Below are 57,671 nucleotides of genomic sequence, written 5' to 3' on the forward strand. Positions count from 1 at the left end.
GGCGCTCGCACCGCCGACATCATGGCCGCACTCTGGCCCGAGCGTTGCACCGGGCTCGTGTCGGTCAGCGGCTATCTCATCGGCAGTCAGGAAATCAATAGAAAGCCACTTCCGCCCAAGGCGGAACTTTCGTGGTGGTATCAGTTCTATTTCGCGACGGAACGCGGCCGTGCGGGTTACGCAGCGAACACCCGCGACTTCGTGCGCCTGATCTGGCAGACGGCATCTCCGACCTGGAAATTCAGTGACGAGACCTTCAATCGTTCGGCCCCCGCATTCGACAATCCCGACCATGTGGCCATCACCATCCATAACTACCGCTGGCGGCTTGCACTGGCCGACGGGGAAGCCAAGTACGATAATTACGAGCGCCAGCTTGCGAAACTTCCCGTCATCACCGTGCCGACGATAACATTGGAAGGCGACGCCAACGGTGCTCCGCATCCAGACCCTTCCGCCTATGCATCGAAGTTTTCCGGCAAATACCAGCACCGCAACATCAGCGGCGGCATAGGCCATAACCTTCCGCAGGAAGCGCCAGAAGCTTTTGCCAGGGCTGTTCTGGACGTCGCAAAGCTTTAAACTTGCCGAAGCCCGCGAACCGTTGTCTTACTGCATGTGACAGCGGGGCGCGCGGTAGCGGGCCACTCGAACCGTCCGGACGACGAAGGCATCCAATGGACCATATCGACCATATTCTCGTCGTGGACGACGACAGGGAAATCCGGGAGCTGGTCTCCAGCTACCTGAAGAAGAACGGCCTGCGTACGAGCGTGGCGGCCGATGGACGGCAGATGAGAAGTTTTCTCGACGGCAATACCGTCGATCTCATCGTGCTCGACGTGATGATGCCTGGCGATGACGGGCTAGTTCTATGCCGCGAGTTGCGGGCGGGGAAACACAAAGCCACGCCGGTGCTGATGCTGACCGCCCGGGATGACGAGATGGATCGCATTATCGGGCTCGAAATGGGCGCCGACGACTATCTGTCGAAGCCCTTCGCTGCCCGCGAACTTCTTGCGCGTATCAAAGCCATACTGCGCCGCACGCGGATGCTGCCTCCCAATCTGCAGATCAGCGAGGCCGGGCAGCTCCTGACCTTTGGTGAGTGGCGCCTCGACACGGTGGGCCGTCACCTGCTCGACAGGGAGGGCACGACCGTGGCCTTGAGCGGCGCTGAATACCGGCTCCTTAGGGTCTTCATCGATCATCCCCAGCGCGTCCTCAACCGGGACCAGCTGTTAAATCTCACTCAGGGCCGTGATGCCGAACTTTTCGACCGATCGATCGATCTTCTCGTGAGCCGCGTGCGCCAAAGGCTGGGGGATGACGCGCGCGAACCCGTCTACATCAAGACGGTGCGGGCGGAAGGCTATGTCTTTGCGGTGCCCGTGGAGATTTCGGAGCCGAGGATATGAACGGCCCACGCCTGCTCGCCGGCTGGTGGCCGCGCTCGTTGCGGTCCAGACTTTTCATCATCCTGTTTGCGGGCCTCGCCATTGCCTACGGTCTGTCGTTCAGCATCCTCTTTGCCGAACGATATATGTCGGCAAAGGCGGTCATGCTCGGCACTCTTGAGCAGGATCTGGCTGTATCGATCGCCATAATCGACCGCCTGCCTGCGGAAGAGCGGGCGCAATGGGTCCATCGCCTGAGCCGCAGCAATTATCAGCTCGTCCTCGGCCCGGGTGTTCCAGGTGTTTCCGACATGTCTGGCCGCGGCGCTGAAATTGCGCAGAGGATCGAGGAGGCCGCAGGACACCGTTTCCCCGTCAAGGTCGAGTCCATTCCCGGCGACGGCAAGCGGCTTCAGGCGCATCTGACGCTATCGGACGGCTCGCCCCTCACAATTGACGTGACACCGCGCGGCGTGATGCCGCTGGCGGAGTGGCTGCCTTATGTCTTCGCCGCGCAGATGGCGCTTCTACTTCTGTGCACCTGGTTTGCAGTGCGACAGACGACCAGACCGCTCAGCGCGCTGGCTGCGGCAGCCGAAGCGTTGGATCCGGGGGAAAAGGGGTTGCCGATGAGTGAGAGCGGCCCAAGCGAAGTTGTCCACGCCGCCCGCGCCTTCAACGCAATGCGCGATCGCGTCGCCCAATATCTCGAGGAGCGGGTCCAGATTCTTGCGGCGATTTCGCACGACCTGCAGACGCCCATCACCCGGATGCGGTTGCGGGCCGACATGGCAGACGATACGCCGGAAAAGGAAAAGCTGGTCAGTGACCTGCGTGAAATCGAACGTCTAGTACAGGATGGTATCGCTTATGCACGCAGCGCTCATGGCAATGGCGAGAAATCCTCACGTATCGATCTGGCCTCTTTCATCGACAGCATAGCCTACGACTATCAGGATACCGGAAAAGCAGTCACGGTTGACGGTATGGTGCGCGGCACAGTATCGACAAAGCCACATGCCCTGCGAAGAATCCTGACGAACTTGATAGATAACGCGCTCAAATTCGGAGGCAGTGCGGAAATCAACGTCGACCGGCGCACTGAAGGCACCGTGGTCATCACGGTGCTCGATCGTGGGCCGGGCATCCCCGACGAGATGCTGCAAAATGCCATGCAGCCCTTTTTCCGGATTGAAACATCGAGAAACCGCGACACCGGCGGAACAGGACTCGGACTTGCGATCGCGCAGCAGCTCGCCGGAACAATCGGCGGCTCGGTGCGCCTCTATAACAGGCAAGGCGGCGGGCTTGCAGCCGAGGTGGCTTTTGCCTGACAGGGACGCAGATTAACGATAAGTATCCCTTATCATTTGATCACCACGGACTCCGGAATAACGACAGCTTGGGCCCTAGCTGAAGTAAGCACTTCGCCAGATGGTGTGTGCGCCTGACCGAGGCTGCCAACCGCGGAATTCCCCTGCCAGAAGCCATGGAGCAATCACGCCACCGATCCGTCCAGCAAGCATCCAGCTATTATAACAGTGCTACACGGAGAAGCAGGCGAGCGGCCCGATTTTTGTAGATCGGGTCTCACTGTTAGAATTGCCAGGGCGAGATCAATTCGAGCCCTGTCGTCTCGAAATCTTTGAGGTTTCGGGTCGCCAACCGGCCACCATTGATCCGCGCTATCGCCGCGATCATGCCGTCCGGAGCCGACATCCCCCTCCCCTGCCGCGCAGCCTCTCCCATGATATCGCCATAGGCCAATGCTGCTTCTTCCGTGAAGGCAAACATCTTGTCGGAGAACCGGCGACGCCAGCTCACAAGTCCCTCTTCCAGGCGATCGGCGCGCTGATCCGGCCTGATCTTTTGAATACCAAAAGCGATCTCGGCAACTGCAACCGTCGACAATGCCAATTCGGCGTCGTGACGAACCAGCCATGCTATGACTGCAGAATCGGGAGCTTTCTTCAAAGTCTCCGACATCACATTCGTGTCGAGAAAAATCAAAGCTCGACGCCTTTGTGAGCGCGTCTGTTTTCATCGATGATACTGTCGAAATCGATATCCGTACCCGACTGCGATGAAAGACGACTATAGAATTTCGCAGCGGGTTCACGTCCTGCCTCACGAGCCTCATATGTTTCGAGCGCGCGCTCGACGATATCGGCAATCGTGCGATTTTCTCGGCGGGCGAGCTTGTGTGCAAGGTCGCGCGCTTTGGAACTGCGGACAGATAGTTGCGGGGTTACCATTGAGTGCTCCTTCGTCTGGATCGAATATAGCTTAAATGAAGGTAGCCATCAAGATGGCATCTGCCATCTTGATGGCTACCTGTTGTTTTTTCGCACCCTTTGTTTCGGCCATCATGCATGTTCATTCCGCGTGGAGACAACACATCTCCCCCCCTGAACGCCGTGCTTTAAGCAACTTCTGCTGTAGACGGCCGCCAACGTGCATTTGATGCAGGTTATGTCATAGCTCCACCGAACGCCGCATTTCGAGCCTGATGACGTTGTACTTAGCTCATACACGCTTACAACCGGTCATTTTTTCGCGCATTTCTTATCTGTACAAAGCACCTGAAAAATGCGCGAAAATAACATGACAAAACGGCAAGCTGCCAATCCATCGCAGGTCCCCAAACGGGCCGCCGACCTGCCCACCGCAGAACTCCCACCAAAATATCGAAAAGGTGGCGTCTGAAGACCAGTAACAACGATACTTTTCGATACAGTTTTGCAGTTTCCGGAAACATGCCGGATACGCCGATCCGTCACAAAGCTCCTATCACGAAACGCCGCAGCAGCGGCACAATGAAAGGAGCCTCCCATGACCAAGATCGAGACTGTTCTTTATACCGGCAAGACCCACACGACCGGTGGGCGCGACGGATCGGCGCAAAGCGATGATGGCGCGCTTGGCATCAAGCTTTCCCCTCCGGGCAGCGGAAAGCCGGGCACGAATCCCGAGCAGCTTTTTGCGGCAGGCTGGTCGGCATGTTTCATCGGCGCCATGACAAAGGCGGCGGCAAAACACCAGCTCCGGCTTCCCGCCGACACCACTGTCGATGCGGAGGTTGACCTCGGCACGACGGGTGGCGAATTCTTTCTGCAGGCTCGCCTGTCGGTCAGCCTGCCCGGTATCGATCGTCCCATCGCGCAGACGATAATAGAAGATGCCCACCAGATCTGCCCCTATTCGAAGGCAACCAGGGGGAACATCGATGTTACGCTCATTCTCGCTTAAGCCGATGGTTTCCGCCCGCGCGCTTGTCATCGCCATCGTGTTTGCGGCGATATTTGCAGTGCCATGCGTATATGACGCAACATCCGACGAGCCCTCGCCGCTTGCGGGACTTCTGGGCGCGGTTTCATCGATCTGACCCAAGGAAACGGCTCGGCGCCCCGCCGCGGCCGTTTTCGCCAACACTTCTTCCTGCCATCCCTCTTAGTAACGCAGTCGCGTCGCGCAACGCCCTGCGGCAAGCGGATAATCTGTCCACCACCCTTTCACGATATCGGAGACCGGCCTGCCGGTGGGCAAGCGGGTACTGCCTATGGACGCCGGGCTGCCGAAACCGCCATCTGAACACGGGTCAAAAATCAGGGAAGGTCATGTCTTGCGTCACTCCATCGTTGCGCTACGGTTGCGATCAGGGATTTTCACTGGAGGGACTAAGGTATGTGCAACCATTGCGTGATCGAGAACGTGAAAAAGAACATGCTGTCGCGACGCTTGTTGTTCAAGGGCGCCGTGGCCGGTGTAACGGCGATGACGGCTGGCAGCCTCGCGGCCCCGGTGCTTGCGCAAACACCCAGACAGGTCATCGATCTCACACATACATATGATTCCACATTCCCTACATTCGATGGCAAACCGGGCATAGAATATGAATGGGCAGCTCAGATCGCCAAGGATGGTTATCAGCTCCATAAACTCACGATCTACGAACATACCGGAACGCATATTGACGCACCTTTCCACTTCAGCGCCGACGGGGCGAGTGTCGATCAGTTGGAACCGCAGAAACTTGTCGCGCCGCTGGTCGTCATAGACATCACAGACCGCGCAAAAGAGGATGCCAATTCCACGATCGAGGCCGAAGACATCGAGCGCTGGATATCCGCAAATGGCGACATCCCGGCAGGTTCGATCGTCGCTCTGCGCTCCGGCTGGGCAACCAGAGTAAAGAGCCCCTCCTTCCGCAATGACGACGCCGGAAAATTTGCCTTCCCCGGTTTCGGCAAGTCGGCAACCGACCTTCTGCTCAAGCACGATACGGTCGCAATCGGTGTCGACACGCTCTCGCTTGATCCTGGCAACTCTGCCGATTTCGCAGTTCACAATTCCTGGCTCCCGGCAGGGCGCTACGGCATCGAAGGCCTCAACAACCTTGAGGCTTTGCCGGTAAAGGGCGCGACAATCGTCGTCGGTGCGCCTGCACATCGAGGCGGAACGGGTGGTCCGGCCCGGATTCTGGCTCTGGTCTGAACGTAGTACGCCGGGGCGCCGCCGGATGCAGCAACCGCTTACCTGCCGCGTCAGATAAATCCGCTCAGAATCCGCCGCAGTCTTCAAGGAAAGGCTGGGCGACGCGTCGCCCCGCGCTTGAAAGGAAGAATTCCATGCGGTGACGTCGCGAAGAACATAGTTTCTTGCCGCATAACGTTAGGTCAAGAAACCACCGCAAGGGAAGGTTTCGATTGATAAGCGACGCCTGTATTGCCGTTCAGGGAGCGCTCAGCCGCACCACCGGCATTTTTCCCATTGCGCCCAGCGGTCGTCACGTCGCAGCTCCTCCCATCCCCCGCCAGTTTAAGGACAGGCAGACATGTTTTCCGGCTCTCTGTAACGCGACGCAGGCGTCCCGGATGTCCGGCGACCTGCTCCAATCGGTAGGCACGATTTGCAGTGACTGGCCTTTGAACGAGGTGCCGCGCTGCAAGGCGATCATGAGGAATGAGGGTTCCCATCAAGTATGATCCACTATATGGACCTTATAGACGCACAAATTAACTGCATAAATCCGTCTATTTACTGTTGATTTCATGAATTTTTCTGTGTATCCCGAATACATGATTTTGTAACGGTCCATATTGTGGAGGCAATATCCCGATACATTCAGACCTTTGGAGGGGTCTGGCCTGTCTGGCAACAACAGCTATCCTGATGTCGCGGTCGTGGCACGGACGTTCTGTTTTGCAGACATGTTCATTGCGAAGGTTGTTCTGTGGGAGAGGAGGCCCCGATGACCATGACCGCAAACGCGAATGACGACGTATTTGTACTCGATGGCGAACTGTTGCACACCGGACAGGTAACAGGCTCCTGGTTCATGCGCCCCATCGAGGCCGTGGCGGCGGTGCTGCTGGCGGTGATGATCGGCCTGCTTCTGCTGGGTGTGACGTCACGTTATGCCCTGCATCTGCCGATTGTCTGGATCGATGAAACGGCGTCCTTGTGCTTTCTGTGGTTTGCCATGCTGGGCGCGGCAATCGCGATCGATCGCAGTGAACACCTGCGCCTCACGCTGTTTCTCAACATGTTCCCCCAACGTGTTCTGGGCTATATCAATTCCCTGGCACTGGTGCTGGTGGCGACATTTCTTGCCGCAATCATCAAGCCCGCTATGGAATACGCCATCGAGGAGTGGGTGGTCACGTCAGCGGCGCTGAATATTCCGATGTCGTTTCGCGCTGCGGCGCTGCCGGTCGGCGCCTGTCTTATGCTGCTTTTGGTGCTCAACAATCTCTTCCGACGAGAAAATCTGCGCGATATCATTGCGGCCCTTGTAACGGTCGCGGTTGCCTCCGGCCTGCTCTATCTGGCATCGCCGATGCTGGAATCCCTCGGCAATTTTAATCTGGCGATCTTCCTCGGCCTGTTCGTTGCGGTATTTCTGGTGCTGGGCGTTCCGATTGCCTTCTGCTTCGGCCTTGGAACCCTCGCCTATCTGACCTTCACCACCTGGGTTCCGACCATTGTGATGATCGGGCGCATGGATGAGGGCATGTCCGGCATCATTCTGTTGTCAGTGCCAGTCTTTGTGCTGCTGGGCTGCGTGCTCGATGCAACCGGCATGGGTAAGGCGATTGTCGAGCTTCTGTCCTCGATGTTTGGCCACATTCGCGCTGGCATGTCCTATGTTCTGCTCGGTTCTCTGTTTCTTGTCTCCGGCATTTCCGGCTCCAAGGTTTCTGATATGGCAACCGTCGCACCGGCGCTGTTTCCGGAAATGAAGCGCCGTGGCCACAAACCCAAGGAAATGATCGCGCTTCTGGCCACCGGCGCCGCCATGGCCGATACGGTTCCGCCCTCAATCGTGCTGATCGTTCTGGGTTCGGCGGCAGGTGTGTCTATTGCCGGCCTCTTCACCTCCGGTTTCATGATTGCAATGGTACTGCTTCTGGTGCTGGCCGTTCTGGCCCGCTGGAAGGCGCGGGATGAAAACATGGAAGGCGCAAAGCGCACGCCATGGCCGCAGGTCGGCAAGGCAGCCCTGATTGCCGCACCGGCGCTCGTTCTGCCCTTCCTCATCCGCAGCCTGGTGGGCGGCGGTGTCGCCACTGCAACCGAAGTATCCACTATTGCCGTGCTCTACGCCATGATCGTCGGCGCAGTGCTTTATGGCGGCATCAGCCTCAGGAAGCTTTATTCGATGCTGGTCGAGACGGCAGCCCTTTCAGGGGCGATCCTGCTGATCCTCGGCTGTGCATCGGCCATGGCCTGGGGGTTGACGCAGAGCGGCTTTGCTTTCCAGCTGACCGCGATGATTACCGATCTTCCGGGCGGCTGGATGACCTACATGGTCGTGTCGATCCTGATTTTCATGATCCTGGGCTGCGTCCTGGAAGGACTGCCGGCAATCGTTCTGCTCGCGCCGATCATGTTCCCGATCGCCCGCACGCTTGGCATCAATGACATTCATTATTCGATGGTCGTGGTGGTCGCCATGAATATCGGCCTGATGGCGCCGCCCATCGGTATCGGCTTTTACATCGCCTGCAAGATCGGCAACGTGTCGCCGGACGAAGCCATGGGTGCCATCTGGCCCTATCTCGCAGCCATGATCATCGGCCTGCTGCTGATTGCAGCAATCCCCGGATTTTCGACCATTCTGCTCTGAGACCGTGGCGGGTCCGCCCGCCACGCCGATGAATGATAACTGCTTTATTTTGGGAGGAGAAAGCAATGAATATCAACAGACGTACCATACTCGCCGGCGCCGGTTCCGCCGTACTGGCCACCGCCTTCGTGTCGCGCGCCCGCGCTGCTCAATACAATTATAAATATGCCAACAATCTGCCTGCGGCGCACCCGATGAACATTCGCGCCAAGGAGGCCGCCGAGCGCATCGCCAAGGAGACCGATGGACAGGTCAATATCAGCATCTTCCCCAGCAGCCAGTTGGGTGCCGACACAGACGTTTTGAGCCAGGTGCGCTCTGGAGGCGTTGAATTCTTCACGCTTTCGCCGCTGATCCTGTCGACGCTGGTACCGAACGCCTCCATCAGCGGCATCGGTTTCGCCTTCCCGAACTACGAGTCCGTATGGGCGGCCATGGATGGCGATCTCGGTAAATATGTCCGTGGCGAAATTGCCAAGCAGAATCTCGTTGCCATGGACACCATCTGGGATAACGGCTTCCGCCAGATCACCAGCGCTTCCAAGCCCATCGCCACGCCGGCCGATCTCGAAAGCTTTAAGATCCGCGTGCCAGTGAGCCCGCTCTGGACCTCTATGTTCAAGGCGTTCAAATCCGCCCCTGCCTCGATCAATTTCGCCGAGGTCTATACTGCACTGCAGACCGGTGTGGTCGATGGCCAGGAAAATCCGCTGGCGATCATTTCCACCGCAAAGCTGTTCGAAGTGCAGAAATTCTGCTCGGTCACCAATCATATGTGGGACGGGTTCTGGTTCCTGGCCAACAAGCGCGCCTGGGAGCGTTTGCCGGATGACCTGCGCGCCATCGTCGCCAAAAACCTCAACCAGTCGGGCAAGGATGAACGCGCCGATGTGGCGAAGCTCAATGCCTCGGTCAAGGAAGATCTGATTTCCAAGGGCATGACCTTCAACGACACGGATGCGACACTTTTCCGCGCCGCGCTGAAAGAGGCAGGCTTCTATTCCGAGTGGAAAGGCAAATACGGCGATGAAGCCTGGGCCATTCTTGAAAAGGCCGTTGGTGCAAGCCTGACCTGACCGGCCTGTTGAATAACTGGCCCCGCCCGTAGCGGGGCCAACCCGACTATGTCTGACGATTGGAATGGAGACTGCTTTGACAGGTCGCCTGACGGGAAAACGCGCGCTTGTGTTTGGCGCAGGATCATCGGGGCCGGGTTTTGGCAACGGCAAGGCTGCGGCCGTGCAATTTGCCCGCGAAGGCGCGCGCGTAGCCTGTGTCGATCTATCCGCTGACGCAGCCGAAGAGACGGCTGAGATCATTCGCGGAGAAGGCTTGGAGGCGATTGCGGTTGCCGCCGATGTCACTGAACTACAGTCCGTATCGGCCACCGTTGCCCGCACCTGCGAGGCCTTTGGTGGCATCGATATTCTGCACAATAATGTCGGCGTGACCCATATGGGCGGACCGGTTGAGCTGGATGAGGAAAGCTTTCGCGCCTCGGTCGATCTCAATATCGGCTCCGTTTATCGTACCTCCAAGGCTGTGTTGCCGGTGATGTTGGCGCAGGGCGGCGGGGCCATCGTCAATATCTCGTCGCTCGCCTCCATTCGCTGGACCGGCTATCCCTATTTTGCCTATTACGCCATGAAGGCAGCTGTAAATCAGGCGACTGTGGCGCTGGCCATGCAATATGCCCGGCAGGGCATTCGCGCCAATTGCATTCTTCCGGGAATGATCGACACCCCACTGATCTACAAGCAGATCAGCAATCAATATGCGTCTGTCGAGGAGATGGTGGCGGCGCGCAATGCGGCTGTCCCGGTGGGCCGCATGGGCGATGCCTTCGATATTGCCCGCGCCGCCGTTTTTCTCGCATCTGATGAGGCTAAGTTCATCACCGGCGTCTGTTTGCCGGTCGATGGCGGGCAAAGCTGTGCGGTGGGGGCGTTTTCCTGAGATGGCAACAACAACAACGATTCCGGTAGAAAAAGATCTGACTGGCGCGCGTGCGGTGGACCGGGCTCTGGCGCTGCTCTCCATGGTCGGGAGGCACGCGGAACGCGGCGTGGCGCTTTCGGTCATCGTGACAGAAAGCGGACTGAACAAGCCCACGGCCCGCCGCCTGCTGCTGGCTCTGATCCGCGCCGGCCTTGTGGAGCAGGATGAGGAAACGCGGCGTTACTACCTCGGCGAAGAAACCTATGTGCTGGGCAGCCTGTCATCGCGCCGGTTTGGCCTTCTTCAAATGGCGCAGGACGGCCTGACGCGCATTTCCCGCCGCTCGGAGGATTCGAGCTTCCTTTCCGTGCGTCGTGATACATTTGCCCTGTGCCTTTACCGCGAAGAAGGCACCTGGCCGGTGCGCACCCATGCACTTCAGGCCGGTTTCGAACACCCCTTGGGTATTGGTGCGGGTTCGCTCGCCATGCTGGCGGCGCTGCCAGACGCCGAGGTGGAAAGTACCATTACGGCCAATAGCGGGCTGATTGCCGCTAATTATCCCGGCATAACGCTTGAGGGCCTGCGCCGTGATGTCGAGTTGACGAGAGCCAATGGCTATTCGCTCAACCCCGGCCTGATCCTTTCTAATTCCTGGGGTATTGGCGTTGCCATCCGCGCGCCTGATGGCGCTGTGGCGGGAGCGTTGAGCATTGCCGCTGTGGACAGCCGCATGCGACCGGAGCGCCAGCCGGAACTCGCAGCGCTGCTGCGCGAGGAAGTAACCCGCATCGAGACACGCATCGCAGAAATGATGGCCAGCCGCGCCCGCACGCGCGGTGAAGGCGACACGAAACGGCAAACGAGGAGAACGAGCAAATGAGCAAAGCGCAGATCGTCGGCTGGGCGCATTCGCCTTTCGGCAAGTCGGCCCTTGAAAATACCGAGCAACTGATGGCTTCGGTCGTGGCGCCGGCCATAGACCATGCGGGCGTCGATGTCAGCGATATCGACGGCATTTTCGTGGGCGTGATGAACAATGGCTTCTCGAAACAGGATTTTCAAGGTGCTCTGGTAGCGATGGGCGATGAGCGCCTCGCCTATACGCCGGCAGTGCGTTTCGAAAATGCCTGCTCAACAGGATCGGCCGCCCTCTATAGCGCCATGGACTTCATCGAAGCCGGGCGCGGCCGCATCGCACTCGTTGTCGGCGCCGAAAAAATGACGGCGCTGCCGACCGCAGAGGTGGGCGAAATCCTGCTCTCCGCCTGTTACCGTGCGGAGGAGGCCAATATTCCAGGCGGGTTTGCTGGCCAGTTCGGCCGCATCGCACAGGCATATTTTCAACGTTATGGCGACCGCTCGGAAGAGCTGGCGATGATTGCCGCAAAGAACCACGCCAATGGCGCGGTCAATCCCTATGCCCATATGCGCAAGGATTTCGGCTTCGATTTCTGCAATACGGTTTCGGACAAGAACCCCTACGTCGCAGGCCCGTTGCGCCGCACCGACTGCTCGCTGATTTCGGATGGCGCTGCCGCGATCATTTTGGCCGACGAGGAAACGGCAGCCACACTCAACCGCGCCATCGGCTTCCGGGGCCGGAAGCATGTCAACGACATCATGGCATTGAGCCGTCGCGATCCGTTGGCCTTCGAAGGCGCGCGCCGCGCCTGGGCCGGCTCGCTGGAACTTGCCGGCGCAACGCTCGACGACCTCTCTTTCGTTGAAACGCACGACTGCTTCACCATTGCCGAACTTATCGAATACGAGGCCATGGGGCTTGCGAATCCCGGTGAAGGATATCGCGTTGTCCAGGATGGAACGGCGCTCAAGACCGGACGCCTGCCAATCAACCCATCGGGTGGATTGAAATCGAAAGGTCATCCCGTCGGGGCGACCGGCGTTTCCATGCATGTCATGGCGGCGATGCAATTGATGGGCGAGGCAGGCGACATGCAAATTCCCAATGCCTCCCTGGCTGGCGTGTTCAACATGGGTGGCACGGCGGTTGCCAATTACGTCTCGATCATGGAGCGTGTGAAATGACGACGCAAAGTGCCGTACAGCATCCCGCGGGCGGGGTTGCGCCCTCCACCACGCGGGTGATGAACCTCTCGCATTTTCTGACGCAGGCGGCACGCCGCAACCCGGACCATATCGGTTTCGTCTGGGGTGAAAAGACTTGGAGCTGGGCTCAAATGGAAGCCCGCGTCGACGCAATGGCCCATGCGCTGGAGACTGAATTCGGCGTCAGAAAGGGGGACCGCATTCTGGTGCAGTCCTCCAACAACAACCAGATGTTCGAATCCATGTTCGCATGCTTCCGCGTGGGTGCGGTGTGGGTGCCGACCAATTACCGTCAATCGCCCGATGAAGTTGCCTATCTGGCAAAGGCCAGCGGCGCACGCGGCATGATTTGCGCCAGTGCTTTTCCCGATCATGCAAAAGCCAGCCATGAGGCGGGCACGATCGATTTCAGCATCGCCATCGGCACGGCTGAGTTCGGTGAGGATTACGATGCCATCGTGGCCCGTCATATGGGGCACAAAGTCAAAAGCCAGGCAGTGGATCGGGATGACCCGTGTTGGTTCTTCTTCACCTCAGGCACAACCGGCCGGCCCAAGGCTGCAGTGCTTACCCATGGCCAGATGGCGTTCGTCATCACCAACCATCTCTGCGATCTGATGCCCGGCACCGGACCGGACGACGCCTCCATCGTCGTTGCCCCGCTTTCACACGGTGCGGGCATTCACCAGCTGGTGCAGGTGGCGCATGGCGCGAAAACCGTGCTTCCGGCAGCCGAAAGACTCGATGTGCCCGCCGTCTGGGCGCTGATCGAAAAATGGCATATCACCAACGCCTTCACTGTACCGACCATCCTTAAAATGCTCGTCGAAGACCCCTCTGTGGATCGTTTCGATCACTCCTCACTGCGCTATGTCATCTATGCCGGCGCGCCGATGTATCGCGCGGACCAGAAACGGGCGCTTGCAAAGCTCGGCCCGGTGCTGGTGCAATATTTCGGTCTGGGTGAAGTCACCGGGAACATCACCGTGCTGCCGCCTTCTTTTCATAACGCCGAGGACGGTACGGAAACGCGTATCGGCACCTGCGGCTTCGACCGCACCGGCATGGAAGTGCAGATCCAGAACGATGCGGGCGAGGAAGTTGACGCCGGTGTAACCGGCGAAATCTGCGTGATTGGTCCCGCCGTTTTCGCCGGCTACTACGATAATCCCGAGGCAAATGCCAAAGCCTTCCGCAATGGCTGGTTCCGCACGGGCGACCTTGGTCATCGCGATGAGAACGGCTTCCTCTACATCACCGGGCGCGCCTCCGACATGTATATTTCCGGCGGCTCGAACATCTATCCGCGAGAAATCGAGGAAAAAATCCTCATGCATCCTGACATCAGCGAGACTGCGGTTCTGGGTGTGCCGGACGCGGTGTGGGGCGAGGTAGGTGTGGCCGTGTGCGTGGCCCGCGAGGGCGCGGATATCGCCGCCATCGATCTGAAGGCCTATCTGGAAGGCAAGATGGCCCGCTACAAGCTGCCGAAATCAGTTGTGTTCTGGGATGCCATGCCGAAATCCGCCTACGGCAAGATCACCAAGAAAATGATCCGCGAGGAACTGGAGAAACGCGGTCAGATGCCGGCTTTCGAAGAAAAGCGGACAGGCTGACAGGCGTGACATTCAATCGGGAGGAGACGGTATGACACAAGAGAAAACAGGGACAAAAGGGGCCGTCGCGATCACCGGCGGTGCATCCGGCATCGGCTTTTCCACCGCGCAGCTCCTGATGGCGCGCGGCTGGCAGCCATGGTTGCTGGATCTCAAGCGCGAGGCGCTGGATATAGCCTGCGAAAAGCTCGGTATCGATCTCTCACGCGGCATCGTCTGCAATGTTGCGGACGAGGCATCGATAGAGATGGCTTTCGCCGCCCTGACGGCTAACGGTGCCGATCATGCGATTGATCTGGTCGCCGTCGTCAACAGCGCCGGCATCGGTATCGACAAGCTGTCCGTCGACACAAGCGTCGAAGAATTTCGCCGCATCGTTGATGTCAATCTCGTCGGCAGCTTCGCGGTAGCGCGCACTGCCGCTCGTTACTGGCTGGAGCGCGATATTGCCGGCTCGATCGTGAATATCAGTTCTGTTTCCGGCATGTGTGGAAATCGTGGCCGCAGCGCCTATGGCGCTTCGAAAGGCGGCGTGAATCTTCTGACGATGGTAATGGCAAACGAGCTGGGGCAATCGGGCATTCGGGTCAATGCAATTGCTCCCGGTCCGGTCGATACACCCCTCACCCAGGCGGTTCATACTGAAAATGTTCGCGACCAATGGCATAGCCGCGTTCCGATGCATCGCTATGGCAGGACGGACGAGATCGCCTCTGCCGTGGCTTTCCTCGTGTCGGATGACGCAAGCTACATCAACGGACAGGTGCTCGCCGTGGATGGGGGATTCATAACCGCGGGGCTTGCGGTATGACGGAGACAGGCACGCAAGAGCTTCCCCGCCACATCGTCCATCCCGGACCGATAACGCCTGAACGCTTTCGCGCCGTCGGCTGCCATGCCTATCCTGTTACTCTGACGGTCCGGCCCGGCGTAAGCGCCAATGAAGCGATTGCCGATGCCTTTGCGGAGTTGGGGTTCGAAGGTGGTTACGTCAGACTGAAGAACGTACCGATGAAACGGCTGCATTATGTCATGCCGGCAGCCGCACCGGATGACGCACATGCCGCATGGTATAGCGAAACCTTTTCCATGCCGGGTGGCACAATCATCGATGCCGGCCTGCATATGGGCCGGCGTGATAGCGCGCCGTTTCTGCATTGCCATGGTTCATGGAAGAGTGCCGACGGCGTTGTCTCCATGGGGCATCTGCTGCCTTTCGAGACCGAATTTGCTGTAGAAACAACGCTTGAAGCTCTGGCGCTAGATGGAGCGATCCTCGATGTGCAAAAGGATGAGGAAACCAACTTCCCCCTTTTTACACCCATCGCGCAACAGCGCGACCAAAAGGGTTCGGGTCTTCGGGCACTTTTATGCACAGTGCGCCCCAATACCGATATATGCACGGCACTCGAAGAGGTCTCTACCCAGTTTGGCCTGCGAGAAGCCGAAGTCAATGGAATTGGCAGCCTGGTCGGTGCGGATTATGAAGACGGAACAAGCCTCACTGCCTACGCGAGCGAAATCCTCATAAGAAACGGCCGTATCGCCACGGCCGCGTCGGGAGACCGACAAGCAATGCTGGATATTGCGATGGTGGACCTCACCACACATATCAGCGGCGGGCGGCTGGTGCGCGGCAAGAACCCGGTCTGCGTTACTTTCGAGCTACTTCTGACCGAAAGACAGGGGCGCGCCGCATGAGTTGCGCTGAGCAACTCACCGGCCCGCCTTACTACAACTCACGCCGCCTGCGGCTTTTCCGCAGGCAACCACTCTTCCAGCGTCACTTCAAAAGTCATGCAAACCGGGTTAGCTCCGGCGATGAAGGGACCGCCATAAACCGAACCTTCGGTATCGGCGACGACACCGGTCAGCGAGGCGCGCAGCGAGCCGTCCGGCTGGGCACGCACTTCGCCGGCGATGGAGACGATTTCCACGGCGGGACCGCGTATTTGCAAGAACGCGCCGTTGCGGGTGCCGAGACAGGCATCAACGAGACTACCAAGTGCACCGCGCACAAAGGCATTTCTGAAACCTTCGGCAAGGCACAGTTTTTCGACACCGAGAACAAGGTCTTCATTGGGTGCGATGCGGGCATAGGCCACACGCCCCATGGATCCGATTTCGACAGTGTTATGCGTGTTCATCGGCGCGCTCCGTACGGTTCCTGGGTTGAAGAAGGGGAATGTTGGTTTCGGGGTCGAAGGACTGCTGCAGCACGAAACTGTCGAGTGACGTCACCAGGGCGGAAACGCCGCTCTCGCCAACAATACAGGATTCAGTCAGCAGATGGCCGCCCTTGACCACACCTGCCGCGGTGCGCATGGCGGCATGGCAATGAACAATCGGCTCGCCCTTCATGCTGCGCCCGAGCGTAGCATTGCCGAACACAAGCCAGGCCGCACCGGCGTCGATGGGTTTCGTATAGGCAATGACCGCCTTGCCGGAAGGGTCGGGCGGGGCGACGCAATAGGACAATATGTCGAAATAGCCGCCAAGAATGGTGAGCGAGGCATTCTCAATGCCGTTTTCGAAAAGCGGCTGCACGATTCCATCGTAAAGACTGCGGCCCGCCGCAACGAACAGCCGCACGTGGCGCGCGGATGGCGAGTGCAGGCTGTTGATGCGCACGGGCGAGGAAATGCCGGGATGGATCAACGTTCTCGGCCTTGGAAAATGATGTTGTTCTACGGGTGCCACGCCTGCTCCTCCCTGCTGCCTGTACCTTGCAGTACGGTACTTAAAAATCAGCGGAAGGTGCTTTCGAATGCCAGCGCCAAACCGCCCGTCGGAAAACATTTCTTTCGCAGTCTGCCGCAGTGACGGCAGATTTTTGCAACGTATTGTGTGGAGACCGAGGATGACGAAACCGCTGGACAGAATTGACCGCAAGATATTGCGCACCCTGCTGGAGAACGGCAGGTTGAGCAATGCGGAGCTTTCGGAAAAGGTGGGGCTGTCGCCCAGTCCCTGCTGGCAGCGTGTCAAGCGGCTGGAAGACGAAGGGGTCATTCGCGGCTATACCGCCATTCTCGATCAGGCCAAGCTTGGACTGAGCGAAACTGTTATCATCGAGGTGATGCTGGAGCGCCACGACGACGAGGTTCTGGAACGCTTCGGAGAGGCGATGGCCGCTCTTCCGGAGGTGCTGGAAGCCTATCTGACGACAGGCGAATATGATTATCTCATCAAGGTGGCGGTGGCAGGAACCGCAGGCTACGAGCAGTTTCTGCGCCGGAAGCTCTACAAGATCGAGGGTGTACGCCACTCCCGATCCTGTTTCGCACTTAAATGCCTCAAACACACATTATCTGTCGTACCCGATCCGGAACCTCCATCAATGGAAGCGACTGGCACCGGCCGCGTGCCGGCAAGATAGCGGCAGCGGATTGCGAATGGCGTGCCTGATCGTAGCGCCTCGACGCACGCCTTCCGCATAAAGATTGGCGTCATCTTCGGGAACATCCGAGTGGGTCATGGCTACCATCAGCCCACCACCAGTGCAGGCGGGACTGCGTCGCCCGCCTCCCCGACTGCCATAGCGGCAAGCCAGCCTGCTGTAACCACCGGTCAGTCTCCCGGGATCGCCATCGATCCATGCCCCGTCAGCAGATCGCAGGCACCACCAACAAGCCCTCCGCTGCCAGCCGCCCTCCTCTGCGTTGTAAAGAACGCAGAGCCCCCGCATAACGGACAACTCGCCGCTGCACATTTATAACCGTGTCTATCTCAATTCACATGCGGATCTCTGTCGCGCGAAAGGCGAGACGCGGCGATGGCACTATCTTCCGGTGCAAGTAGATCGTGTCTTTCGGCAAAGGCTACGAACAAGCCGCGGGCGGTCTCCGCTTCAATCTCGCCGCGCAACGCGGCAGCACATGCCTTAAGCGCAATGGAATGTGCGCTATCTCGGTTTGTTGCGGGCCACTCGGAAAGATGTCGGTATGCCTCCAGCACGTTTCGAACCTCCGCTGGAAAGCCGAGACCGACAAGAATGAAAACAGGCTGTCTGAACATATCGGGTTTCATTGCTTTCTCCTTCCCATCCCGGATATTGGTGGGCGCCATCGCGACGGCGCCCCCGTTCATCCAACAATGTAAATCAAGCCGCCTTTTGTGCTTCGATCTGGCCCGGGGCAACTGTCGGCACCAGAACCGCATCGGTCTGGATGTCGATTTTCCGGGGCTTCAGGGCCTCCGGGATTTCGCGGACGAGATCAATCGAAAGGAGACCGTTTTTCAGTTCGGCGCCGCTCACTCTGACATGATCGGCGAGTTCGAACCGATGCTCGAACGGACGGGCCGCAATGCCGCGGTGCAGGTAGCCCTCCGCGGGTGTCTCCTGCCTCTTGCCTGTCACGGTCAGGAGATTGGACTGGAAAGTGATGTCGATCTCGTCCCGTGTAAAACCAGCCACCGCAATAGAAATCTGATACCTGTCTTCGGCCGTCCTGATAATGTCATAGGGCGGCCAGTCACTGATCGAGCGGGTGCGCTGGGCGTTTTCGAGAAGATTGAAGACCCGGTCGAATCCGATGCTCGATCGGTACAACGGTGCATAGTCGTAAGATGTTGCCATAACCATATCCTCCTTGAAGCAACATGGGTACCAAAGCGCCAAAAGCGGCGCTTCCAGCACGGCCAGTCCTGTCATCAGCGACTGGCGGCTGACGATTTGGTTTTTCGTGTTTTCAAAATCAAGAGGCGAAGCGAACGAAATTTGCTTTCGCACCCGTATTAAATATGGCTCGGGTACCGCGCGATCAAACGCCTCCAGCCACGCCGATATTCGGCCCGGGAAGCAGGATTTCTGCCCGAGCCTGGGCACAACCTGGAGCCGCCATTGAGGCACCACTCTCCTGGACATCGGCGGGTAACTCGGTCGGACTCGGTGTTACATCCATATCTAAGACAGGACTTCGGTTCGAGGCCACACAGCGTCGCGTGCGGCTGCGCCTCGGAACGGCGCGCAGTCAGCTCGCGATCCACATCGGCCGTCCCTGCCATTGATTGGCCGGGGCATCATGGATTTCATAACCCATAAGGGCGTCATCTGCGTTTCAGCTACCAAAAGGATAGTACGGCGCCAACTTCGGAGTAATAGCCACTCCGTATCATGAGCCCACTAGTCCTTACGACCAGCTTGCCGCCTGTTTTCACCTCGCCAAGAATGCTCCTTCAGACCGGACATTTCGTGGGAGAAAAAAGCGTGAGGACGATCTTCCTGAACAGGTACGGTTTCCCCGACCAGTCGGCAACAAGCCGTATGATATCATCGCTCGCCTTTTCAATGGCGCAGCGCGGAATGAATGTGACTGTCGTTGCAAGTCGCGAAATTCACAATCATCCCGGCAGCGTCTTGCCCGCAACCGAGACGGTTCGGGGTGTACAGATCCAACGGCTCGCAAGCGGCCGCTTCGGCCGGCACAGCCTCATGCGCCGGAGCATTGATTATCTTCTTTTTCAGGTGCTGGCATTCGCCTGGCTTCTGCGCAACGTTCGGGCAACGGATACGGTCGTTGTCTGCACCGATCCTCCGCTCCTCTCCGTCATGAGCAGCATCGCGATCCGCCTAAAGGGCGCACTCATGGTGAACTGGATCATGGATCTTTTTCCCGAGACCGCAATCGAGCTTGGATTTTTCAGGAAACGTGCACGGTGGCTTGCGCCATGGCTGACGCAGGCGCGCAACTGGTCTCTGCGATCCCCCGGCATGGTTGTCTGCCCTACCGACAAGATGGCAGAATTCCTCTTCACGCAAGGGCTTGCAAAGGATCGCATCAGCGTCCTGCATCACTGGTCGGATGGCGAGGAAATCTATCCCGTCTCTGCCAGGGACAACAGCCTGCGCAAGGCGTGGGGACTGCAGGATAAGTTCGTCGTCGGTTATTCGGGAAACTTCGGGCGGGCGCATGAGTTCGGCACCATGCTGGCAGCGGCGAAACGTCTCGAGCACCGGCCGGATATCCGCTTCCTGCTCATTGGTGGTGGACACCAGCATGCGGCCGTCAAGGCCGCCGTTCAGGATCTCGGTCTTCAGAACGTTATCTTCAAACCGCTGCAACCGGTTGAGAACCTTGCCGAAAGCCTGAGCGTTGCTGACGTGCATCTGGTCTCGCTGCTGCCGGAACTGGAGCATTGCATCATTCCCAGCAAATTTTATGGCATTCTGGCAGCCGGCCGGCCGACGATCTTCGTCGGCGATCCCGATGGGGAGGTGCCGCGCGTTCTAAAAGCCAGGGGATGCGGCAGCAGCGTCGAAATCGGCGAGACCGATAAGCTCGCCGCCATCATCGAGAACCTCTGTGACGACCCGGAGACCCTGAAAGCGATGGGCGATGCGGCAAGGCGGCTGCTTTGTGCCGACTATTCCCGAGAGAAGGCGACGGATGCATGGGCGGCGCTGATTGCCGGGTTGCAGACTGTCGAGCCTTCCAGCCCCCCTATCGCTCAAGGTATCGCGCCATGAAAGACAAAGTCGTCGTCAGCCAACTCGGCGCTCGCATGCATTATGCCGTGCCAAGAATATTCGCATCCGCTGGCCGCCTTGCGCATTTTTACACGGATATATGCGCGACGAAAGGCTGGCCCCGCATCGTCAATTCGCTGCCGGCCACCCTTTATCCCGCCCCTGTCAAACGGCTGGCCGGCCGGCTGCCCAAAGGCGTGCCGTCAGCGCTGACGACGGTGTTTTCCAGCTTTGGCCTCCGTTCCGTGCTGCGCCACATGCGCACGAAGGATGTTGTCGAGGAAACCTCGCATGCGATCTGGGCCGGGTCGATTTTTTCCGAAATGGTCGCCCGGCGCGGCTTTCATGGGGCCGCCGGGCTTTACGCCTTCAGCGGCGACGCACTCGAACAGATGCAGGCCGCAAAGCAGCAGGGGCTGTGGACCGCAGTCGAGCAGATGATCGCGCCGCGCGATGTCGTCGAAATGCTTCTCAATCAGGAAATGAAGCGGTTTCCCGCATGGGCAGGTCCCGTGCAGGACAACCCGCATGCGCGTCTCTTCGCCGACCGGGAAAAAGCCGAGTGGCGCCTTGCCGATGTCATCGTCTGCCCGTCGGAATTCGTCCGCAAGAACGTCGTCGCCTGCGGTGGGCCGGAAGACCGGTGTGTCGTCGTTCCCTATGGGGTCAATGCGGCGGCTGCCATCGACAGACCGGCACGCATGCCGGGGCCGATCAGGGTTTTGACCGTGGGCGAAGTCGGCCTGCGCAAGGGCTCGCCCTATGTCGTGGAAGCCGCCCGACTTATGGAAGGTGCAGCCCGTTTCCGCATGGCGGGCCGCGTTCGCTTAGGCGAAGACGTCAAGCAGCAGATTTCGCAATGGGTCGAGCTGCGGGGGATCGTGCCGCGCTCGCAGATCGCCGAGGAATTTCGGTGGGCGGATGTCTTCCTGCTGCCGTCGCTCTGCGAGGGTTCCGCGACCGCCGTCTATGAAGCGCTGGCAGCGGGGCTGCCTGTTATAACGACCGAAAATACCGGCAGCGTCGTTCGCGATGGTGTCGAAGGTTTCATCGTTCCCGTCTGCGATCCGGAAGCTATCGCGACCGCGGTGCGTGCGCTTGCCAACAATCCCGAGCTGAGGCGGATCATGTCTGCCAATGCACTCCTGCGCGCAGCCGAACATACCGTGGAGTCTTACGGCGAGCGGCTTCTTGCCGCCCTGTCGGGGCCGCATCTGTCCGGGTCCGCGGGTCTTTGCCTTGCGGACGACGCGCGATACCTGGGGAACAAAGAGATATGAAGATAATCCACGTCATTGCTTCGATTGATCCCAAGCATGGCGGCTTGCAGGCCGTTGCCATGCGCCTTGCCGCGGCACAGGCCGGCCTCGGCCTCGATGTGAATATCGTCAGCTATGGCGACGCCGCGATCGAGGCACAGGTTAAGGAAATCGGTCACAGCATACCGCATTTCGAGAGTATCCACTGGCATCTCCTGCCGCTGGCCGGGAGGCTGGAGACGCTGTTCTGCTTCAGGGGCCGGCGCATGCTGAAAGCCTTGCTGAAAGATGCCTCCTTCATGCATATTCACGGCGTGTGGGAGCCATTTCTGCTCTATGCTTCCAAGCTCGCCCGCGCCGCTGGCGTACCCTACTGCATCTGCCCGGCCGGCATGCTGGACCATTGGAGCCTTGGCCAGCGATCGTGGAAAAAGAAGATCGCGCTGATGCTGTGCTACCGCAAGATGCTGAACGAGGCTGCGTTCCTGCACCTGTTGAACGTCGATGAAATGGCAGCTGTCGAGCCGCTGAATTTCCAGGCACGAAATCTGATCATACCGAACGGTGTTTTTGCCGAGGAATTCGATCCCCTGCCGGCCCGGGGACATTTCAAGCAGAAAATCGCCCTGGCGCACGGCAGGCGTTACATTCTGTTCCTGTCACGCCTGCACATCAAAAAAGGTGTCGACATTCTCGCCTCGGCCTTTGCGGCTATTTGTGACACCTATGTCGACGTTGATCTCGTTGTAGCAGGTCCACCCGGTGGAGCAGAGGGCCACTTTATGCACCTGGTCAAAAAACTGAACATCCGGCACCGCGTCTTTATGGTCGGGGCCATTTACGGCGAAGCAAAGCTCGAAGCCATGGTCGATGCCGACTGCTTCTGCCTGCCAAGCCGACAGGAGGGCTTCAGCATGGCGATCACCGAAGCGCTCGCCTGCGGCACGCCTGTGGTGATCACCGACCAGTGTCACTTTCCCGAAGTCGGATCTGCCGATGCCGGGGTTATCGTCGCGGTTGACGCGGCCGAGGTTGCCAAGGGCCTGGCAAGCGTGCTCAGCAACCCCGCCAAAGCGAGAACGATGGGTGAAAACGGTCGCCGACTTGTGCTGGAGAAATTCACCTGGCCGGCCATCGCCCATGCCACCCTGGAGGGCTATCGGCTGAGCGCGTTGGATGCCGCCGCTTCCTGACGACGCGAGCCGACTGGCCTTGCCGGATTGCCGACATAGATCGTCCAGGGCTCCAGTGACTTCGCTGTGACGGCTCGCGCGCCGAGCACAGCCCCCTTGCCGACGACGACACCGGGACCGACGAAGGCTTCCGCCGCTACCCAGGCGTCCTCCTCGATCACCACCGGCCGCGTCACGAGGGGAAACGCGCTGTCCTGAACGTCATGCGACCCTGTGCACAGATGAGCACGTTGCGAGACCGAGGCATATTGGCCGATGGTGATCATATCGACATTGTAGCAGATCACGCCAGGTCCGATCGATGAATGACACTCCATGACGAGGTGCCCCGGCCACCACACGATCGCCTTGGAATGCACCATTGCCGTGGCATGCAGGCGCGCGCCGAAACTGCGCAGGAGAAAATTGCGCCAGCGGCGCATCGGCGGCGGCGTCCAGGAGGCAAGAAACCGCCAGACGATCATCCAGACCAGCCGCTGAAGCCGCAAATGCAGTGAAAAGGTCGGACCTCCGAAGCGCGGCAGGGGCGTCGTTGCATGCTGGAAGGCAGGATCGTCGTATCGTGAGCGCATGGCCTATCCTCCGGCTTGAGACGTCAAGGATGGTATCGCGTACCGACGCTGCTGCACGCGCGCGGGTATGACGGCAAATGCCAGCGCCGGCGCTGCAAACATCAGCATATGCACCCAGACCATGAGAACCCAGTCGGTCTGATGCGAGATGGCGTGCATGGACGGTATGATCGACAACAGATAGGTGAATTGCGCAGCGAACTCGCCCGTGTTTGCGGTCACCCAGATCCGGCGCACCAGATAGGCGAGCAGGAAAAATTTGAACGCCCCCAGATACCAGAAGGATCCGAACGCATCCGCCATTCCGGTCTCGGTCGTGCCGAGGACAGGATTGTAGTCGCGCGATTGAACCGGCACCGGCAACATGAAGGATTGCTTGACCTCCACGCCCACGAGTTGCGCGGGCACGAAGTTGAACACCAGCCTGTTCCAGTGGAACTTGCCGTAGTCGAATTGCAAGGTGTTTGCGGTGTTGTCGATCCGCATGATCGCGTTGCGCATCTCGTCGCCGCCGTCCCGGAACACTTTCTCAAGATTGCCGATGACATCTATCCTCTTGATGTCATCCCACACGGGAGCGTCGTTGGCCTTGGTGATGGCGCGGTAGTCGCCCATGCTGGTCATCGACAGTGTGCCGAGGAAAAGCGCAATGATCACGAAGATGCGCGGGATCGCCCATCCCTTGTAAAACCACCATGCCAGCGCGAACATCATGATGAGTTCCACCGCTTCGGCGCGCTTTCCGGTTATCACGATGCGATCCAGGTAAAAGACGAGATCGAACGCAAGGACGGCCAGCGCCAGCCAGGAGAATCGCCGTGCAAGGCAAAGCACCGCAATGGCCAGACCATAACTCAACAACCGCGAAAAGAAGATGTACATGACCGGAACTCCGGTCATCTGCACCGCAATGGTCAACTCTCCCGGCAAACGGCTAAGCTTGAAATAGAAGTAGGCGCCGGCGATCGAGAGAACGGCTGCGACGATCAGCAGACGTGTTTCGTCGAAATCGATACGGAAGAATGCAAAGGGTTTTGCCGTTCTGCTCCATCCCCACCAGCACATGAAAAGGCACAGCATCATGAAAAGCGCGGCTCTGGCAAACGCGCCTTCCGGCAGGAATCTTTCAGACGCCAGTCCGGGAACCTGCGGCAAGATGAAACTGAACGTGATGACGCCCGTCAGAAACGGGAATTCGTAAATTCGCTCCCGACGCATCATTCCCCAACAGATGAGCAGGATAACACCACCGAAGAGGCAAAAAACCAGAAGCGTGCTCATGAGGCGAGCCCCGCCTGAACCGGAGGCAAATCCTGCACTAAACTGCTTCTGAGGTCGTAGAGGAGCGCTTTGGCGTACTCCTTGAACACCTGCACCCCGTCGCCGTTGATGGCAAGCCGCCACAGTGACACGGTTCGTTGCGCAGGAAGGGAAATCCACTCGATTTGAGGCATCACAAACCGGAAGCGCTTTACTGCGCGTCGTGAATGAAACCAGCTCGTGACCAGAATGGCACTTTTTGCCCCCATTCCAGTCAGTATAGGCTGTGCGAATGTCGCGTTTTCCCAGGTGCTGAGCGAAAGACATTCCGTTGAGACGACTGCGGAATCCACCCCCAGCCGCACCAGCATGTCGCGGATGAGGTCGCAATCCCCATAGCCAGTCACCAGAACGAGCGGCGCCCTTCCCTCGTGCCATAGTTTTGCGGCCTGGGGGGCTCGAGGAGGACCGTCCCCGCCCAGAACTACGATGACGTCAGCTTGCGCAGGCGGGTCCTCCACGACAAGGAGCGACCCCGCTGAGACGAGGGCAAGTCCGTAGAGCCCGATTGCAGTCAGCATCATCAAGCCCAGTAAAATTGCATTCCGTTTCAATGGCGGAGCGTTTCGGATGTTCTGGGAAATGCGCGAACGCGAAAGCCGTCCTTTTGAAACCGGTGTCGAGGGAATTCGCGGTCCGGGCCACGGCGCTTTCATGAGGCGATTACTCTTCATTCGCCGATTGAATGGCTCTTGGCTCCGGCGCGGCGCTTGCGGCGACCGGTAGACGCGCCACCTCGCGGTAGAGATCGAAATTACCCCTGTGAAGCCAGGTTTTCGAGAGGTAGCCCGTCGCGGTAAGGACGAACGCGGTGTGAAGGGCAATCGGCACGAGAAGGCCCGCGGCCATCATCTCCGCCGGAACACCGGCTTTTATTCCGGCAAAACCGATGCCGCCGCAAATGAAGGAAATGACGACCAGCGTGTTCGTTGCCGCCGCCGGCGCGAAACCATAGTCCAGCAGCAGATGATGAAAGTGCCAGCGATCGGCCGACATTGGACTGCGACCGTGCATGATACGACGGACAATCAGGCTGAGCGTATCGGTGATCGGCAGGATCACGATCCAGAGCAATGCCGGAAAGGATACCGCAGCGCTTGTGGTCGCCAGCAGGACGATTACATAGGCAATCGTCGCACCCAGTGCGGTACTGCCCGCATCGCCGAGGAATATGCTTGCCCGTGCGCGCCATGGACCGCGCATGTTGAAGACCAGAAAAGCGCAGAGGCATACGCAGAGTGCCTGAAGCGGCGCGATAATGTCGCCGACACCTGCGAAGATCGCCACGATCATCAGCCAGATCAACGCGACACCCGCAGTGCCACCTGCAAGCCCGTCGACGCCATCAAGCATGTTCCACGAATTCACCAGCCCGGTCACGAAGAGAACTCCGATGACGAAAAATAGCGGCAGGAACAGCTCGGAATGCTGCGTGAACAGCACGCCGATGGAGAGAGAGCCGATATCGGCGCCGCCTACGAGAGCGATCGCCATTGCTAGTTGCATGAGAAGGCGTCCTGCTGCGGGTAGCGGCCGGCGATCATCGACAACGCCCATTAGTAGAATGACCGCCAGCCCGAGCCAGAAGTTCATGCCGAGAGCCTCGCTCCACCCACCGACGAATGCGGAAACAGCGAAAGCGGCAAAGATCGCGATGCCACCGCAAAGAGGAACGGCTCCCGTGTGGCGTTTGCGGATTGAATCGGGGCGATCCACAAGCTGAAACACAATGGTCAGGCGCCTGAGAACGACGATGAGGGATACGCACAGAACGAAAGTGGCAATGGTGTTGAAGAGTATCCCCGACATGTCTGATCCCCACACTGAAGCTTGGCGGCGCATTTGCAACGATACTCGCCTCCAGACGATCCTAAAAAACACCGGCCCTGAGGGGTATGCGGGCAAAAGGCGTGTGAAATCCACCAAAGGGAGAGGGTGTCGAAATTAACGGCTACCCTACCCACCCCCGAACCGGATCGACTATCGAAAGAGCTAGGTTTGAGACCTTGACGGCGAGCGACCACAAATGAACGACTCGGCAGCGTGCGGCATCTTGCAAGTGATCATTCCTGTGTGGAGAGAACGGCGATCCAGTCCTGAAAGCCGAAAGCATTCGCCGATGCCGGCACCGTCACGTTACGAAGGCCGCTGCGGCCAAGACGCTCGATCGGTTCGATGTAAATTCCATTCGAGGGATCATACCAGCGAAGGGTTTTCTCGCCTGCCGCCAAACTGTCGAGATCGATCGCAACGGAAGGAGTGTCGAGATAGATCACGGCGAAAAACCCTTCCCTGTCGCGCGCCGCGAATGCGCCCGCATCGCTTTTCAGCAAGCTTCCCTGATCGGGTACGAGCTTCCACCATGCCAGTTGTCTGAAAAGCGAGGCCAGATGGGTGATGCTTTGAGCACCACGGCTGTTCAGCGAACCTTGCCAGCTGTCCTTCGCTTCATAAAGCCCGGCGGCGGAAAAATGCCAGACCGGATTGTTGCCGAAGAGCTGACCGCTCGCGCCTGAAAGCAGCGCACCATAGGCGATAAGACGAACCTGACGCTCCTTCACATCGTTCTCGCCTTCATATGCGCCTTCGATGAGGAAAAAAGGGCGTCTTGGTCCAGATCGGTAACGATCCAGCACCTCCGCCGCGACATTGCTGTAAGTATAAACTGAATCGATATCGAGCCAGGAAGCGCCCCGCCAAAAATCGCTCGTCACGGTATCGGGATTGCCATGCACGGTCTGCAATGCCGAAAGATCAGTTTCAGCGATCCCCATTGCAACAGCCATGACCAGATTGCGATCGGGCGGATCGTAATCCCCGCCCTGCACCCAGATGATGTTGGGGTACTTCGCAAAACGCTGCCCGACATAGCGTCCATAAGCCCGCAGCTTTTCTGGCCCGGCCGCGACCATTTCCTGATACCATCCTTCGGGGCCACCGCGTGCGCCGCTATAGGCCGGACAGAGAAGCACCAGCAGGTTGTGGCTGGCGGCTGCCTTTATGACGGCTTCTGCCCTGTCGAAATAGGCCTCGTTTGGTTGCTCGAATGCATCGCCTGCGAAAGGTTTCTCGTTGTAGAAGTTCGCCGGCGCCTTGCGGGAGAACTGATGCTCGATCAACGATACAAGCACGGTGTTGAAGCCCTGCCGCTTTCGGGTTTCCAGATAAAATTCCGCATCGGGAATAGAGGTATCACCAATGAGCGACCACGCACTGTCGCCGACAATCAGGAACGGCAGACCCTTGCTGTCTTCAAGATAACGCCCGTCCTTCGACGTCTGCAGCGGAAAAACGGTATCCTGGGCGTTGCAGGTCGAAAACATGCATAGCCAAAAAAAGAAGACGCCACACAGATGTCCAAGTCGCCGCTGATCGCCGATCATCGCTTCAGAGCCGTTCACGAACGACGCGAAGCCAGTTTTTCAAGGGCAACGGCAGATAGGTTCGAAGGCCCGGCCTCAAACCGGCGGGAATAGACCAGTCCTCCATCCTGAGCACTGTTGACAGGCCAGGACGGTCGTTCAGTGTCATAGTGATGACTTCGTTGTAGCGTGCGGCCATCCGTTCGATGCTGAAGCGGTTCAGGACCATTTCCTTTCCCGCGATCGACATCCGCTCGAGAAGGTCGCGATCGGCATGCAAGCGCGCGATCGCATTGGCCGCTGCCGTATAATTGCCGATCGGGAACAGGAAGCCGTTTCGGCCCGGCTCGACAATCGTGTCCGTCACGCCGCGGATATGAGACACGACCGGGACGCAGCCGCCGGCCATTGCCTCGATCATCGTCATGCCAAGCCCCTCGAAGCGGGACGGCATGATGAGAACATCGTGACTGGCCATGATGACCGGTATGTCTGAAAGCTGAACGGATCCTGCGTAACTGACGCGATGGCCATGGCCGTCTAGCCGTCGCCTGAGCTTGCCCATATCCGGCCCATCTCCGACGATCGTCAGGCGCACGGCCTCGGGCGAGGCATCCAGTATCTCCCGCAGCCACATCACGCCTTTCGATGCATCTTCAATGCGGCCGACGAAGAGAACCTTGAGTTCCGGCCCTCGGTTGAAGCGCCGAACCGCCTGGCTCCGGAACGCATCGCTGTCCACCGCATTCGGGATTGCGTAGGTACGCTCCTTCGAAAAGCCGTTGCGCGCGACAAGGTCGGCGCGGCACCGCTCCGATACGCCGATCGTGACATGGGCATAGTCCCGGACCGAGCGCGCAGCCGCGTATGTTCCAGGCGAGATATTATGGACGACGAGAATACGCAGGATACCTTCTGGCAAATAGCGCGCGATATTTGTCTGCAACTGATCGCCTAGAACGTTGACGATCACACCGTCGAACCCTCCGTCTTCGATGGCAGTCGCCATTCGCCCTGCGCATTCGCGTTCGCTGAGATTGACGGGCATCCGCAGCAATTGACCGAAAGCCTTCTCACCCTGGAGATCGAAAGGCAGCCCGTATGTTTCCTTGCACACGCCGAGCCATCGCACGTCTATGCCATAGGCAGCGAGACCTTTGCGAAGATGTTTGAAGACGGAATAGGTGCCGCCGATATGGGGAAGAACAAAATAGGCAAGCTTCATGGGACACTCTCGCTCTTGCATCCACAACCATGCCGCAACGGATCGACGGCGGATGGTTCGAGTGGCTGCTAAGGCGACATACTAAAAAGCCACGGGATGACAGTCAGTTGCATCTTAGGCTTAGCTGTATCTTCCTTTGAGAGGTTTGCGTCAGTCAGACTATTCGTTTGGCGTAAGACGCAACCCGAATGTCGGTGTGGGGTCGGACTGCTCCAGCGGATATCAATGCCATATCGAGCGTGTCGGCGCCGGGCTGCGATTGGAAAATAAATGAGGATCACTCTCCTTGGACAATTTGGCTCTGGCAATTCGGGCAATGACGGATCGCTGGAAGCCATGCTCCTTTATCTGCGCAGGATGAGGCCCGATGCCGATCTGTTGTGTATCTGTGCAAGTCCGACAGTCGTAAGTGCGAAGTTCAATATTCGTGCGATGGGTGTTGGGGGGCCTCCCCTGACAAATGCATGGATGAGGCACCTGGACAAGCTGCTCGGCAAGGTGCCTTCACGGCTCATGCTATTGGTCAGTTCCCTCTTTAGTTTCGACAAGGCTGACCTGATGATCATACCGGGGACCGGCATCCTCGATGATTTTCAGGAAAAGTGGTTCGGCTGGCCCTTTGTCGTGTTTTGCTGGTGTCTCGTTGCACGCCTTCGCAACACACGGATCGCCTTCGTCAGCATCGGCGCTGGCCCGATGAAAAGCCGTCTCAGCCGCTGGTTCCTGCGCTCTGCCGCACAGATGGCCTCCTATCGATCCTACCGGGACGATTTCTCGCTCAACTACATGAAAACGATCGGTGTCGACGTGTCGCGAGACCACCGTTACCCCGATATCGCCTTTGATCTTCCTATTCCTGTGCCCCACCGGCAGAGCCCCGCCGACGGCGTAATGAGAATAGGTGTCGGCGTCATGGACTATCGCGGCTGGCGTCACAACGACCCCGAGGCCGCCAGGATTTACAAGACCTACATCCACAAGCTCTCACGGCTCGTGAGCTGGTTGATCGGTGAAGGCCATCGCATCACCCTTTTGATGGGAGACATTACGGACAGGGTCGCCTGCGCGGATCTGATGTTTCTGCTGACGGACATGCTCTCCGAGGACGAGTTGGCGCAGATCGACATCAGCTCGGCCGCAACGCTGCGCGATATCATGCAGCAGATGGCAGCAATCGACCTTGCGGTGGTGTCGAGATATCATGGAGTTGTCTGTTCCCTGAAACTCGGAAATCCGACAATATCAATAGGTTATGCCAGAAAGTTCGATGATCTGATGAACGATTTCGACCAGGAGAAATTTGCCCGACACATCGACACGTTCGAAGTCGAGGAAGTTATCGTGCTGGTGAAGGAGATACTCGCTGGAGCCGGGGCGGTAAGACAGCGGATCGACCACGCCAATGATCGCTTCAAGCGCCAGCTTTCCGAGCAAGAGGCGCTACTCGGCCGGGAATTTCTCTCAAATGATGCCGTCGCAACGCCGCAGAGCGTTACGCCTTAGCAAAGGTGTCCCGCAGCCTAATGCTTTCGACGTAATACCGAGGCTCTTCACCACTCGACGGGAGTAGTCCGCACAATGTCGCACGCCCTTCAACGGACATTCTCCAAACGGCCTACACCTACGGATCCGGCTGCCATCCCAACGGTCAGATTTCCAAGATCCAAGTCCCCACTCTAGATTTGACGCTACCGTCGATTATCGGCGACGCTGTCGGAGCCCTCGATGCACAAAGTCCGCCGCGCCTTTTTCATGGCCATGCTGGAACAGCACCTCGGAATTGCGATCAATCTCGCTCTGATCGCGATCGTATCGAGACTATTGTCGCCGGCGGAAGTTGGCTTTGCCGTCATCGGCTACGGGGTGACATCGGTGATATTCGCCTTTCGCGAATTCGTTTCTTCCGATTTTCTCATTCAGCTCGATGTCGTTGAACGCGATGACATCAACACGTCGCTTACACTCTTGCTCCTCGTCAGCGGCATTCTCGGGATCGTTCTCTATCTATGCGGACCCTATCTGGCGATTTTCTACCACCAGCCCGGTCTCCAGCATTATCTTATCCTGGCAATTGCCGCCGTCATGGCCGAAAGCCTGGGCATGCCGGCATTTTCCATGCTGCGTCGCCGGCTGGCATTCGGCACCATCGCACGGGTGCGAACCATCGGCCTCGTGGCTATGGCTACCGTGACGATCTTCGCTGCCAGCAATGGATGGGGCTTCGTCAGCTTCGCGCTCGGCCTGCTCGTCGGCAACAGCGTTGCCAGCGCCCTTGCAGCCTATGCCGATCCGGCCCAGCGTACAGCACGCCTTTCGCTCAAGTCGTGGCGCCGTATGGCCGAATTCGGCCGTTACAGGGGCGCTGCAACCATCGTTGACAAATTATACGAGTCCCTGCCGCAACTGGTGCTCGGCTTTGCCATGACACCGACAGCGGTCGCGATCTACAATCGCGCCAATACCGTTTGCTCCATTCCCGATCGCATTTTCCTCTCGGCAATCTTTTCCTTCGCCTTCCCGGCGCTCGCCGCCGAAGTTCGCGAAGGTGGAGACGTCCGCAGGTCCTACCTGCGCGCCCTCAGTTACATCACCGTGCTGTATTGGCCGTCGCTGATCATGGTGGCCATTCTCGCCGATCCCATCGTGCGCCTTGCACTTGGAGACCAGTGGCTCGCCGCCGTACCGATCACCCGGATTCTCGCGCTTGCGTCGATCTTCTGGTTTCCCATGGTTTTGACAACGCCGCTGCTGATCGCTCTCAACGCCAACCGGGAGGCTTTTCTGGGCAATTTCGTCTGCCGCAGCGTCTCGGCAATTGTGCTCTGCTCTGCCAGCTTCTTTGGCCTCACCGCGGTAGCGCTGAGCCAGTTCGTCACGCTGCCCTTCCAGATGCTCGTCGCATTCTATCTCGTCAGACGCCATGCGCACTTTAAGTTACCCGAACTGTTCGCAGCCATCGGGCCGAGTGCCGCCGTGACCCTTGCCGCGATTGTGGGGCCGCTTGCCATATCTGCCTGGATGGGATTCCGCTTCGATTACTCCCTCGCCATGGCTGGCGGCGCCGTCATCCTTTCGGTGACAGGCTGGGCCGTTTGCCTGTTTCTTCTGCGTCATCCACTCGTCAGCGAAATACGTTCGACGCTCGATGCTTTTGCCGGGAGTCTGCGCAGGGTCGGAAAACCTCCTGCACCGGCTTCCATTCCCGACACCGTCGTTGCCGCAGCGGTGGAACCATGAGCAGCATCGATATCGTCATCCCCAACTACAATTACGGTCGCTTTCTGGAGGGATGCGTAGAAAGCGTCCTTGGCCAAAACATCCCGGACATGCGTATCCTCATCATCGACAATGCCTCCACAGACGACAGTGTCGCGATCGTCCGGTCTCTCGCGGCAGCAAATCCCCGCATCGAAACGAGCCTGCGCGCAAGGAACCTCGGCGGTCACGCGTCTTTCAACGAAGGCATCGATTGGGCTCGGGCGGACTATTTTGCCATCATCTGCGCCGACGATGTCCTGTCGCCTGGAGCACTCGCGCGCGCAATGGACGCGCTCGACAATAGCCCCGGCGCGCACATGGCGTTCGGCCGCACCACCTTCTTCAGTGACGATGCCGACATAGCATTGGGCCTTCGCAGCGATGCCGGTGGCATGCAGCTTCATCGCGGGGTCGACTTCATCGCCAAAATTTGCGGGACGGGACGCAGCCCGGTAGCAGGCCCACTCGCCGTTACCAGAACGCACATTCAGCAACATGCCGGTCATTACCGGCCCGCACTACGCCATACCGACGATGTCGAGATGTGGATGCGGCTCGCGGTGCTTGGCGACATCGTCGAACTTGATGCCGTGCAGAATTTCACCCGTATCCACGGTGCGAACCAATCCGCCATCCTTGATAACGTGCTTGCCTGGAATACCGAAATCGAAGCCGCGCTCGAAAGCTTCTTTGGCAATGAAGGGGCTTTGCTTGCCGATGCCCAAACACTGCTAAGGCGCGGTCGCGCGAGCCTGAGCGACCGCGCCTATTGGTGCGCGCTTTCCAATCTGGTCCGGCGCCGGCCCGGCGCGGGTGCCCTTCTCGCACAGGCTTTCCGCCTGAGACCCGCTTCAGCGTTTCTGCCACCGGTGAGTTATCTTGTGCGCCGACCTGATGCATTGCATCGCATTCGCGCAGCGATCGCCCGCCGATAGCGATAGACCGGCCAAATTTTCGATGATGACGGCCTATTCTTCGGCATTCAGGACAAGCCGCAACAGCGCCGACAACGAAGCGGATTTCGTTCGGCGCATGATTGATGCGCGATGGTTCTCGACAGTGCGCTGACTAAGCTTCAAATCAGCTGCAATAACCTTGTTGGCCTGCCCCTGAACAATCCGGTCAAGGATCTGGCGTTGCTTGCGAGTAAGCGTTGCCAGCGTGGCACGAGCCGTTTCACGCCGCTCTTCGCGCTCGTTTGCATCACGCGATCGCTCGAGGGCCGATTGCACGCTCCGATATATTTCCTGGTAAGAAAACGGCTTCTCGATGAAATCGGCCGCTCCATATCGCATCGCATTGATTGCCATACGGACATCGCTACGACCCGTGATCACAATCACCGGAAACCGATGATGTTTTTCTTTCAGCAAACGCAGCAACTCCATGCCGACCATGCCCGGCAGATACGCATCGACAAGCAGACAACCTGATCTGTCCGGCTGGTAATCTGCAAGATACTCTTCTGCCGATACATAGGTTGCAACCGTCCAGCCTTCTCCTTCGAAAAGAGCGCGCAAATTGTCCCTGATGTCCTGCTGGTCGTCGATGACTTCGATGAGCCGACCCGTCATCGGCCTCATGTATTCGGGTTCGCTTATGTGCACTACCCTCTCGTCGGTTTGGCGAACAACCAGGGTCTCGACGACCTGCACGACGTCCTTGAGTTTCGCCGGCTTGTGCAGATACGGAATTTCGTGCTGTGCAAAAGCCCTCAGGGCCTTGCTTGAAATATCGCCTGTGAGAATGAGCGCCGGAACATTTCGGCGGAGTGCTTGCCGGATATCTCCTATTGCAGCTATGCCATTCCCCCCGGTAGGGAGATTGTAGTCTGCGAGAATGACGTCGGGCGTGAACTGCAATCCTCGAACAATCGCGAGCGCCTCGGCAGCCGTAGAGGTCGCAGCCACCACATATCCAGTCTGCTCAAGTCCCATCTTGAGCAAATCACGCATGCCGTTTTCGTCTTCGACGATCAGAACCGACGCCCACGACAGGGTAGCCGCTTGGTTCGAATGGTCATCCACTGGCGCAGGAAGTGGTACAAGCGGCTCACCGGCCGGTGCGTGATCGATCTCGATCATGAATGCCGAACCTTTATGCAGTCGTGACTGCACCACTACCCTTAGTTCGAGAAGCTCGCTGAGCCGCTTGACGATCGACAATCCCAGCCCCAAACCACGGTCTTCCGTTCCAGCAGGCGCATCGAGCTGGAGGTATTCCTGAAAAACATCCTCGATATGGTTTTCGGGAATGCCGATGCCAGTGTCCCACACTTCGAAACGAACCTTCGTACCGCGCCGGCGACAACCGACCAGAATTTTGCCGCTCGTCGTATATTTCAGCGCATTGGACAGAAGGTTGCGGACGATCTGCTCGAACAGACGCGGATCGGTGCGAACGGCGAGGCTGGACGGCACGACATGGAGTTGCAGCCCGGCGGCCTGAGCGGGATAGTAAAATTCCTTGAAGAGCCTTCCCAGAAGATCGCCTATTGCAAAGCTCACGATCTGAGGTTCCACCATACCCGCTTCGATCTGGTTGATGTCGAGAACGGAGTTGAGTATTCCCAACATCGACGACAGCGTCTCCTCCATCCTCTGAACGAAGGTGCGCGCCTGGCCTTCGCCCACGCTCTTTTCCAAAAGCCCCTGCAACAGCTTCAAGGTTTGCAGCGGCTGACGCAGATCGTGGCTTGCCGCAGACAGGAACTGCGACTTTGCCTCAGTCGCCCGCTCGGCGGATTTCTTTGCAGCTTCCCTGCTTTCCGCAACCTGCTTCTGGGCGCTCATATCGATGAATGTGATAACGACCCCGTCGACGGTCTCGCTCTCGCCGCGATAGGGTTTGATGCGGCGGACATACCAGCGGCCGTCAGGTCCTCCTATCTCCCTGTCGATTGTATTGCCGTCCTGGAGGGTCGCCATCGCATCGACTTGAAGCGAAATGTCCCCATCAAAGCCGCTGAGGTCCGAGAGGGGGCGGCCGACATCGGACGATATAATCTTGAATACTGACCGGGTGGCTGGTGTGAAAAACCGTATACGAAGACTGGCATCCAGAAAGAGCGTCGGGACATCGGTGCTGTACAAGACGTTTTGCAGATCGTTGGAAACTGCACGCTGACGCTCCAGTGCTTCGTGCAATTGATTGTTGAGGGCTGTCAGCTCTTCATTGAGGGATTGAAGCTCCTCTTTCGAAGTAACGAGTTCCTCATTCGTCGACTGATACTCTTCATTCAGAGACAGTGCTTCGGCGGTGATCTGCTTCTGTTCTTCGCTGGCAATTTCCAGATTGCGTATGGCGCCCTGCAATTCCGCCCGTGTCTCCTCCAGTTCGAATTCCAACTCGGTAATGGGCGACGCATCTGTCGTCGATGATTTCTGCGATCGGACAACCCTGTTGGCTTGCGCAGCATCTTCCACGAAACATATGAGGAACAGCTCTTCACCCTGACTGAACAGCGGTTCTACGTGAATGCTGAACTCGATATGCGCGCCGTTGCTGTCGAGTTTTGCATTCTTGGCTACGAAAGGCTTCTGATCGCGGGTCGCACGGTGGATCGCAGACCTGATCTTATTATGGAGCGCCTTCGGTGTCATGGCGAACAGATCATGCGATGCCGGACCTGAAGCGATCCGCAGGAACCTTGCTGTCGGGCCTATGGAGTAAAGATATTCATACTTTCTATTGACGAGGATCGCGGCGGGCACGTAGCTACCCAGCAGAACCTGGGCAACCGCGTCGGCAAGCGCACTGTGCCTCGACGCTGAAGTCACCTTTCCTAGCGAAGAGGGAATTCTGACATTTCCACCCGGAGCCACGCCGAAATTAAGATCACCGAAAACCGGCGGCCCGATACGCCGATATACCCGTTCGGTTTCCGAAATCAGCTTGAAACGGTCATCCATTCCGCCAACGGTTTCGGATTTTCCGACCAGTAAAATGCCGTTCTCCCGCAGGGCAAACCTGAAAAGCGACAAAACCTTGGCTTGGGCGTCCGCTTCGAGGTAAATCAACAAGTTGCGGCATGAAATCAGATCGATCCGTGAGAACGGTGGGTCGCTCAGGACATTCTGCACGGTGAATACAACCGCCCCACGCAGTTGCGCCGTCACGGTGTATCCGTTGTCATCCCTTACGAAATATTTTTCCAGCAAGTCCGTCGGCAGCGATTTGGTCGCCTCATGTGAATAATGTCCGTCTCTGGCAATTGCAACCGCCTCGCCATCGGCGTCCGAGGCAAACATCTGAAACTGGAGACGAAGGCCCATAGACTGAATGAGCTCGAGGAAGAGAATAGCCAGAGAATATGCTTCTTCCCCCGTGCTGCATCCAGCGACCCAGACCCGCACTGCTCCGTGAGCCGCTTTTGCGTGGAGAATATCCGGAATAATGGTATCGCGTAAAAAGTCGAACACCTTCCCGTCGCGGAAGAAGCTGGTGACGTTGATCAGGAGATCCCTGACGAGATTTTGGCGCTCTTCTTCGCTGTTTTCGAGCATCTCAAGATATCGGTCAATCTCCTCGATCTCGATACCGAGAACCGCAATGCGTTTTTCGACACGGCGCTGCATCGTTCCATGTTTATAGGCCGAAAAATCATTCGCTGTGGAAACTCTCAATATCTCGATGATCCGGTCCAGCTGGGGCATTTGGCGCACCATCGAGTGATCGGCTCGAAGCCGCGACAACAGCGCAATATGTTTGGCAATGGCAGCAGGCATCTCAGCAACCGGCAAAACGGTAGCGCCAATCCCTAGCGAAATAACACTTTCGGGCATGCCGTCGAACTGTGCCTCTTGAGGCTCCTGTACCAGAACGAGCCCCTTGAAGTCCCTGATCTGCTGGACACCGGATGAGCCGTCGGATCCCGTGCCGGACAGGACGACCGCTATCGACCATGGTCCGTACTCCTTGACCATCGAACCCAGGAGAACATCAAACGGCAGAGGTGCCTCATGCATTTCCCGCCGCGGCGACAGATATATGCGTCCTCCATCAACCGACATCAAGAATTTTGGTGGAATGACGTAGACGTGCTCGGGCTCTATCAATGCAAGATTGACAGCCTCGGTCACGACCATATTCGTTTCGCTCGCCAGAAGTTCTGCGAGCATGCTTTCATGCGACCGGTCAAGATGCTGAACGAGAAGAAACGCACAGCCGGTTTTTTCAGGCAACGCCTTGAGCAGGGATCTGAACGCATTCAGTCCACCCGATGAAGCTCCGACGCCGACAATCGGGAACATCCTAACGGGACTTGCTTCCTGTGACCCGGACATCGGACCGGTGTCTACCTCGAAAGTAGAGGGAACCTTGTTACTATCCGCGCCGCGTTCCGTCATATTCACTCTCGTTAAAATTGACGCGCATTCCAAACAGAAATCGACCCTTACGAAGCGTCAGGGGGTGGAGGGTCAACGAAGTCTTGAAAACGGCCACACGGCCTTGAGATCATTCGTCAGTGATAAATATTCACCACGCCCCGTTATATACGGGGTACAGTGTGTTGAATTGTCTTGAGGCGCAATTTGAAAATGCGATTAACACGCATAGGTTGCCGACATCAAAAACAAGAGCAACAAAGGTTGATGATAAATCAATCCAGCAAATATTATAATTCATCCAATATAATTAGACGCGGCCCGCGAAGAATGAAGTTGGTGTGATCGAAATTCCATTTCACCGGTTCTCGTGCGCCTGCTGGCATTTTTACGTCATGCCAGATTGAACACCGTCTCGAAATCTCAATCAAAAGTGAGTAATTTCCGAGCCTTTTCCAGTTGAGATACTCCATTGTAGGATGCCGGAGTAGAAATTCGGGTAGTGCCACGTCTATTGCTTTCTGGCCGACATTAAATTCCGAAAAATCCAGACCGCAATTCAGATCATCTCTTCCGAAGTTCCAGATTGATGACGACGTTCCGGGTTGAATTACCTCCGACGTCCGTTGTGCGGGCTCGTAGAAAGAAACTCTTCGGTTGCGTCTCTGCCAAGCCAGGCAGGTTCGCAAAGCAATCTTTAGCGCGGATAGGACATAACATGCTGACATCAGTTCCTAACAACGGACATAGCCAATTCTCATCAAATTTCCATGTGGTTGCGCATTCGAAACCTATGGAAACTTCGGTCAGAAAGCTGGCGATCATCGACGACCGCGCGCTCGACCGTGAGTGTCTGGCTCAGAGCCTGATCGCATACGGCCTTGATATGGAAGTCGAGTTGTTTTCATCACTCGACGACTGGAGACATGCTCCAAACGGCCAGCATAGCGGCATCCTGGTCAATGTCGGTCGCAGCGATTTTTGCGATGACGTTTCCCTTCACGAGTTGCGGGAATTCATCGCCGATTTCCCTTATCTGCCAGTCGTCATTCTTGCGGAAAACCGCGATCTGCGTCAGGTCATGAGGGCGTTCGACGCGGGAGTTCGCGGGTACATCTCCTCGTCGATAGGGTTGGCGGTGTGCGTGGGCGCCATCTCACTTGCATTGGCGGGCGGCGCTTTCGTATCAGCTGAAAATCTGAGCGATCTCAGGCAGTTGCTCGTGGTTGCGGAAGACAAGGAACGTCAGCGCACGGCCATGTTCACCCAACGTGAGGTCGATGTCATCAACGCCTTGACGCAAGGCAAGCCAAACAAGATCATAGCCTATGAACTCAATCTTCGTGAAAGCACCGTAAAGGTACATATTCGCAATATCATGAAGAAAGTCGACGCCAAAAACAGAACGGAAGTGATCTTTAAAATATCCGATCTCTTCAAAAACTAGTCATGTGTCGTGCAGTGGACCTGTTGTAAATCCATAATTGCCTGCGGGTGTCGGGCCCCGCAAGATGCAAACGCATCGGAACGATTATGACAAGAAGATTGTACATCTCCTCTAAGCCTTTCGGCTAGCATTCCAAGCATAAAGACGGGGTGACGGCCACCGGGCCGGATACGGTAATCTCTGGTCATTGGACATATGGACCCGGGATTTCGCCATGCAAACTTTCGTCGAAAATTTCGAAAACTCGGATCGATTGCGCCTGCGCTCCCGCAACATCATACCGGGCGGCGCACATACCTATGCAAAGGGTGACGACCAGTACCCTGTCCTGTCTCCCGGCTTCATTGAAAGGGGATATGGCTGTCATGTCTGGGATGTCGATGGAAATGAATATATCGAGTACGGTATGGGCAATAGGGCTGTCGGCCTTGGCCATGCCTATGCCGACGTCGTAGAGGCTGCGCGTGCGGAACTATACCGCGGCTGCAATTTCACGCGCCCCTCAAAGATCGAGGTGGAATGCGCCTCGACCTTCCTTGATACGATCCAGACGGCCGAAATGGTCAAATTCTGCAAGAACGGTTCCGATGCGACATCCGCTGCGATACGACTTGCGCGGGCTGTTACCGGCCGCGACCTGATCGCGCGCTGCAGCGACCACCCCTTTTTCTCCACCGACGACTGGTTCATCGGAACAACGGAGATGAATGCGGGCATTCCTCAGGCGATCCAGAATCTGGTCCTTGGCTTCAGCTATAATGATCTGGCGAGTGCGCGCAGTCTGTTTGACCGTTTTCCAGGCCGCATAGCCGCCTTCATCCTGGAGCCGTCGCGCGGTGATCCGCCTCGGGACCAGTTTCTTCACAAACTCCAGAATCTTTGCCACGAAAACGGCGCGCTTTTCATTCTCGACGAAATGATCACCGGCTTCCGCTGGGATGCGGGTGGCGCGCAGAAGACATACGATATCGCCCCCGATCTATCCTGTTTCGGCAAGGCGCTGGGGAATGGCTTTTCGATTTCCGCACTTGCCGGCAAGCGGGAATTCATGGAACGAGGCGGTATCGATCAAACCGATGCCCCCCGCGTCTTCCTGCTTTCGACGACGCATGGCGCGGAAACGCATGCGATGGCCGCGGCCATCGCAACCATGAAGGTTTACACGCAGGAACCCGTGGTCCCACATCTGGTCCGACAGGGAAATTCGCTGCGCGCCGCCATCAGCCAGATCGCAATTGCGCACGGGCTCGATTCCTACTTCGGCATCCAGGGCCATTCTGCCTGCCTCAGCTACTTCACGCTGGACCAGACCGGAAAGCCGTCTCAGGCTTTTCGCTCGCTGTTTCTGCAGGAAACCATCCGTCGCGGCCTTCTCGCACCGTCTCTCGTTGTAAGCTACACGCATGAGGACGAGGATATAGCCAAAACGCTTGACGCCATCGATGGAGCGCTCGTCGTCTACCGTAAAGCGCTGGAATACGGCGTCGACAAATTCCTGACAGGACGCCCATCCGATGTCGTCTTCCGGCGTTTCAACGGCAACGCGCAGCATCAGGCCAGCCATGGGTTGGTCATGGCCGACATGCCCGAATTATCGGAAAGCATCCGAAAGCCTTAACCGGCAGGGGCACCTAGACCGTTCGCATTATCGATACAGCCGCTTTGCGCGGTGCATCGATCTAGCCTGAAAAGATACGCTCGTTGCGATCGAAAATAGATTTTGAGGGGAAATTTCATGCACGTTCTAGTCACCGGGCATCGCGGATACATCGGCTCCGTCATGGTACCCATCCTGCGCAAGGCGGGTCACGAAGTACACGGCTACGACACTGAATTCTACCATCGCTGCGCTTATGTTCCAGGCGGACCTTTGCCGCAGGTCCCCGGCGTCTGCAAGGACATCCGCGATATCCAGCCTTCGGATATGGAAGGTTTCGACGCTGTCATTCATCTTGCGGCGCTGTCCAACGATCCGCTGAGCAATCTCAATCCGGAAATTACCTATGAGATCAATTACCGCGGCAGCGTTCGGGCAGCGCGAGCCGCAAAGCAGGCAGGCGTCAAGCGTTTCATCTTCGCCTCGTCGTGCAGCAACTACGGCGCCGCTGGCGAAGGACTGGTCAACGAGACGGCCGAGCTGAAGCCGGTATCGGCCTACGGCACGTCGAAGGTCTTGGCGGAGCGGGAGATTGCAAGCCTTGCGAGCCCCGGCTTCTCACCGGTCTATATGCGTCCGGCAACAGCATATGGCCTTTCGCCCATGCTGCGTTTCGATATCGTCCTCAACAACCTGACCGCTTGGGCGGTGACGGAAGGACTGATCCTCCTGAAATCCGACGGATCGCCATGGCGCCCAATCGTTCACATCGAGGATATTTCGCGCGCCTTTCTGGCTGCGCTCGAAGCGCCGACCGATGCCATACACAATCAGGCTTTCAACGTCGGACAGGATGCGCACAACTATCAGATCCGGGAGATTGCCGAAATCGTCGCTCTCACGGTGCCCGGATGCCGGCTGCAATATGCGAGCGATGCAAGCCCCGATACCCGTTCGTACCGCGTCGATTTTGGCAAGATCGCCCGCGCGCTTCCGGCGTTTAAACCGACATGGACGGCCGCCGCAGGTGCCGAGCAACTCTACCGGGCCTACAAGAGCGCCGGCCTGACAATGGCCGAATTCGAGGGACCGCACTATCAGCGGATCGGCCAACTCCAGAAGCTGATCGGCGACAAGGATATCGACATCAACCTGCGCCGCCCCATGGCCGCGCCGCGCCAGAACGCCGATATTGCAGCATCGGTTTAAACAGGAGGCCCGGATGGGCAAGATAGAGCCTGGTGCAAAGCTGACAGGCGATGCATGGAGAGAGGCAGGTATCGGCCAGACTATTCATGATCTGGCTTCCCGCCTCTTTCCGATCTGTCGCAGCATCACCGGCAAAGGCGTGTGTGACACCATCGATATCCTTAAAGACTATATCGATATCGAGCAGCGCGCCGTCCCTAGCGGGACGCGGGTTTTCGACTGGACGGTGCCCCAGGAATGGACCGTCCGGGACGCCTATGTGAAGAACGCGGCGGGTCGCAAGGTGATCGATTTTCAAATGTCGAACCTGCATCTCATGAGCTACAGCATCCCTCAACGTCGCGTGATGCCGCTGGCCGAACTGCAAGCGCATATCTACACCTTGCCGGCACAACCCGATCTCATTCCTTACAAAACAGCCTATTACACGGATGCCTGGGGCTTTTGCATGTCGCATCATGAATTCCTCAAGCTAGAGGAAGGCGACTATGAAGTCGTCATCGACACCGAAAAGGTGTCAGGCAATCTGTATTACGGCGAATATCTGCATATCGGACAAAGCACCAAAGAGGTGCTTCTCTTCGCGCATATCTGTCACCCGTCGCTCGCAAACGACAATTGTTCCGGCCTGGCATTGCTAACGTGTCTTGCTGCAGGCCTGAAAAGCAGGTCCACATATTACAGCTACAGGTTCGTCTTCGCACCCGGAACGATCGGCTCCCTGTCATGGCTTGCGCAGAACGAAGACGGGATATCGAACATTGCGCATGGTCTTGTGGTTTCTTGCATTGGTGACGGGGGCGGGCCGAACTACAAGCGCAGCCGCAGGGGAGATGCACTGATCGACCGAATCGCCGCCTGCACCCGCTGCGGAGAGGATCGCAAACATCTGGCAATCGCCGACTTCATTCCCTACGGCTACGACGAGCGCCAATTCTGTTCGCCGGGCTTCAACCTGCCGGTTGGACTGCTGCAGAGAAGCGCTTTCGGAACCTTTCCCGAATATCACACCTCGGCCGACAATCTCGACTTCATCGAGCCCAAACATCTCGACTCATCCTTTTGGATGATCATGGACATGATCGATGCTCTCGAAGACAACTGGACGCCGTTGAACCTTCGGCCCAAGGGTGAGCCACAGCTAGGGAAATACGGGCTTTTCCCTGCGATAGGCGGCCATAAGACGAATGACGACCGTACCATGGCCTATCTATGGATACTCAACCTCGGCGATGGAACCAACTCGCTACTGGATATCGCCGAAAGGTCTAAAATGCCGTTTGTCGATATTGCGAGCGCTGCCGGCAGGCTGCTCGAGGCGGGCCTTGTCTCGAACCTCGGTTTCCTGACGCGCTAGACCTTCATTGCAAAGCAGGCCAACCGAGGTCCTTTTCCGATATGACCGAGGGCGGCGCAGGCCATTCTACACCTATCGCGGGCGCGTCATAACGGATCCCCGCCGCACTTGCCTCGGCATAGGGCGCCGAAATCAAATAGGACACAGCAACGTCGTCGCTGAGCGACTGGAAGCCGTGTGCAAAACCCTCGGGAATGTAGAACTGCGCGCCATTGTCGGCCGACAACACCATGCCAACCCATTGCAGATAGGTCGGCGAGCCACGGCGCAGATCGACGGCGACATCCCATATCGATCCTTTGACGCAGGTAACCAGCTTTGTCTCCTGATGCGGCGGCCGCTGGAAATGCAGCCCTCGAACGGTGTGTTTAAGCTTCGATAGAGAAAGGCTGTGCTGACTGAAGTCCGATACCAACGCGTTGCTCTCAAATTCGCGCTTGCAGAACGTCCTGGCAAAAGAGCCGCGACTGTCCCGCACAGGCACCGTACTGACTACCCAAAGCCCTTCGATTTTCGTCTTCTCAAACAGCATTCGGCGCTCCTGATGCAACCCCGTATTCAAGAAGAATTCTCCGCCATTTCAGCGGCTCCGGAATACACCCATAGGCAGCAACATACCTTGAAGGCGGGCTGGCAAATAAGTCACCCTTTCGGTTGCGGAAACCAGCCGCCGGAAGCGCATTTTAGCGGATTATCATATCAACCTACGGCTTATGGATGACGTTTTCGAGCCGAATGCAGTATCGTCACCCACCCCGATCCATAGTATTTTTTCCAGTTAATAAAAGAATTTTCTGGAATTCACTCAAAGACACTGTGATGAAATCAGGGGGCGTCAGATGAACAATGAGGCAGTTTTTTCTGCAAGATTGAGCTCGACGCATCACGTCGGGCTTTGCCGTCTCTGCAGCTCGCCATTGGTGCATACCTTCGTTGATCTTGGAATGTCTCCGCCCTGCGAAAGCTTCGTCGCAGCTGATGCAGCCAACGACGTCGAGCCATTCTATCCGCTCCATGCATTCGTTTGCGACGAATGCTTCCTCGTCCAGCTTCAGGAGTATGTGGCGCCCGAGAATATTTTCACGGAGTACGCGTATTTCTCCTCGTTCTCGGACAGTTGGGTCGCTCACGCGAAACGGTATTGCGACATGGTCATCGAGCGCTTCGCGCTTGGCGAATCCAGTTTCGTTGTCGAACTTGCCAGCAACGACGGTTACCTGCTGCAGCACTTCCTGACCAGCAACATTCCGATGCTTGGAATTGAACCAGCGGTCAACGTCGCAAAGGTGGCGATCGGGAAAGGTATTCCGACACTCACGGAATTTTTCAACGAGGCTCTAGCGACCGATATGGCGGCCAGGGGACAAAAGGCCGATCTCATCATCGGCAACAATGTCCTCGCACAGGTGCCTGATATCAACGATTTCGTTGCCGGCATGAAAGCCTTGCTCAAGCCTGATGGCGTCATCACCCTCGAGTTCCCGCATATAGAAAAGCTAATCGAGGAGAACCAGTTCGATACGATCTATCACGAGCACTTTTCCTACTTCTCATTGCTGACCATAGAAAAAATGGCCCGCCGTCATGGGCTCAAGGTTTTCGATGTCGAAGAGATCCCCACACATGGCGGTTCGCTGCGGGTCTTTTTCTCGCACAAAGACGGCAATTTTCCGCGTGAAGCCCGCGTGGATAGCCTTCTGGCACGGGAGTTGAACGCCGGGCTCGACAAGATCGAGACCTATACGGCATTCTCCGAAGCCGTGCGCCAGACCAAGCGAAACCTCCTGTCTTTCCTCATCCGCCTCAAGGAGATGCGCAAATCGATCTGCGCCTATGGCGCACCGGGAAAGGGCAACACTCTGCTGAATTATTGCGGTATCGGCACCGATTTCATCGATTTTGCAGTAGATCGCAATCCTTACAAACATGGTCGCCTCACACCGGGAATGCATATCCCGATCCGGCCCGTCAGCGCAATCCAGCGCATAAAACCGGACTACGTTCTCATTCTCCCCTGGAACCTGAAGACTGAGATCGTTGCACAAATGAACGACATCAGAAACTGGGGCGGGAAATTCATCGTACCAATTCCTGACATATCCATCATTGATCCGAAGGAGTTGGCACAATGAAGGTCGTCTTGTTCTGCGGCGGCAGGGGTACCCGCATCAGGGAATATTCCGAAAGCGTCCCGAAACCGCTGATCCCGCTCGGGTCTCAACCGATCATGCGGCATGTCATGCAATATTACGCCCGTTTCGGACATGAGGACTTCATCCTCTGCCTTGGCTACAAGGCGCATGTCATAAAAGAATTCTTTCTGAACAGCCGGCCGGAAAGCTATGCCGATTGCGTCATATCGAGCCCCGGACGCGTGGAGTTGCTCGAGGAATTGCCGAGAGACTGGCGCGTATCCCTGATCGATACCGGGATATGGCGCAATATAGGCGAGCGCCTCTGGGCCGTACGTCATCATCTCAAGGGCGAGAAGATGTTCCTTGCCAATTATAGCGACGGCCTGACCGACGTCGATCTCGACGACATGATTGCCCAATTCGAAAAGAGCGACAAGCTCGCCTGCTTTCTCGCTGTCAGACCGCCCCTCACCTACCACCTGGCGGAAATCGACGAGAGCGGAAGGGTCCGGGAATTTCGGTCGTCGGAAACATCCGATATGTGGATCAACGGCGGCTACTTCCTGATGCGGCCGGAAATTTTCGACTACATGCGCGAGGGTGAAGAACTCGTGCTGGAACCGTTCTCGAGGTTGATTTCTGAAGACAAATTGATGGCCTACAAACATGAGGGTTTCTGGCGGTCAATGGATACGCTGCGCGACTGGCAGACGTTGGAGGCGATGGTCGAGCGTGGTGACATGCCATGGATTGGAGACGATGGATCAATGGCACGCAAGTCGTCAAACACGAAACTGCTGCCATGAAAAACATGTCCCTCGCCTCCGCCGGTGATCGCCTGTCGATCCTTTGTCTAGGAGCTCACTCCGACGACATTGAGATCGGCGTCGGAGGCACCGTCCTCAGCCTGCTTTCAAAGGGCGTGTTGCTTGATGTCTATTGGTGCGTCCTCAGTGCCGGCAACGAGCGGGCCCTGGAAGCGCGCAGTTCCGCCGAAGCTTTTCTTGCAAAAGCAGCATCCTACTCGATTGAGCTCGCATCGTTTCAGGACAGCTACTTTCCCTCGCAAAGCCGCGAGATCAAGTCATGGCTGCTGACATTGCGCGACAAAGTCAGCCCTGACGTCATATTCACACATAGTCGCGAGGACGCGCATCAGGATCACCGCGAAATCAACAGGCTCACATCCAACATCTTCAGAAATCACCTGATCATGGAATACGAAATCCCGAAATGGGACGGCGATTTCGGCAGGCGAAATGCCTATGTGCCGTTGAGCGAAGACGCGATGAACATGAAGGTCGAGCTTCTCTTGCAGCACTTTGGAACACAGAGATCCAAGGACTGGTTTGACGCAGATACCTTTCGCGGCTTGGCGCGGCTGCGGGGAATGGAATGCCGTGCGCCTACACGTTTTGCGGAAGCCTTTACCGTCAGAAAGCTGACGTTCGCCTGAAACAGGCGAAAGCCTGTTGACGTTACGAAATCGACGTTTTTCGGAAATTAAAAGAAACCAAAAACAATACAGGGGGCATTTTCGTCATGATCCATAACCACATCTCCGAGAACCCACCGGAAGGCGCACCGCATCCGCAGGCCGCATCAAGTGCGGCTGGCTATATCGGCATCATAGATCGTCGCATGCTCGAGCGGGAATGCCTCGCCCATAGTCTCAACTATCAATATGCGGACAGGCGCATCCTGACCTTCTCCAATCTCGGCGAATGGCAACAGGCACGCGCGGAAATCGGCATGCCTGCGGCAGTTCTGGTCAGTGCCTGGCCTGGTCCGTCGGCAGAGACAAACAGCGAGCTTGCGGAGATTGTCGCTGCGGTTTCGCCGGCCGCCGTCGTCGTGCTCTCCGACGATCAGGATATCAATACTATCCTCGATACGATCGCTCTTGGCGTGCGCGGGTATATATCGAGTTCCGTCAGCGTCGATGTCTGCGTCCAGGCGATCAGTCTTGCAATCGCGGGCGGCCGTTTCATACCGGCCAGCAGCGTCATGAACATGAAAAGTCTGTTCGGCCTGACGGCACACGCCGCCATACCGCCGATGAAATTTACAAGCCGTCAATCGGCTATCGCGGAGGCCCTGCGGTGCGGAAAGGCCAACAAGGATATCGCTCTGGAGCTGAACCTTTGCGAAAGCACCATCAAGGTACATATCCGCAACATCATGAAGAAGCTTGGGGCAACCAACCGCACTGAAGTTGCCTGCAAGATCGGCGACATGGCGTACGAGCGCTAAGCACACGCCCCTCACCGACCGCTACCGAATGCTCCGCTCACAGCAGGAACCGTCATGATCCAGTCGTCATCATCTCCGGGTGAGCAGGAAGGTATTTCCCGCTTCATATCCATCCTGCGGGAGCGGCGCAGAGCCGTCTTCATCTGTTTTCTCGCCAGTTTCACAATCGCGGCAATCGGCTATGCGCGAACCCCGATCCGATACAAGGCCGAGGCGACCCTTGCACTTGATGTCCGCAAGCTTCAAGCACTCCCCACCGAATCCGTTGTCTCTCCACTGCCTCAGGAAAGCCCGGTGCTTCGAACCGAACTCGATATCATCGGGTCGAGGTCCATGGCCGAACGGGTTCTTGTCATCCTGCAGAAAGATCGACTGTTCGAAGGGCGGCAAACCAAATCAGACCGGGCGACCACCGACGCGACCGTGCTTGGCAACGACGCAGAGACATCGAAAATGATCGATAACCTCATGACCAACGTTCGTGTGATGAATGATGGCCGGTCGTATACAATTTACATTTCCTATTATGCCGGCGATCCGGCGCTTGCCGCGAAAGTCGCGAATGCGTTCGGGGAAGCGTATATCGACTATCAGATCGATCTCCAGACAACCGCAACCCGGCGTGTCAGCGCATGGCTCGGGGAGCGGCTGGTCAGTCTGCGGACGGAACTAGAGGAGTCCGAACGCCAGGCGTCGCAATTTCGCGAGAAATCCGGATTGATAGACACTGGTGGTCTTCCGCTGCAGTCGCAGCGTCTCTCAAGTCTGAACGTCGAGCTGACGACGCTACAGGCCAAACTGGCGGGGTCAAGGGCGCGCCTGGCCACAGCGCTCGAACTGCAGAAAAGCGGCGATGGGCTCGGGATCACCGAAGTTCTGTCCTCACCAACAATCCAGCTTTTAAGGGCCGAGCAGGCGAGGGTCATCAGAGCCATCGCACAGATCGATGAAAGCGGCGCTGTCATGAGCCCTGAGCGGCCGCAATTATCCTCCCAGCTCAGTTCACTTAACAAACAGATCGATTCAGAGATCGCCCAGATCATCGCTGCCTTGCGCAACGAGATCGAGGTCAACGAAAAACAGCGGCAGGAAGTCGAGGCAAGCCTCAATGATGTGCAACGCGCCATTTCCACGACGGATATGGCAATGGTTCAATCCGGGCAACTTGACCGGGAAGCAGCAGCGAACCGCTCGATCTACGAGACGTACCTGGCACGCTACAAGCAGACCATCGAACAGGACGGTATCGCTACTGCCGAGGCGCGGATCATATCGAGCGCCATGCCGTCCCGTAAGCCCACCAGTCCTGACGAGGGTCTCTGGGGCCTGATTGCGCTTCTTCTGGGCTGCAGCACCGGTTTGGCAACGGCTTTCATCCTGAATTTTACGGACCGGTCCGTTGGCTCCATCACGTCTCTTCAACAGAAAACCGCACTTAATGTCATCGGGCGCATTCCGCGCATTTCCTTCGGAGAGTTCCAGAACAAGCCCGGGAAATTCAGCAGCGGCGCGGCGGACTTCTACAGCGCGTTTGCCGACCTGCAGACCCACATACAGTTAGCCGAGAGCAAGGCCAAAGTGATCGCCTTCACCTCTTCGGCCGATGGAGAAGGCAAGACGTTCGTGATTGCCAACCTTGCCAGATCTCTTGCGATGAGCGGCGTGAAGCTGCTGCTGATCGATGCCAATCTGCGAAACCCGGCTCTCGGAGCGGAATTCGATGTGGGATCGACGTCGCATGTTGCCCAGGCGGTCAGCCGCGAGGTGTCCCTGGACGACGTCATACAACGCGATCAGGTCTCCGGGGTCGACATCATCGTCGCCGAGAAAAGCGACCTGCCGCCAAATCTTGTTCTTGGAAGCAAGCGCTTCGCCGGCCTGATTGCAGAGGCGAGACAGCGATACGAACTAGTATTGATCGAGGCCCCATCCGTTGCCCATGACCTCGACCTTTTGCGGATCGCCAGTCTGTCTGACGCCGTATCCTTTGTAGTCCGACAGGACGTCGCCGATGGCACGGGCATGAAAAACGCCGTCATCAAGCTGCGGGTCGCGGGCCGGCCGATCACGGGCATCATCCTCAACGGAATACGACGCCCGAGAAAGCGTCAACCCCCGGTCTGGCCGAGGATTTTCCGGGACTGGAATACTCATTTCAAGCTGCGGAAACGGGCGACCAGTCTGCGCCCCCCGGCTGTCGTCCATAGCGAGAGGTGAAACATGCGCTTCGTGACAAGGTCCAAGGGCTTTTCCCTGATGATGGCCAGCACCACCTTTCTGTCTCTGGCCGTTTGCCAATTACCGGCCGCTGCAGATGGCACCAACTACAAGGTCGCTACCGGCGACGTCTTGACGATCTCCGTCTATGGCGACCCGGGCCTGACCGGCCTCTTCCCAGTCAGTGCAGATGGAACGATCGGTTATCCGCTTCTTGGCAACGTCAACGTGGTCGACCAGACGGTGAACGAAATCGGTGCGCGGATCAGCCGCGATCTGGCAAGCCATGTGGCAAACCGCTCCGTTGCCGTCGCGGTCAAGGAATATGCTCCGATCTTCGTTGTCGGTGACGTCCAGAAGCCGGGAAAATATGAATACCGTCCCGGCATGATCGTGCTTGAACTCTTCGCACTCGGCGGGGGATTGCGCGAGTCGAATGCGCAGAGGGATACCTCGGGCATACAGTTGATCGCTGCCCAGCAGGAATATGAAGATATGTCGATGCAACTCCTGTCGCAGGATATCCGGCGCGTCCGGCTGGAAGCGGAACTGAACGACACCGAATTCGAATATAGGGGCGATGAAATCGGACTTGTCCGGGATCGCACCGCGTTGGAGAAGATCGTCTCATCTGAAACAAGTCTGTTTCGCCTTCGCCTCTCGGCGCAGCAGGACGAAAAGACCAATCTCGAGGTCCAACGACAGAACTTCATTCAGGAAATAGACACGCTTCAGAAAAGCAACGTCATGCGCAGCCAGCAACTGGAGTTGCTCGACATGGACGTGAACGCCTCGAAGGAACTTGTCACACGCGGCGCAGCCTCAGAGTCAGCCCTAAGAGAGCGCAAGCGCGAACTGCTATCCATGAACCAGCAGGTGCTGGAATCAACATCGTTCCTGGCGCGCGCGCAACAAAACAAGAGCGAGGTGGAGCGGCGTATTCTGGAGCTGAAGAGCAAAAGGCATAATGACGCCGCGACCGAATTGCGGGAGACCTCCCTGGACATTATGCGTCTGAAGAAAAAGCTGGCCTTCAGCCTTCAATCCATGGCCGAGATCGGCTCGACGGCGCGGCGGGTTTCCAGCCTCGAGGACATGATCCAAACCAAATTCTTCATCGTGCGTCAGGTTGCAGGCACATATAGCGAAATCGCTGCGGACGAGCATACGCAGGTCCGCGCGGGGGACGTCGTCCGTGTCCGCCTGTCGGTATCCGGCAGAGATCCGGTTTCGGCAGCCGTCGTCACAGGAAGCGTCAACTAGAGAGACGAGCGTCTCTGATGCCCTCGTTTGAGCGGCCCTGTAAAGCAGCTACCGCTTTTGGAGAACTATAGCGCCAAGTCGCAATTTGCTATCCTGAATAGTGCACTCCAACAGTCTTGTAGGAACCGCACCGATCAAAAGGGTTTGCCGACGTTCCGATCGGTAGGCTCCTTACTTCCTCCAGAGAACAGAAACAATCGGCACAAGTGTCGGGGGAGACGGAGATGGAATCTGCGATCGTTCCGGTTGGTTATCACATGGTCAGGCAGCGTGCCGTCATCATCATGAACGGCGAAAGAGGGCTGCAGCCCGTCCATGTGACGCAAGATGCCCTGAACGACATTCAGTCCCCACCGCAGTGCGATGCGCAACGTCTGGCGGAATTCGTCGATGTGTTTGCGACGATAGCTACATCCAAAATCGAGAAGGGAATGTTTGCGTTCGATGGACAGATCTGGATCACGGCGACCGACGTCCGGGCCTGGCTCAATATGGCGACGGAAACCGGACCGGCCAAGTGACGTCTCTCGAACTCTAACGCTTTTATCCTTTTGCCGTTACCCAAAGCGCGAAAATTTGGCAGACATCAGATGGATGGATGTGGATTCTACCGCTTATAGCCAGATTGAACAGAAGCGATAAAAGCGGTTTGTAAGAGTTACCCGTCGCCCCCTGATACTTTGGCGGGTCCCTGGTTACCGGGGTTATCTGGTAACTGGGAGGGCTCGCTCGTTCAACCGGGCGAGCCTATTTGCGTTCTGCACATGCCGTCACCAGCGCCGCGCAAATCTTCTTGTGTCGACGGGTTCAGATTGAAATTTGCAGGAATGTCACCCCAGTCAAACGGAACCACAGACCGCTCGCCACTCATAGAGTAACGAACGATCCGTCGGTCCCCTCGCCTGAAATGAAAACCGCCGAGCCTGAATTTCAATGGCCCGTGGTATCGCATGGCCTTGATTTATTGAGCCATATTCGCCACTTTCCGGCAGCTCGTCAATTCACCGCAGATACGTCATTAGAGGTAGTTTGCCGGGATTTTCGCAGGAATGGACTCTGGTTCAATCAGGTGTTGGCCTTGCAGCATTGGAGGACGATTTAACGGTGCCGGCCTTAGGGCCCCCGTTTCCCATTGCAAAGCCGCTCCATGTAGAGCCGACATTTACCCAGCTGTTCTGCGGATGCATCGTCACGAAACCCGCACTTTGAACGGGCCCTGGCGTTCCTCGGGTAAAATGATTGTCGTAGAGCACCGTGTTGATCCGCCTTGAGCGTTCGTCCGGTCCGGCCTTGAAGCTGCCGTCGTGCGTCCACATGAGTTTGTAGGCATCTACGAAGCCGTAACGGACGTTGGCGAAGGTATTTCCATCAAAGACCGTCCCATTATAGTCGGAGCCGGGATGGTTCCAGGTTTCATATTCGACGCCGATATAGGCGATATCTGTGAACCTGTTCCTGCGATAAATATTCCCCAGACCGCCCCAGATGCCGGCAACCCCGGAATCCGCGAATGTCGTGCCGACATAGAGGCCGCTGTTGCTGCGTGTCACACTGTTGTTGGAATATTGCAGGAAATACGGGCTAAGTCCCCGCGTCGAGTCCAGCGCAACCGTCATCATGCCGTGTCGCATCTGAGAGATGCGGTTGCTGTCGACCACCACGTCGTAGACGTTGCCGTAGAGAAGAACGCCGGTGGAATCGGAATCATGCTCCGCATAGCTTGACCTGCCATCGAACACATTATCGTATATCACGGCTCTCGATGCGGTCGCTGCCAGAGCAAAACGGCTCGTTCGATCCGGCACGACATTCCAGGGTTGCTCGAGCAGAACGACAGAATCGCCCGTCGACGCGATGTGACGGTGCTGCCCGGCACCTCGCCCGCCAACGATGACGAGATCGAAACCGCCCGGCGCGGCATCCCCCAGATCCGACAGGGACTTGAAGGTAACCGAGTTCGAGGAAGCGCGGACGAAATCGTTCTTAAGCTTGCTCCCGACGATCTCGAAGCAGATCTGTTCGCCCTTGTTGCAATCGACCTTGGCGCAGTCGTGGGGCGCGGCGTTTCGCGAGATGTTTTTCTCAAAATAGAGGTTTCGCATGCTCCCGAAATGCGCCTGGGCAACAAAAAAACGTCCGATGCCATGACCGTCGTCGCGGCTTTCATCCGCATTTGTCAGCTCGTTGCCCGTCATGGCGAAATCGCGCCCACCCCATAGCGCGACGACGGATTCGCCGTAACCCGTCATCCGGAACCGGTTGTTGGAGAAAAACACCTGCCGGCTCGCGCCGTAAAAGGATCCGTTCTCGATCAGCTCGGACGCATGCACAAAAAGCCCTACGGTGTCCTGGGCATCGAACGCCGGCACGCCCCAGGCGTCGATGCGTACGGAATCCAGCCGTGTGTTTTTGGTGTTGCGCAAAGCAAGAAGAGGTTTACCGGCAATGTTGCGGTTGGCATTGAGGGTCAGGTTTCCGAACCGGGTGTCATCGCCATTAACGACAACCATGCTCTGATCAATCCCTTGGTTCAGCCTGATCTCCGTTTTGTTCACCCCTTCCCCGAACCACGCCACATTGGCGGGCGCAATCAAAGGCTTTGTCACGAGATAAATCCCGGCGGGGAAATACAAAACCGATGGCGCCGTTGCGGCCGCGGCGTCGAGCGCGCGCAAAATGGCTGCGGTGTCGTCGGTCATGCCATCGCCCGTTGCACCGAACTGCCTGGCATCGATGCGCTTTTTATCCTGCGCCACCCATGGCGATTGCGACAGGACCGCAAGTGTCAGCGGACCGCTCCAGCCGAAGCGGCCGCCATGGGTATTGTGAACCCAGACTTCATAGTTGCCCGGTGGCAGAGCCGGCACCTCGAAATCGACCTTGAAGGGGTTGACGGCGATTGCCGGAACATACCAGCCGGCGACAGCGACCGGCTTGATATAGAGATAAGATTGGCTAGTCCCGTTGGACCGCGAAAGGTTGCGTCCATAGACCGAGACGATCGCTCCCGGCGCTGCGGCATCCGGCCCGATCCACCAGCTTTCCGTACGATTGATCGCGAAGCTGCGTCCTTGAACAGTGCCCCGCTGGGGCCTGATCAGGTAGGTGGACCATGAAGGAAGCGTGGCTGGCAACAGCAGCGTCGCCGCCGTCGCGTCAGCCGTCAGCGGCGCCAACGGAGTCACCACGCCCTCCGCGGCACCGGGGTGTTGCGAAAAGACTTCGAAACCCGTTCGTCCATCGAGATCGACGCCGGTCATCGAGACAACCTCGCCAGCGCCCGCCGTTCTCGAAATCTCCGCGATTGCCGGACCCTTGCCGCCTACCTCTGTCCATGTCGGATTGAAGGCATCCGCATCATCCGGCAATCGTGGTTCTGGAACAGGTATCGGCAAACCGAACTGGCGTGGATCAGGTTGGCTGCCTTGCTCTTGCGCTCCCCGCACCGCAGGCTGTCCGGCAGACGAGAGACCTGAAAATGCGAGCACAAGGGCGGCAAGCAAAATCGATAGTATCAGGGCATTTGGCGATCTCATCTTGCCGCTTGTCGTAACATATCCGATTGCAGCGACTTCGGTTGTCGCCACCACTCATACAAATCCTGAATTCCGTATCTGAGCTCGACCGTCGAGTTCCAGCCAAGCGCGTTGAGCCGCGAGCAATCGAGCAGCTTTCTGGGGGCTCCGTCCGGTTTGCTGGTGTCAAAAACGATCTGCCCATCGTAGCCGACGATGCCTGCAATCAGGTGGGCGAGATTGCGGATGGATATCTCCCGCCCCGAGCCGATATTGATCAGCGGAAAATGCGCCGATGATTTCATGAGGAAGCAACAGGCATCCGCCAGATCGTCCACATGGAGAAACTCACGCAGAGGACTGCCCGTACCCCATAGTACAATCTTGTTCTGGCCGCTGATTTTCGCTTCATGCATTCTCCTGATCATCGCAGGAATGACGTGTGAACTTTGCGGATCGAAATTGTCGTTCAGCCCGTAAATATTGGTCGGCATGACGGAGACGCAATTCAGGCCGTACTGACTGGAGTAGAATTGGGAAAGCTTGAGCGCGGCGATCTTCGCAATCGCGTAGGCCTCGTTGGTTGGCTCCAAAGGGCCTGTCAAAAGGGAATTTTCCGTGATCGGCTGCGCTGCGAATTTCGGGTAGATGCAGCTAGATCCCATCCAGAGAAGCTTTTCAACACCGATATCGGCAGCCGATTTCATGATATTCATCGAAATTAGCGTATTGGTGTAAAGAAAGTCCGCCGGATAGGCCGCATTTGCTGCGATGCCTCCAACCTTGGCGGCAGCGACAAAAATGACCTCAGGTCTTGCCGCCGCCATCCATTGCTCCGTCTCGTACTGTCGGGTCAGATCAAGCTCGCTGCGAGAGACTTTGAGAATTTCGCAATTTTCGCGCTGGAGACGTCGCACGAGTGCCGAGCCGACCATTCCGGTATGGCCGGCAACCCAGACGCGCTTGCCATTCAAGCTGAACGGGATTTCTTGCGATTTATGCGACGAATTCATTTCTTCCCTCTTCCAACATCACGAGGCGAAGATCCGCTTCGACCATTTCCTGAACGAGGTCACAAAAGGAAGTCGAGTGGCTCCAGTTGAGTTTCCTGCGCGCCTTGCTGGGGTCGCCGAGAAGAAAATCCACTTCCGCCGGACGAAAATATCTGGGATCGATTTCGATGATCGTATTGCCGGTTTTGGCGTCGTATCCCACTTCGTCACTGCCATCGCCGTTCCACTCGATGGTCTTGCCGACTACGCCGAAAGCAAGCTCAACGAATTCCCGCACCGTATGTGCCTCGCCGGTTGCGAGCACATAGTCCTCGGGTATTTCCTGCTGCACGATGCGCCACATGCCTTCAACATAATCGCGCGCATGCCCCCAGTCCCTCTTTGCGTCGAGATTGCCAAGACGCAGCTTGCTCATGAGGCCGCGTTCGATGGCGGCAACGCCGCGCGTGATTTTCCGCGTGACGAATGTCTCCCCGCGAATGGGGCTCTCATGGTTGAAGAGAATGCCGTTGGATGCGTGAAAGCCGTAACTTTCCCGGTAATTGACCGTCATCCAGTATGCGTAGAGTTTTGCCGCAGCATAGGGGCTTCTCGGATAGAACGGCGTACCCTCGTGCTGAGCAACAGTGCCCATCCCCCCGAACAGCTCCGATGTGGACGCCTGATAAAACCGGCAACGGTCTCCGAGGTTCAGAATGCGCATGGCCTCCAGCAGCCTCAGCGTGCCAAGCGCATCCGCATTTGCCGTATATTCCGGCGTCTCGAAGCTGACCTGGACATGGCTTTGGGCGCCGAGATTGTAGATCTCGTCGGGCTGGACCTCCTGAATGACCCGGCACAGGTTCGTGGCGTCCGTCAGGTCACCGAAGTGAAGACGAAAGCGAAGGTTTTCCTCGAAGGGATCTTGATAAAGATGATCGATCCGGCCGGTATTGAATGAGGAGGACCGCCTTTTCAGGCCGTGCACAATATATCCCTTGGCAAGTAGCAATTCACTGAGATAAGCGCCGTCCTGCCCGGTTACGCCGATAATCAAGGCTCTCTTGTCTACCATCCACCACATCTCCCAGCGGTTCCGGCCCCGGATGGCGCCTCCTTGAAAGGTATAACGAGGCCCTGCGCATCGGCAGCATACCAAAAGGGAGAGGACGGCCGGTCAGAACTGGCTGATTCACCGTCCACCACGTCGACATCTGCCTTTAAGAGGAGGCAGGGTGGGTATCCCCGCTTCCGACTTAAGCCTTTTGGTCGAGTTGCAGGTCACGTAGGCCGTGCCAGACTTCAAAAATACAACGCCGGGTCGCGCACGATCTTTACGATAACAGGTAGCGCGAGACGACATCATCTACGGTTCATGGAGGCGGATTGGATGGGTACGTTCGCGACGACTTACGAAAAAATGCAGAACTTCAACTGGCTGACGCGCTTTCTGCATGCAGGCCGCTATCGAAAGCTGCTCGAGGTCCTCGAAACAGTGCAGAAGGACGTCGGCAATCGGAAGGTCAGAATACTGGATATCGGCTGCGGCCC

General features: G+C 57.4%; 50 protein-coding genes and 1 pseudogene (2 of these 51 cut by a window edge). 34 read left to right on the plus strand and 17 right to left on the minus strand.

Annotated elements, in window-relative coordinates; all coding sequences use genetic code 11:
- The 4 genes and pseudogenes from J5276_RS15305 to J5276_RS30385 all read left to right on the plus strand — a co-directional run.
- Positions 1-582 carry the 3' portion of an alpha/beta fold hydrolase gene (locus J5276_RS15305; protein WP_209159580.1) on the plus strand. Its footprint begins 465 nt before the window's first position, so 582 of the gene's 1,047 nt are visible here — the last part of the coding sequence; its start codon lies off the left edge, out of view; it ends in the stop codon at positions 580-582.
- Between the two features lie 95 nt (positions 583-677).
- On the plus strand, positions 678-1,418 hold the full coding sequence (locus J5276_RS15310) for a response regulator (protein WP_003508322.1): 741 nt from the start codon (positions 678-680) through the stop codon (positions 1,416-1,418).
- The gene (locus J5276_RS15315; protein ID WP_019566317.1) at positions 1,415-2,731 is read left to right on the plus strand and encodes an ATP-binding protein; all 1,317 of its coding nucleotides are present in this window, start codon (positions 1,415-1,417) and stop codon (positions 2,729-2,731) included. Before J5276_RS15310 ends, J5276_RS15315 begins: the two co-directional genes overlap by 4 nt.
- Positions 2,732-2,844: 113 nt before the next feature.
- A pseudogene (locus J5276_RS30385) lies at positions 2,845-2,979 on the plus strand (integrase); the annotation flags it as partial.
- Positions 2,980-2,993: 14 nt separating this feature from the next.
- On the opposite strand, the gene J5276_RS15320 reads toward J5276_RS30385, so the two are convergent.
- Both J5276_RS15320 and J5276_RS15325 read right to left on the minus strand, forming a co-directional pair.
- Positions 2,994-3,407: a type II toxin-antitoxin system VapC family toxin gene (locus J5276_RS15320; RefSeq protein ID WP_019566318.1), complete on the minus strand. Its 414-nt coding sequence runs from the start codon at positions 3,405-3,407 to the stop codon at positions 2,994-2,996.
- Entirely contained in the window at positions 3,404-3,652 is a 249-nt protein-coding gene (locus J5276_RS15325) for a type II toxin-antitoxin system VapB family antitoxin (RefSeq protein ID WP_006313527.1), read from the minus strand. The genes J5276_RS15320 and J5276_RS15325 overlap by 4 nt, the downstream gene beginning before the upstream one ends.
- Positions 3,653-4,229: 577 nt before the next feature.
- Between J5276_RS15325 and J5276_RS15330 the strand changes: the two genes are divergently transcribed.
- The 11 genes from J5276_RS15330 to J5276_RS15380 all read left to right on the plus strand — a co-directional run bounded on the left by J5276_RS15330 (position 4,230) and on the right by J5276_RS15380 (position 15,851).
- Positions 4,230-4,646: an organic hydroperoxide resistance protein gene (locus J5276_RS15330; protein WP_019566319.1), complete on the plus strand. Its 417-nt coding sequence runs from the start codon at positions 4,230-4,232 to the stop codon at positions 4,644-4,646.
- Positions 4,624-4,782 carry a hypothetical protein gene (locus J5276_RS15335; RefSeq protein ID WP_155846277.1) on the plus strand — a complete coding sequence of 53 codons (159 nt, stop codon included), beginning with the start codon at positions 4,624-4,626 and terminating at the stop codon, positions 4,780-4,782. Before J5276_RS15330 ends, J5276_RS15335 begins: the two co-directional genes overlap by 23 nt.
- Positions 4,783-5,081: 299 nt before the next feature.
- Entirely contained in the window at positions 5,082-5,891 is an 810-nt protein-coding gene (locus tag J5276_RS15340) for a cyclase family protein (RefSeq protein WP_174068745.1), read from the plus strand.
- Positions 5,892-6,648: 757 nt separating this feature from the next.
- Positions 6,649-8,526, plus strand: coding sequence for a TRAP transporter large permease subunit (locus tag J5276_RS15345; protein WP_013761236.1), 1,878 nt, complete (start codon positions 6,649-6,651; stop codon positions 8,524-8,526).
- A 65-nt stretch (positions 8,527-8,591) separates the two neighbouring features.
- Entirely contained in the window at positions 8,592-9,602 is a 1,011-nt protein-coding gene (locus tag J5276_RS15350; protein WP_003517515.1) for a TRAP transporter substrate-binding protein, read from the plus strand.
- A 76-nt stretch (positions 9,603-9,678) separates the two neighbouring features.
- On the plus strand, positions 9,679-10,482 hold the full coding sequence (locus tag J5276_RS15355) for an SDR family NAD(P)-dependent oxidoreductase (RefSeq protein ID WP_026330943.1): 804 nt from the start codon (positions 9,679-9,681) through the stop codon (positions 10,480-10,482).
- Position 10,483: 1 nt separating this feature from the next.
- Entirely contained in the window at positions 10,484-11,347 is an 864-nt protein-coding gene (locus J5276_RS15360; RefSeq protein WP_111795250.1) for an IclR family transcriptional regulator, read from the plus strand.
- Entirely contained in the window at positions 11,344-12,513 is a 1,170-nt protein-coding gene (locus J5276_RS15365) for an acetyl-CoA acetyltransferase (RefSeq protein ID WP_111789152.1), read from the plus strand. The genes J5276_RS15360 and J5276_RS15365 overlap by 4 nt, the downstream gene beginning before the upstream one ends.
- Positions 12,510-14,150, plus strand: a complete 1,641-nt coding sequence (locus tag J5276_RS15370; protein ID WP_209159581.1) for an acyl-CoA synthetase — start codon at positions 12,510-12,512, stop codon at positions 14,148-14,150. The genes J5276_RS15365 and J5276_RS15370 overlap by 4 nt, the downstream gene beginning before the upstream one ends.
- A gap of 31 nt (positions 14,151-14,181) precedes the next feature.
- Positions 14,182-14,961, plus strand: a complete 780-nt coding sequence (locus tag J5276_RS15375; RefSeq protein ID WP_209159582.1) for an SDR family NAD(P)-dependent oxidoreductase — start codon at positions 14,182-14,184, stop codon at positions 14,959-14,961.
- Entirely contained in the window at positions 14,958-15,851 is an 894-nt protein-coding gene (locus tag J5276_RS15380) for a PCC domain-containing protein (RefSeq protein WP_065688960.1), read from the plus strand. Before J5276_RS15375 ends, J5276_RS15380 begins: the two co-directional genes overlap by 4 nt.
- A 38-nt stretch (positions 15,852-15,889) precedes the next feature.
- Here the strand turns inward: J5276_RS15380 and J5276_RS15385 are convergent, their stop codons facing one another.
- Positions 15,890-16,297 carry a PPC domain-containing DNA-binding protein gene (locus J5276_RS15385; protein WP_035199191.1) on the minus strand — a complete coding sequence of 136 codons (408 nt, stop codon included), beginning with the start codon at positions 16,295-16,297 and terminating at the stop codon, positions 15,890-15,892.
- Positions 16,284-16,850, minus strand: coding sequence for a DUF296 domain-containing protein (locus J5276_RS15390; RefSeq protein ID WP_065688958.1), 567 nt, complete (start codon positions 16,848-16,850; stop codon positions 16,284-16,286). Before J5276_RS15390 ends, J5276_RS15385 begins: the two co-directional genes overlap by 14 nt.
- 160 nt (positions 16,851-17,010) lie before the next feature.
- Here J5276_RS15390 and J5276_RS15395 point away from each other — a divergent pair, with 160 nt between their 5' ends.
- On the plus strand, positions 17,011-17,529 hold the full coding sequence (locus J5276_RS15395; protein WP_076844883.1) for an Lrp/AsnC family transcriptional regulator: 519 nt from the start codon (positions 17,011-17,013) through the stop codon (positions 17,527-17,529).
- Positions 17,530-17,879: 350 nt separating this feature from the next.
- On the opposite strand, the gene J5276_RS15400 is transcribed toward J5276_RS15395, so the two are convergent.
- Both J5276_RS15400 and J5276_RS15405 read right to left on the minus strand, forming a co-directional pair.
- Positions 17,880-18,179 (minus strand): DUF982 domain-containing protein, encoded by a 300-nt coding sequence (locus J5276_RS15400; RefSeq protein WP_065660130.1) that lies wholly within the window; start codon positions 18,177-18,179, stop codon positions 17,880-17,882.
- A 73-nt stretch (positions 18,180-18,252) separates the two neighbouring features.
- The gene (locus J5276_RS15405) at positions 18,253-18,729 is read right to left on the minus strand and encodes an Hsp20 family protein (RefSeq protein ID WP_209159619.1); all 477 of its coding nucleotides are present in this window, start codon (positions 18,727-18,729) and stop codon (positions 18,253-18,255) included.
- A 687-nt stretch (positions 18,730-19,416) separates the two neighbouring features.
- On the opposite strand from J5276_RS15405, the gene J5276_RS15410 reads away from it, so the two are divergent.
- Genes J5276_RS15410 through J5276_RS15420 form a run of 3 tightly spaced genes read left to right on the plus strand, consistent with a single transcriptional unit; the run spans position 19,417 to position 23,071 of the window.
- Entirely contained in the window at positions 19,417-20,619 is a 1,203-nt protein-coding gene (locus J5276_RS15410) for a glycosyltransferase family 4 protein (protein ID WP_209159620.1), read from the plus strand.
- A complete protein-coding gene (locus tag J5276_RS15415) occupies positions 20,616-21,899 on the plus strand; it encodes a glycosyltransferase family 4 protein (protein ID WP_013761278.1) in 1,284 nt (427 codons plus the stop codon). Before J5276_RS15410 ends, J5276_RS15415 begins: the two co-directional genes overlap by 4 nt.
- Positions 21,896-23,071: a glycosyltransferase gene (locus J5276_RS15420; protein WP_013761279.1), complete on the plus strand. Its 1,176-nt coding sequence runs from the start codon at positions 21,896-21,898 to the stop codon at positions 23,069-23,071. The genes J5276_RS15415 and J5276_RS15420 overlap by 4 nt, the downstream gene beginning before the upstream one ends.
- Here J5276_RS15420 and J5276_RS15425 read toward each other — a convergent pair.
- From J5276_RS15425 to J5276_RS15450, 6 genes are all read right to left on the minus strand, one after another.
- Complete coding sequence (locus tag J5276_RS15425) at positions 23,035-23,643, minus strand: putative colanic acid biosynthesis acetyltransferase (protein WP_209159583.1); 609 nt, start codon at positions 23,641-23,643, stop codon at positions 23,035-23,037. The two genes, J5276_RS15420 and J5276_RS15425, sit on opposite strands and share 37 nt — an antisense overlap.
- A 3-nt stretch (positions 23,644-23,646) precedes the next feature.
- The gene (locus tag J5276_RS15430) at positions 23,647-24,924 is read right to left on the minus strand and encodes a hypothetical protein (protein ID WP_209159584.1); all 1,278 of its coding nucleotides are present in this window, start codon (positions 24,922-24,924) and stop codon (positions 23,647-23,649) included.
- On the minus strand, positions 24,921-25,619 hold the full coding sequence (locus J5276_RS15435) for a YdcF family protein (RefSeq protein WP_209159621.1): 699 nt from the start codon (positions 25,617-25,619) through the stop codon (positions 24,921-24,923). The genes J5276_RS15430 and J5276_RS15435 overlap by 4 nt, the downstream gene beginning before the upstream one ends.
- A gap of 7 nt (positions 25,620-25,626) precedes the next feature.
- Entirely contained in the window at positions 25,627-26,772 is a 1,146-nt protein-coding gene (locus tag J5276_RS15440) for an MraY family glycosyltransferase (protein ID WP_060642740.1), read from the minus strand.
- 254 nt (positions 26,773-27,026) lie between these two features.
- Entirely contained in the window at positions 27,027-28,286 is a 1,260-nt protein-coding gene (locus J5276_RS15445; RefSeq protein WP_236773618.1) for a DUF4038 domain-containing protein, read from the minus strand.
- Positions 28,287-28,350: 64 nt separating this feature from the next.
- The gene (locus J5276_RS15450) at positions 28,351-29,550 is read right to left on the minus strand and encodes a glycosyltransferase family 4 protein (protein ID WP_060642738.1); all 1,200 of its coding nucleotides are present in this window, start codon (positions 29,548-29,550) and stop codon (positions 28,351-28,353) included.
- 270 nt (positions 29,551-29,820) lie between these two features.
- Between J5276_RS15450 and J5276_RS15455 the strand changes: the two genes are divergently transcribed.
- From J5276_RS15455 to J5276_RS15465, 3 genes are all read left to right on the plus strand, one after another.
- Complete coding sequence (locus tag J5276_RS15455) at positions 29,821-31,053, plus strand: polysaccharide pyruvyl transferase family protein (RefSeq protein WP_209159585.1); 1,233 nt, start codon at positions 29,821-29,823, stop codon at positions 31,051-31,053.
- 222 nt (positions 31,054-31,275) lie between these two features.
- Positions 31,276-32,787, plus strand: a complete 1,512-nt coding sequence (locus J5276_RS15460) for an oligosaccharide flippase family protein (protein ID WP_112391054.1) — start codon at positions 31,276-31,278, stop codon at positions 32,785-32,787.
- Positions 32,784-33,743, plus strand: coding sequence for a glycosyltransferase family A protein (locus J5276_RS15465; protein ID WP_112391053.1), 960 nt, complete (start codon positions 32,784-32,786; stop codon positions 33,741-33,743). The genes J5276_RS15460 and J5276_RS15465 overlap by 4 nt, the downstream gene beginning before the upstream one ends.
- Positions 33,744-33,776: 33 nt before the next feature.
- Here J5276_RS15465 and J5276_RS15470 read toward each other — a convergent pair whose 3' ends face one another.
- Positions 33,777-38,060, minus strand: coding sequence for a CheR family methyltransferase (locus J5276_RS15470; protein WP_112391052.1), 4,284 nt, complete (start codon positions 38,058-38,060; stop codon positions 33,777-33,779).
- A gap of 664 nt (positions 38,061-38,724) precedes the next feature.
- On the opposite strand from J5276_RS15470, the gene J5276_RS15475 reads away from it, so the two are divergent.
- From J5276_RS15475 to J5276_RS15490, 4 genes are all read left to right on the plus strand, one after another.
- Positions 38,725-39,582 carry a LuxR C-terminal-related transcriptional regulator gene (locus tag J5276_RS15475; RefSeq protein ID WP_236775893.1) on the plus strand — a complete coding sequence of 286 codons (858 nt, stop codon included), beginning with the start codon at positions 38,725-38,727 and terminating at the stop codon, positions 39,580-39,582.
- A 214-nt stretch (positions 39,583-39,796) separates the two neighbouring features.
- Positions 39,797-41,200, plus strand: a complete 1,404-nt coding sequence (locus J5276_RS15480; RefSeq protein WP_127966366.1) for a glutamate-1-semialdehyde 2,1-aminomutase — start codon at positions 39,797-39,799, stop codon at positions 41,198-41,200.
- A gap of 117 nt (positions 41,201-41,317) precedes the next feature.
- Entirely contained in the window at positions 41,318-42,388 is a 1,071-nt protein-coding gene (locus J5276_RS15485; protein ID WP_003517624.1) for an NAD(P)-dependent oxidoreductase, read from the plus strand.
- 13 nt (positions 42,389-42,401) lie between these two features.
- Positions 42,402-43,745: a DUF4910 domain-containing protein gene (locus J5276_RS15490; protein ID WP_209159586.1), complete on the plus strand. Its 1,344-nt coding sequence runs from the start codon at positions 42,402-42,404 to the stop codon at positions 43,743-43,745.
- A 4-nt stretch (positions 43,746-43,749) separates the two neighbouring features.
- Here the strand turns inward: J5276_RS15490 and rfbC are convergent, their stop codons facing one another.
- Positions 43,750-44,277, minus strand: a complete 528-nt coding sequence (rfbC, locus tag J5276_RS15495) for a dTDP-4-dehydrorhamnose 3,5-epimerase (RefSeq protein ID WP_209159587.1) — start codon at positions 44,275-44,277, stop codon at positions 43,750-43,752.
- Between the two features lie 307 nt (positions 44,278-44,584).
- Between rfbC and J5276_RS15500 the strand changes: the two genes are divergently transcribed.
- From J5276_RS15500 to J5276_RS15530, 7 genes are all read left to right on the plus strand, one after another.
- Entirely contained in the window at positions 44,585-45,877 is a 1,293-nt protein-coding gene (locus J5276_RS15500; RefSeq protein ID WP_209159588.1) for a class I SAM-dependent methyltransferase, read from the plus strand.
- Positions 45,874-46,686, plus strand: a complete 813-nt coding sequence (locus J5276_RS15505; RefSeq protein ID WP_060642731.1) for a glucose-1-phosphate cytidylyltransferase — start codon at positions 45,874-45,876, stop codon at positions 46,684-46,686. Before J5276_RS15500 ends, J5276_RS15505 begins: the two co-directional genes overlap by 4 nt.
- Positions 46,683-47,336: a PIG-L deacetylase family protein gene (locus tag J5276_RS15510; protein ID WP_026330955.1), complete on the plus strand. Its 654-nt coding sequence runs from the start codon at positions 46,683-46,685 to the stop codon at positions 47,334-47,336. Before J5276_RS15505 ends, J5276_RS15510 begins: the two co-directional genes overlap by 4 nt.
- Positions 47,337-47,422: 86 nt before the next feature.
- Positions 47,423-48,133: a response regulator transcription factor gene (locus J5276_RS15515; protein WP_060642730.1), complete on the plus strand. Its 711-nt coding sequence runs from the start codon at positions 47,423-47,425 to the stop codon at positions 48,131-48,133.
- A gap of 54 nt (positions 48,134-48,187) precedes the next feature.
- Positions 48,188-50,350 (plus strand): polysaccharide biosynthesis tyrosine autokinase, encoded by a 2,163-nt coding sequence (locus tag J5276_RS15520; RefSeq protein WP_112391049.1) that lies wholly within the window; start codon positions 48,188-48,190, stop codon positions 50,348-50,350.
- Positions 50,351-50,353: 3 nt separating this feature from the next.
- Positions 50,354-51,613 carry a polysaccharide biosynthesis/export family protein gene (locus J5276_RS15525; protein ID WP_060642728.1) on the plus strand — a complete coding sequence of 420 codons (1,260 nt, stop codon included), beginning with the start codon at positions 50,354-50,356 and terminating at the stop codon, positions 51,611-51,613.
- Positions 51,614-51,837: 224 nt separating this feature from the next.
- Positions 51,838-52,134, plus strand: coding sequence for a hypothetical protein (locus J5276_RS15530; protein WP_209159589.1), 297 nt, complete (start codon positions 51,838-51,840; stop codon positions 52,132-52,134).
- A 540-nt stretch (positions 52,135-52,674) separates the two neighbouring features.
- Here the strand turns inward: J5276_RS15530 and J5276_RS15535 are convergent.
- The 3 genes from J5276_RS15535 to gmd are packed head-to-tail and all read right to left on the minus strand — an operon-like array spanning position 52,675 to position 57,195.
- A complete protein-coding gene (locus J5276_RS15535) occupies positions 52,675-55,203 on the minus strand; it encodes a glycoside hydrolase family 28 protein (RefSeq protein ID WP_255610224.1) in 2,529 nt (842 codons plus the stop codon).
- Positions 55,146-56,141 carry a GDP-L-fucose synthase gene (locus tag J5276_RS15540; protein ID WP_019566378.1) on the minus strand — a complete coding sequence of 332 codons (996 nt, stop codon included), beginning with the start codon at positions 56,139-56,141 and terminating at the stop codon, positions 55,146-55,148. Before J5276_RS15540 ends, J5276_RS15535 begins: the two co-directional genes overlap by 58 nt.
- Positions 56,125-57,195, minus strand: a complete 1,071-nt coding sequence (gene gmd, locus J5276_RS15545; RefSeq protein WP_019566379.1) for a GDP-mannose 4,6-dehydratase — start codon at positions 57,193-57,195, stop codon at positions 56,125-56,127. The genes J5276_RS15540 and gmd overlap by 17 nt, the downstream gene beginning before the upstream one ends.
- Before the next feature lie 42 nt (positions 57,196-57,237).
- Here gmd and J5276_RS15550 point away from each other — a divergent pair, with 42 nt between their 5' ends.
- On the plus strand, positions 57,238-57,671 hold the 5' portion of the coding sequence (locus tag J5276_RS15550; protein ID WP_255610225.1) for a class I SAM-dependent methyltransferase. The gene runs 928 nt beyond the window's last position; the window shows 434 of its 1,362 coding nt (coding positions 1-434); the start codon lies at positions 57,238-57,240; its stop codon lies beyond the right edge, outside the window.

The organism is Agrobacterium sp. S7/73 (assembly GCF_019355535.1).
Taxonomy (GTDB): Bacteria; Pseudomonadota; Alphaproteobacteria; order Rhizobiales; family Rhizobiaceae; genus Agrobacterium; species Agrobacterium tumefaciens.

Bases quoted from the DNA above. Each gene is read 5' to 3' on its own strand.
- J5276_RS15310 (WP_003508322.1), top strand. From the start codon at position 678: ATGGACCATATCGACCATATTCTCGTCGTGGACGACGACAGGGAAATC.
- J5276_RS15315 (WP_019566317.1), top strand. From the start codon at position 1,415: ATGAACGGCCCACGCCTGCTCGCCGGCTGGTGGCCGCGCTCGTTGCGG.
- J5276_RS15325 (WP_006313527.1), bottom strand. From the start codon at position 3,652: ATGGTAACCCCGCAACTATCTGTCCGCAGTTCCAAAGCGCGCGACCTT.
- J5276_RS15330 (WP_019566319.1), top strand. From the start codon at position 4,230: ATGACCAAGATCGAGACTGTTCTTTATACCGGCAAGACCCACACGACC.
- J5276_RS15335 (WP_155846277.1), top strand. From the start codon at position 4,624: ATGTTACGCTCATTCTCGCTTAAGCCGATGGTTTCCGCCCGCGCGCTT.
- J5276_RS15340 (WP_174068745.1), top strand. From the start codon at position 5,082: ATGTGCAACCATTGCGTGATCGAGAACGTGAAAAAGAACATGCTGTCG.
- J5276_RS15345 (WP_013761236.1), top strand. From the start codon at position 6,649: ATGACCATGACCGCAAACGCGAATGACGACGTATTTGTACTCGATGGC.
- J5276_RS15350 (WP_003517515.1), top strand. From the start codon at position 8,592: ATGAATATCAACAGACGTACCATACTCGCCGGCGCCGGTTCCGCCGTA.
- J5276_RS15360 (WP_111795250.1), top strand. From the start codon at position 10,484: ATGGCAACAACAACAACGATTCCGGTAGAAAAAGATCTGACTGGCGCG.
- J5276_RS15365 (WP_111789152.1), top strand. From the start codon at position 11,344: ATGAGCAAAGCGCAGATCGTCGGCTGGGCGCATTCGCCTTTCGGCAAG.
- J5276_RS15370 (WP_209159581.1), top strand. From the start codon at position 12,510: ATGACGACGCAAAGTGCCGTACAGCATCCCGCGGGCGGGGTTGCGCCC.
- J5276_RS15375 (WP_209159582.1), top strand. From the start codon at position 14,182: ATGACACAAGAGAAAACAGGGACAAAAGGGGCCGTCGCGATCACCGGC.
- J5276_RS15380 (WP_065688960.1), top strand. From the start codon at position 14,958: ATGACGGAGACAGGCACGCAAGAGCTTCCCCGCCACATCGTCCATCCC.
- J5276_RS15385 (WP_035199191.1), bottom strand. From the start codon at position 16,297: ATGAACACGCATAACACTGTCGAAATCGGATCCATGGGGCGTGTGGCC.
- J5276_RS15395 (WP_076844883.1), top strand. From the start codon at position 17,011: ATGACGAAACCGCTGGACAGAATTGACCGCAAGATATTGCGCACCCTG.
- J5276_RS15400 (WP_065660130.1), bottom strand. From the start codon at position 18,179: ATGAAACCCGATATGTTCAGACAGCCTGTTTTCATTCTTGTCGGTCTC.
- J5276_RS15405 (WP_209159619.1), bottom strand. From the start codon at position 18,729: ATGGCAACATCTTACGACTATGCACCGTTGTACCGATCGAGCATCGGA.
- J5276_RS15410 (WP_209159620.1), top strand. From the start codon at position 19,417: ATGATATCATCGCTCGCCTTTTCAATGGCGCAGCGCGGAATGAATGTG.
- J5276_RS15415 (WP_013761278.1), top strand. From the start codon at position 20,616: ATGAAAGACAAAGTCGTCGTCAGCCAACTCGGCGCTCGCATGCATTAT.
- J5276_RS15420 (WP_013761279.1), top strand. From the start codon at position 21,896: ATGAAGATAATCCACGTCATTGCTTCGATTGATCCCAAGCATGGCGGC.
- J5276_RS15425 (WP_209159583.1), bottom strand. From the start codon at position 23,643: ATGCGCTCACGATACGACGATCCTGCCTTCCAGCATGCAACGACGCCC.
- J5276_RS15430 (WP_209159584.1), bottom strand. From the start codon at position 24,924: ATGAGCACGCTTCTGGTTTTTTGCCTCTTCGGTGGTGTTATCCTGCTC.
- J5276_RS15435 (WP_209159621.1), bottom strand. From the start codon at position 25,619: ATGAAAGCGCCGTGGCCCGGACCGCGAATTCCCTCGACACCGGTTTCA.
- J5276_RS15440 (WP_060642740.1), bottom strand. From the start codon at position 26,772: ATGTCGGGGATACTCTTCAACACCATTGCCACTTTCGTTCTGTGCGTA.
- J5276_RS15445 (WP_236773618.1), bottom strand. From the start codon at position 28,286: ATGTTTTCGACCTGCAACGCCCAGGATACCGTTTTTCCGCTGCAGACG.
- J5276_RS15450 (WP_060642738.1), bottom strand. From the start codon at position 29,550: ATGAAGCTTGCCTATTTTGTTCTTCCCCATATCGGCGGCACCTATTCC.
- J5276_RS15455 (WP_209159585.1), top strand. From the start codon at position 29,821: ATGAGGATCACTCTCCTTGGACAATTTGGCTCTGGCAATTCGGGCAAT.
- J5276_RS15460 (WP_112391054.1), top strand. From the start codon at position 31,276: ATGCACAAAGTCCGCCGCGCCTTTTTCATGGCCATGCTGGAACAGCAC.
- J5276_RS15465 (WP_112391053.1), top strand. From the start codon at position 32,784: ATGAGCAGCATCGATATCGTCATCCCCAACTACAATTACGGTCGCTTT.
- J5276_RS15470 (WP_112391052.1), bottom strand. From the start codon at position 38,060: ATGTTCCCGATTGTCGGCGTCGGAGCTTCATCGGGTGGACTGAATGCG.
- J5276_RS15475 (WP_236775893.1), top strand. From the start codon at position 38,725: ATGACGACGTTCCGGGTTGAATTACCTCCGACGTCCGTTGTGCGGGCT.
- J5276_RS15480 (WP_127966366.1), top strand. From the start codon at position 39,797: ATGCAAACTTTCGTCGAAAATTTCGAAAACTCGGATCGATTGCGCCTG.
- J5276_RS15485 (WP_003517624.1), top strand. From the start codon at position 41,318: ATGCACGTTCTAGTCACCGGGCATCGCGGATACATCGGCTCCGTCATG.
- J5276_RS15490 (WP_209159586.1), top strand. From the start codon at position 42,402: ATGGGCAAGATAGAGCCTGGTGCAAAGCTGACAGGCGATGCATGGAGA.
- rfbC (WP_209159587.1), bottom strand. From the start codon at position 44,277: ATGCTGTTTGAGAAGACGAAAATCGAAGGGCTTTGGGTAGTCAGTACG.
- J5276_RS15500 (WP_209159588.1), top strand. From the start codon at position 44,585: ATGAACAATGAGGCAGTTTTTTCTGCAAGATTGAGCTCGACGCATCAC.
- J5276_RS15505 (WP_060642731.1), top strand. From the start codon at position 45,874: ATGAAGGTCGTCTTGTTCTGCGGCGGCAGGGGTACCCGCATCAGGGAA.
- J5276_RS15510 (WP_026330955.1), top strand. From the start codon at position 46,683: ATGAAAAACATGTCCCTCGCCTCCGCCGGTGATCGCCTGTCGATCCTT.
- J5276_RS15515 (WP_060642730.1), top strand. From the start codon at position 47,423: ATGATCCATAACCACATCTCCGAGAACCCACCGGAAGGCGCACCGCAT.
- J5276_RS15520 (WP_112391049.1), top strand. From the start codon at position 48,188: ATGATCCAGTCGTCATCATCTCCGGGTGAGCAGGAAGGTATTTCCCGC.
- J5276_RS15525 (WP_060642728.1), top strand. From the start codon at position 50,354: ATGCGCTTCGTGACAAGGTCCAAGGGCTTTTCCCTGATGATGGCCAGC.
- J5276_RS15530 (WP_209159589.1), top strand. From the start codon at position 51,838: ATGGAATCTGCGATCGTTCCGGTTGGTTATCACATGGTCAGGCAGCGT.
- J5276_RS15540 (WP_019566378.1), bottom strand. From the start codon at position 56,141: ATGAATTCGTCGCATAAATCGCAAGAAATCCCGTTCAGCTTGAATGGC.
- gmd (WP_019566379.1), bottom strand. From the start codon at position 57,195: ATGGTAGACAAGAGAGCCTTGATTATCGGCGTAACCGGGCAGGACGGC.